General features: G+C 51.3%; 58 protein-coding genes and 2 tRNA genes. 7 read left to right on the forward strand and 53 right to left on the reverse strand.

Annotated features, from left to right (window positions below):
* The first annotated feature begins 211 nt into the window (after positions 1-211).
* Positions 212-880, forward strand: a complete 669-nt coding sequence (locus tag EIZ48_RS03515) for a hypothetical protein (RefSeq protein WP_160648726.1) — start codon at positions 212-214, stop codon at positions 878-880.
* Positions 881-911: 31 nt separating this feature from the next.
* Complete coding sequence (locus EIZ48_RS03520; protein WP_160648727.1) at positions 912-1208, forward strand: EscU/YscU/HrcU family type III secretion system export apparatus switch protein; 297 nt, start codon at positions 912-914, stop codon at positions 1206-1208.
* 38 nt (positions 1209-1246) lie between these two features.
* Here the strand turns inward: EIZ48_RS03520 and EIZ48_RS03525 are convergent, their stop codons facing one another.
* The 49 genes from EIZ48_RS03525 to EIZ48_RS03765 all read right to left on the reverse strand — a co-directional run bounded on the left by EIZ48_RS03525 (position 1247) and on the right by EIZ48_RS03765 (position 51132).
* Positions 1247-1681, reverse strand: coding sequence for a DUF2802 domain-containing protein (locus tag EIZ48_RS03525; RefSeq protein WP_160648728.1), 435 nt, complete (start codon positions 1679-1681; stop codon positions 1247-1249).
* Positions 1681-2175, reverse strand: coding sequence for a chemotaxis protein CheW (locus EIZ48_RS03530; RefSeq protein ID WP_075763989.1), 495 nt, complete (start codon positions 2173-2175; stop codon positions 1681-1683). Before EIZ48_RS03530 ends, EIZ48_RS03525 begins: the two co-directional genes overlap by 1 nt.
* Positions 2176-2197: 22 nt before the next feature.
* On the reverse strand, positions 2198-3376 hold the full coding sequence (locus EIZ48_RS03535) for a chemotaxis protein CheW (protein ID WP_160648729.1): 1179 nt from the start codon (positions 3374-3376) through the stop codon (positions 2198-2200).
* Entirely contained in the window at positions 3366-4145 is a 780-nt protein-coding gene (locus EIZ48_RS03540; protein ID WP_160648730.1) for a ParA family protein, read from the reverse strand. Before EIZ48_RS03540 ends, EIZ48_RS03535 begins: the two co-directional genes overlap by 11 nt.
* 10 nt (positions 4146-4155) lie before the next feature.
* Entirely contained in the window at positions 4156-5316 is a 1161-nt protein-coding gene (locus tag EIZ48_RS03545) for a protein-glutamate methylesterase/protein-glutamine glutaminase (protein WP_160648731.1), read from the reverse strand.
* A 172-nt stretch (positions 5317-5488) separates the two neighbouring features.
* Positions 5489-7816: a chemotaxis protein CheA gene (locus EIZ48_RS03550; RefSeq protein ID WP_160648732.1), complete on the reverse strand. Its 2328-nt coding sequence runs from the start codon at positions 7814-7816 to the stop codon at positions 5489-5491.
* A gap of 9 nt (positions 7817-7825) precedes the next feature.
* Positions 7826-8545 carry a protein phosphatase CheZ gene (locus EIZ48_RS03555; protein WP_160648733.1) on the reverse strand — a complete coding sequence of 240 codons (720 nt, stop codon included), beginning with the start codon at positions 8543-8545 and terminating at the stop codon, positions 7826-7828.
* A 36-nt stretch (positions 8546-8581) separates the two neighbouring features.
* On the reverse strand, positions 8582-8953 hold the full coding sequence (gene cheY, locus EIZ48_RS03560; protein WP_036800231.1) for a chemotaxis response regulator CheY: 372 nt from the start codon (positions 8951-8953) through the stop codon (positions 8582-8584).
* 54 nt (positions 8954-9007) lie between these two features.
* On the reverse strand, positions 9008-9730 hold the full coding sequence (locus EIZ48_RS03565) for an RNA polymerase sigma factor FliA (protein ID WP_075763977.1): 723 nt from the start codon (positions 9728-9730) through the stop codon (positions 9008-9010).
* On the reverse strand, positions 9723-10622 hold the full coding sequence (locus EIZ48_RS03570; RefSeq protein ID WP_160648734.1) for a MinD/ParA family protein: 900 nt from the start codon (positions 10620-10622) through the stop codon (positions 9723-9725). Before EIZ48_RS03570 ends, EIZ48_RS03565 begins: the two co-directional genes overlap by 8 nt.
* Entirely contained in the window at positions 10615-12288 is a 1674-nt protein-coding gene (gene flhF, locus EIZ48_RS03575; protein ID WP_160648735.1) for a flagellar biosynthesis GTPase FlhF, read from the reverse strand. Before flhF ends, EIZ48_RS03570 begins: the two co-directional genes overlap by 8 nt.
* Positions 12289-12370: 82 nt before the next feature.
* Entirely contained in the window at positions 12371-14470 is a 2100-nt protein-coding gene (gene flhA / locus EIZ48_RS03580) for a flagellar biosynthesis protein FlhA (protein WP_160648736.1), read from the reverse strand.
* 153 nt (positions 14471-14623) lie between these two features.
* Entirely contained in the window at positions 14624-15754 is a 1131-nt protein-coding gene (gene flhB, locus EIZ48_RS03585) for a flagellar biosynthesis protein FlhB (RefSeq protein WP_075763969.1), read from the reverse strand.
* Between the two features lies 1 nt (position 15755).
* The gene (gene fliR, locus EIZ48_RS03590; protein WP_075763967.1) at positions 15756-16538 is read right to left on the reverse strand and encodes a flagellar biosynthetic protein FliR; all 783 of its coding nucleotides are present in this window, start codon (positions 16536-16538) and stop codon (positions 15756-15758) included.
* A gap of 37 nt (positions 16539-16575) precedes the next feature.
* The gene (gene fliQ / locus EIZ48_RS03595) at positions 16576-16845 is read right to left on the reverse strand and encodes a flagellar biosynthesis protein FliQ (RefSeq protein ID WP_160648737.1); all 270 of its coding nucleotides are present in this window, start codon (positions 16843-16845) and stop codon (positions 16576-16578) included.
* Between the two features lie 17 nt (positions 16846-16862).
* The gene (gene fliP / locus EIZ48_RS03600; RefSeq protein WP_075763963.1) at positions 16863-17714 is read right to left on the reverse strand and encodes a flagellar type III secretion system pore protein FliP; all 852 of its coding nucleotides are present in this window, start codon (positions 17712-17714) and stop codon (positions 16863-16865) included.
* The gene (fliO, locus tag EIZ48_RS03605; RefSeq protein WP_160648738.1) at positions 17701-18111 is read right to left on the reverse strand and encodes a flagellar biosynthetic protein FliO; all 411 of its coding nucleotides are present in this window, start codon (positions 18109-18111) and stop codon (positions 17701-17703) included. Before fliO ends, fliP begins: the two co-directional genes overlap by 14 nt.
* 8 nt (positions 18112-18119) lie before the next feature.
* Complete coding sequence (gene fliN / locus EIZ48_RS03610; protein WP_075763959.1) at positions 18120-18512, reverse strand: flagellar motor switch protein FliN; 393 nt, start codon at positions 18510-18512, stop codon at positions 18120-18122.
* A 15-nt stretch (positions 18513-18527) separates the two neighbouring features.
* Positions 18528-19583 (reverse strand): flagellar motor switch protein FliM, encoded by a 1056-nt coding sequence (gene fliM, locus EIZ48_RS03615; RefSeq protein WP_160648739.1) that lies wholly within the window; start codon positions 19581-19583, stop codon positions 18528-18530.
* Positions 19584-19590: 7 nt separating this feature from the next.
* Positions 19591-20082, reverse strand: a complete 492-nt coding sequence (gene fliL / locus EIZ48_RS03620; protein ID WP_160648740.1) for a flagellar basal body-associated protein FliL — start codon at positions 20080-20082, stop codon at positions 19591-19593.
* 51 nt (positions 20083-20133) lie between these two features.
* Positions 20134-22299 (reverse strand): flagellar hook-length control protein FliK, encoded by a 2166-nt coding sequence (locus EIZ48_RS03625; protein ID WP_160648741.1) that lies wholly within the window; start codon positions 22297-22299, stop codon positions 20134-20136.
* A gap of 85 nt (positions 22300-22384) precedes the next feature.
* Positions 22385-22828 (reverse strand): flagellar export protein FliJ, encoded by a 444-nt coding sequence (fliJ, locus tag EIZ48_RS03630; protein ID WP_160648742.1) that lies wholly within the window; start codon positions 22826-22828, stop codon positions 22385-22387.
* Positions 22829-22879: 51 nt separating this feature from the next.
* Positions 22880-24202 (reverse strand): flagellar protein export ATPase FliI, encoded by a 1323-nt coding sequence (gene fliI / locus EIZ48_RS03635; protein ID WP_160648743.1) that lies wholly within the window; start codon positions 24200-24202, stop codon positions 22880-22882.
* Complete coding sequence (gene fliH / locus EIZ48_RS03640; RefSeq protein ID WP_160648744.1) at positions 24202-25005, reverse strand: flagellar assembly protein FliH; 804 nt, start codon at positions 25003-25005, stop codon at positions 24202-24204. Before fliH ends, fliI begins: the two co-directional genes overlap by 1 nt.
* A 44-nt stretch (positions 25006-25049) precedes the next feature.
* Entirely contained in the window at positions 25050-26090 is a 1041-nt protein-coding gene (gene fliG / locus EIZ48_RS03645; protein ID WP_160648745.1) for a flagellar motor switch protein FliG, read from the reverse strand.
* Positions 26083-27831: a flagellar basal-body MS-ring/collar protein FliF gene (gene fliF / locus EIZ48_RS03650; protein WP_160648746.1), complete on the reverse strand. Its 1749-nt coding sequence runs from the start codon at positions 27829-27831 to the stop codon at positions 26083-26085. The genes fliG and fliF overlap by 8 nt, the downstream gene beginning before the upstream one ends.
* A gap of 15 nt (positions 27832-27846) precedes the next feature.
* Positions 27847-28158, reverse strand: coding sequence for a flagellar hook-basal body complex protein FliE (fliE, locus tag EIZ48_RS03655; protein WP_075763941.1), 312 nt, complete (start codon positions 28156-28158; stop codon positions 27847-27849).
* 153 nt (positions 28159-28311) lie between these two features.
* Positions 28312-29694, reverse strand: a complete 1383-nt coding sequence (locus EIZ48_RS03660) for a sigma-54-dependent transcriptional regulator (protein WP_160648747.1) — start codon at positions 29692-29694, stop codon at positions 28312-28314.
* The gene (locus EIZ48_RS03665; RefSeq protein ID WP_160648748.1) at positions 29691-30761 is read right to left on the reverse strand and encodes a sensor histidine kinase; all 1071 of its coding nucleotides are present in this window, start codon (positions 30759-30761) and stop codon (positions 29691-29693) included. Before EIZ48_RS03665 ends, EIZ48_RS03660 begins: the two co-directional genes overlap by 4 nt.
* A gap of 139 nt (positions 30762-30900) precedes the next feature.
* Positions 30901-32358 (reverse strand): sigma-54 dependent transcriptional regulator, encoded by a 1458-nt coding sequence (locus EIZ48_RS03670; protein ID WP_160648749.1) that lies wholly within the window; start codon positions 32356-32358, stop codon positions 30901-30903.
* A 287-nt stretch (positions 32359-32645) separates the two neighbouring features.
* Entirely contained in the window at positions 32646-33050 is a 405-nt protein-coding gene (fliS, locus tag EIZ48_RS03675; RefSeq protein ID WP_075764215.1) for a flagellar export chaperone FliS, read from the reverse strand.
* Positions 33051-33066: 16 nt separating this feature from the next.
* Complete coding sequence (locus EIZ48_RS03680) at positions 33067-33351, reverse strand: flagellar rod protein FlaI (RefSeq protein ID WP_160648750.1); 285 nt, start codon at positions 33349-33351, stop codon at positions 33067-33069.
* Positions 33352-33375: 24 nt separating this feature from the next.
* Positions 33376-34767, reverse strand: a complete 1392-nt coding sequence (gene fliD / locus EIZ48_RS03685; RefSeq protein ID WP_160648751.1) for a flagellar filament capping protein FliD — start codon at positions 34765-34767, stop codon at positions 33376-33378.
* Between the two features lie 23 nt (positions 34768-34790).
* Positions 34791-35246: a flagellar protein FlaG gene (locus EIZ48_RS03690; protein ID WP_160648752.1), complete on the reverse strand. Its 456-nt coding sequence runs from the start codon at positions 35244-35246 to the stop codon at positions 34791-34793.
* Positions 35247-35310: 64 nt separating this feature from the next.
* A complete protein-coding gene (locus EIZ48_RS03695; protein WP_160648753.1) occupies positions 35311-36459 on the reverse strand; it encodes a flagellin in 1149 nt (382 codons plus the stop codon).
* Positions 36460-36802: 343 nt separating this feature from the next.
* The gene (locus EIZ48_RS03700) at positions 36803-37951 is read right to left on the reverse strand and encodes a flagellin (protein WP_160648754.1); all 1149 of its coding nucleotides are present in this window, start codon (positions 37949-37951) and stop codon (positions 36803-36805) included.
* A gap of 317 nt (positions 37952-38268) precedes the next feature.
* On the reverse strand, positions 38269-39459 hold the full coding sequence (gene flgL, locus EIZ48_RS03705; RefSeq protein ID WP_075763923.1) for a flagellar hook-associated protein FlgL: 1191 nt from the start codon (positions 39457-39459) through the stop codon (positions 38269-38271).
* A gap of 14 nt (positions 39460-39473) precedes the next feature.
* Positions 39474-41357: a flagellar hook-associated protein FlgK gene (gene flgK / locus EIZ48_RS03710; protein WP_160648755.1), complete on the reverse strand. Its 1884-nt coding sequence runs from the start codon at positions 41355-41357 to the stop codon at positions 39474-39476.
* Between the two features lie 161 nt (positions 41358-41518).
* Positions 41519-42502 carry a flagellar assembly peptidoglycan hydrolase FlgJ gene (gene flgJ, locus EIZ48_RS03715; protein WP_160648756.1) on the reverse strand — a complete coding sequence of 328 codons (984 nt, stop codon included), beginning with the start codon at positions 42500-42502 and terminating at the stop codon, positions 41519-41521.
* 20 nt (positions 42503-42522) lie between these two features.
* Positions 42523-43593, reverse strand: coding sequence for a flagellar basal body P-ring protein FlgI (locus EIZ48_RS03720; protein ID WP_160648785.1), 1071 nt, complete (start codon positions 43591-43593; stop codon positions 42523-42525).
* Between the two features lie 64 nt (positions 43594-43657).
* Positions 43658-44422 carry a flagellar basal body L-ring protein FlgH gene (gene flgH, locus EIZ48_RS03725; RefSeq protein WP_160648757.1) on the reverse strand — a complete coding sequence of 255 codons (765 nt, stop codon included), beginning with the start codon at positions 44420-44422 and terminating at the stop codon, positions 43658-43660.
* Between the two features lie 18 nt (positions 44423-44440).
* On the reverse strand, positions 44441-45229 hold the full coding sequence (gene flgG / locus EIZ48_RS03730) for a flagellar basal-body rod protein FlgG (protein WP_075763913.1): 789 nt from the start codon (positions 45227-45229) through the stop codon (positions 44441-44443).
* A gap of 20 nt (positions 45230-45249) precedes the next feature.
* Positions 45250-45999, reverse strand: coding sequence for a flagellar basal-body rod protein FlgF (flgF, locus tag EIZ48_RS03735; protein ID WP_160648758.1), 750 nt, complete (start codon positions 45997-45999; stop codon positions 45250-45252).
* A 209-nt stretch (positions 46000-46208) separates the two neighbouring features.
* Complete coding sequence (locus EIZ48_RS03740) at positions 46209-47651, reverse strand: flagellar hook protein FlgE (protein ID WP_160648759.1); 1443 nt, start codon at positions 47649-47651, stop codon at positions 46209-46211.
* Positions 47652-47673: 22 nt separating this feature from the next.
* Complete coding sequence (gene flgD / locus EIZ48_RS03745) at positions 47674-48390, reverse strand: flagellar hook assembly protein FlgD (RefSeq protein ID WP_160648760.1); 717 nt, start codon at positions 48388-48390, stop codon at positions 47674-47676.
* 18 nt (positions 48391-48408) lie between these two features.
* The gene (gene flgC / locus EIZ48_RS03750; RefSeq protein ID WP_075763905.1) at positions 48409-48825 is read right to left on the reverse strand and encodes a flagellar basal body rod protein FlgC; all 417 of its coding nucleotides are present in this window, start codon (positions 48823-48825) and stop codon (positions 48409-48411) included.
* Between the two features lie 3 nt (positions 48826-48828).
* Positions 48829-49224 (reverse strand): flagellar basal body rod protein FlgB, encoded by a 396-nt coding sequence (gene flgB / locus EIZ48_RS03755; protein ID WP_160648761.1) that lies wholly within the window; start codon positions 49222-49224, stop codon positions 48829-48831.
* Between the two features lie 140 nt (positions 49225-49364).
* On the reverse strand, positions 49365-50195 hold the full coding sequence (locus EIZ48_RS03760; RefSeq protein WP_075763901.1) for a CheR family methyltransferase: 831 nt from the start codon (positions 50193-50195) through the stop codon (positions 49365-49367).
* Positions 50196-50214: 19 nt separating this feature from the next.
* The gene (locus EIZ48_RS03765) at positions 50215-51132 is read right to left on the reverse strand and encodes a chemotaxis protein (protein ID WP_160648762.1); all 918 of its coding nucleotides are present in this window, start codon (positions 51130-51132) and stop codon (positions 50215-50217) included.
* A 125-nt stretch (positions 51133-51257) separates the two neighbouring features.
* Between EIZ48_RS03765 and flgA the strand changes: the two genes are divergently transcribed.
* From flgA to EIZ48_RS03780, 3 genes are all read left to right on the forward strand, one after another.
* Entirely contained in the window at positions 51258-51965 is a 708-nt protein-coding gene (gene flgA / locus EIZ48_RS03770) for a flagellar basal body P-ring formation chaperone FlgA (protein ID WP_160648763.1), read from the forward strand.
* A 73-nt stretch (positions 51966-52038) separates the two neighbouring features.
* Positions 52039-52356, forward strand: a complete 318-nt coding sequence (gene flgM, locus EIZ48_RS03775; protein WP_075763895.1) for a flagellar biosynthesis anti-sigma factor FlgM — start codon at positions 52039-52041, stop codon at positions 52354-52356.
* A gap of 36 nt (positions 52357-52392) precedes the next feature.
* On the forward strand, positions 52393-52821 hold the full coding sequence (locus EIZ48_RS03780) for a flagella synthesis protein FlgN (protein ID WP_160648764.1): 429 nt from the start codon (positions 52393-52395) through the stop codon (positions 52819-52821).
* 278 nt (positions 52822-53099) lie between these two features.
* Here the strand turns inward: EIZ48_RS03780 and EIZ48_RS03785 are convergent, their stop codons facing one another.
* Both EIZ48_RS03785 and EIZ48_RS03790 read right to left on the reverse strand, forming a co-directional pair.
* The gene (locus EIZ48_RS03785) at positions 53100-53525 is read right to left on the reverse strand and encodes an LPP20 family lipoprotein (RefSeq protein ID WP_075763891.1); all 426 of its coding nucleotides are present in this window, start codon (positions 53523-53525) and stop codon (positions 53100-53102) included.
* A gap of 8 nt (positions 53526-53533) precedes the next feature.
* Positions 53534-54169 (reverse strand): FlgO family outer membrane protein, encoded by a 636-nt coding sequence (locus EIZ48_RS03790; protein WP_160648765.1) that lies wholly within the window; start codon positions 54167-54169, stop codon positions 53534-53536.
* 198 nt (positions 54170-54367) lie between these two features.
* On the opposite strand from EIZ48_RS03790, the gene EIZ48_RS03795 reads away from it, so the two are divergent.
* Positions 54368-55504, forward strand: a complete 1137-nt coding sequence (locus EIZ48_RS03795; protein WP_160648766.1) for a flagella assembly protein FlgT — start codon at positions 54368-54370, stop codon at positions 55502-55504.
* Positions 55505-55564: 60 nt separating this feature from the next.
* Positions 55565-55641 (forward strand) — tRNA-Arg (locus EIZ48_RS03800).
* Positions 55642-55901: 260 nt separating this feature from the next.
* On the opposite strand, the gene EIZ48_RS03805 is transcribed toward EIZ48_RS03800, so the two are convergent.
* A tRNA-Ala gene (locus tag EIZ48_RS03805) sits at positions 55902-55977 on the reverse strand.
* A 220-nt stretch (positions 55978-56197) separates the two neighbouring features.
* On the reverse strand, positions 56198-57622 hold the full coding sequence (gene gltX / locus EIZ48_RS03810) for a glutamate--tRNA ligase (RefSeq protein WP_160648767.1): 1425 nt from the start codon (positions 57620-57622) through the stop codon (positions 56198-56200).
* Between the last annotated feature and the right edge of the window lie 49 nt (positions 57623-57671).

Genomic DNA, 57671 nt, shown 5'->3' on the forward strand with positions numbered 1-57671 from the left:
CAGTTGTATAGTTCCATCACTTAGGTTAGTAATTGTGACATCCATGCGTATCGACAGCTCCCAAACCTCTGCTTTAACTAAGAGTGGACAAATTGAACCTAAAAAAGTGCCAGAAAATGAGACAAATACCAAAATTCCTCAATCCGTAAATACCAACAAGTCAATTCAGGGACAAATTTCCCAACTGTCTCAAGTATTAATGCAAATGAATGTGCTGCAACGTTTTTTTACAACTTTTGTCGCACAGCATTCATCCCCTTCGATGCCCTCTTCGCCAGCTGTCACTAATTTGCTCTCTCAGCTTCTGATGCCCGAAAATAAAGCCACGCTTATCCAGTGGCTTAGGCAAGGTGCCGGCAAGCAGGTTATGGTCCAACTGTTGGAGCAATCCAGACAAGCGGATAGCCCTCTCAGGCAGTGGCTGCAGCAGCTGCCAACCGACAAGCAAGACGAGTTCAATGCGCTGCTCAAACTGGCCGTTGAACAGCGCTTGGCCGCCAACGGCAAAGATAACGACGCCACCCTGCTGCAGTTGCATTTGTTGCAACCCAACGGCCGAGAGCTGAAATTATCCGTTGAAAAGGATCCCGACGCCAGTCCGGCAAGAAGCACCGAGCAATCGTCTAAGTGGACTATCCGGTTAGCTCTTCCTGTCGGCCAATACGATATCATCCATGCCATCGCGGTATGGCAGCAACAAAACCTGGCTCTCGCCTTCGAATCAGACAATAGAGAGTGGCTGAAACGCACCGAGGTCCTTTCCCCGGTGCTGACCGAGCGGTTAGCAATGCTGGGGATCGACAGCGAGCCTGCCACCTTTACGTTTCGTCCGCCGCAAATTGTCGAACCCAAAACAGAAGGACTGTCGATTCTGGTATAGTGATCGCCACAGATATGGCCAAATTGAAGACATGCAGAAAAATAAAAGCGCGATAGCCCTCCACTATAACGGGCAGCAAACACCAACGGTAACGGCCAAGGGCCATAACCAGCTGGCAGAGCACATCATCGAGCAGGTCAAACAGCAGGGCGGGCTGATTCATCAGGATGAAGCGCTTACTGACTACCTCAACAACCTTGAGGTCGGTGACGAGATCCCGGAGAACCTCTATCGGGTTATCGCCGAGCTGATCGCTTTTTCCTGGTTCCTAAACGGAAAAACCCCTCCCGGGTGGGAAGGGCTTTCAGGTATCAACGAACAAGTGTAATACAACTGAACGACTGGTTGTGAAACCGTGTTAGCGTTCTAACGCCGTCTTGGCTGCGCCATCTTTTGCTGCAAGCGAAGCAACAGCTCCGCCTCCGCCTTAGGCAAATCACACTCTTCCATCAGCTCATCGACATCGGCGCCCAGCTCAACCATTTTACTGGCGCGGCTGTAGAGCTTTCCGTCGGGATCCAACATCGCCATTTCACCCTGTCGATCCGAGATCATCTCAAGGTGCTCGGCCATGTCAGCCAGCTTCTGGCTCATACCTATTGTTCCGGCACGCAGCTCGGTAAACTGCTTAAGCAAGCTTTCGTGCTGGTGCCGAGAGTTTTTCAACACCAACTCTGTGGCGGCAAATTTTGCTTCCAGTGCCTGGCGGGCCTTGCGTTCACGACGAACCATTAGCCATGAAATGATCACGGCCAGGATCGCAACAGCAACCGGCAACCATTGCAAAACGAGGCTTTGCATTACAAGTACGCCATCTCGTCCCATTCTTCGTCAGACAGCAGCTTGTTTAGGTCTACCAGGATCAGCAGCTCACCGTCTCGGTTGCTCACGCCCTGGATAAACTTCGCGCTCTCTTCTGTACCGACACTTGGTGTGCTGTCAATTTCAGAACTACGTAGATAAACAACTTCTGCAACGCTGTCTACCAAGATACCAATCACCTGCTTCTCAGCCTCGATGATCACAATACGGGTATTGTCAGAAATTTCACCTGGCATTAGGCCAAAGCGAGAACGGGTATCAATAACCGTTACTACGTTACCACGCAGGTTGATGATACCCAGAACGTAATCTGGCGCACCTGGTACCGGAGCAATTTCGGAGTAGCGCAATACTTCACGTACCTGCATCACATTGATGCCGTAGGTTTCATCTTCCAGCTGGAATGTTACCCACTGTAGTACCTGATCGCTACCGTCTTCTTTTTGTATTTCGGCTACACTAACCTGAGACATGCTGTTTCCTCTTTGGCCTTGCTCACATTACACTCTTAACATCTAAACCAGCATTGAGCATAGATATTAGTTCGCTAACATGAATTAGAGCACACATTTTTTCTTTAACCATTCCGGCAAGCCAAGGACGTTTACCCGCCTGTTCCCGCCAACGAACACTCTGCTCTGTCAAAGTTTCAGTCCCGTGGAGCGCATTACATGCCAATCCCCACTTGCTTTCCCCTAACATCACGATATATCGATATTCTTCCTGATGTTCATTCGAACTCAGTTTTTCCGGCATCACCCAGCGTGCAGTGTCGACCACATCCAGCTGATGCTCACGGTTTGTCATCAACCCGAGGTACCAGGGCGGCCGCCCCAGCAAGTGATTCACCTCTCCGAGCTGATGAATGCCCCCCAATTCAGTCAACGGCACGGCAAACGTGACACCATTGACCTCAAAGAAAAGCGCCTGAAACTCCGAACTCCTGTCCTGCTGTTGTTGCCATACATCCGGAGGACCGTCACTGCCAGGCTGTGTTTCAGGCTCAACAACCACTTCAGGCTCAGCGTGTTCTACGTCTGGCTCTGATTCTACGCTTGTTGCTGATTCTACGTTATTGCTTTGCGATTCAACAGAGAAAGGTTCCATAGCAGGCACAGTCACCGCCTCTTCCAGAACCACTTCTTCGACCGCCTGTTCAGCCCTTTCGGCCGCACACTGCATCTGCTCGGCAATCAGGGCATCGGTTTCATGCTGGATGTCAGACTGCATCTGGCTCATCTGACTCAGCAGTCGCTGCACATCTTCCAGCTCAGCCTGCGGCTTTTCGGCATAAGCAACCGACGGCTTGCTGTCCGGTAAAACGGGTTTAGGCTCAGCCGGCGGCTCCTGAGTCTGCGGTATCCAGCCTGATGCCTTCTCCGATGACGGAGAAAGGTTCAGCTCGACAGAAACGGCAGTATCACTCTGCTCATCGTGCGACTCAGACAGTTGTTCAAAGTCGAACGGTGCCGCGGTACTCTCAGATTGAAGATCGCTGTCGATCGTGGCGTCACCGCCTTGATCGTGCTGATCCGGTTGCTCTTGCGACTCAGCCTCTTCTTCAGCCTGAGAGGCTAACTCATCTGCCGGCTCAACCTCTTCAGGCTCAGCCAGCAAATCAAAGAAATAATCATCCAGTGCCTGTTCACTGGACAGACGATGCTTATCGTTCATCTTGATCCAGACGCTCCAGATAATTTAGTAGTGTCTTGTAAGCAAAGACACCACGGCAACTGCGGGCATACAAGGACGGTGGCATATGCTTGATACTGGCATCACGGAACTTGGTATCAATCGGCACCGCCGATGCCCAAATTTGCTCCGGGAACCGTACTTTCAGCTCCTGCAGTGTCTGCAGTGATGCCCGGGTCCGCTTGTCATACATTGTCGGGACAATGGTTACCCGAAAGCCCGAGGGACGAGATTTTTGCATGATCTGGAGGGTGCGCATCATGCGCTCCAGCCCTTTCATCGCCAAAAACTCGGTCTGTACCGGGATCAGGATCCTGTCGCTGGCCGCAAGGGCATTGACCATCATCACCCCAAGGATCGGCGGACAGTCAATCAGCACATAATCATAGTCATCTGCCAGGCTGTTCAAGGCCTTTTTTAACACCAGCCCCATCCCGCCACGGTTACCCATAACCCGGTCCAGCGTCGCCAGCGACATATGCGCCGGTATAATATCGATATTCTTGAACTGGGTATTCAAAATTATCGGGCGAACAGTCGCGCGCGTGACATCGGTAAGCTGAAACAAGTCAAACAGACTGGCAGCTACTGAATCCGCCTCAAAGTTGAGGTAGGTCGTCAGCGACGAGTGGGGATCGGTATCCACCAACAGTACGCGTTTGTTACGCTCACTCAGCAACCCGGCAAGCGTTACCGTTGTCGTTGTTTTCCCGACCCCGCCTTTTTGATTGGCGATACTCCAGACGATCAAATCGAACTCCCTATGACAGGCCGATTTCAACCAGAATGCGCTCGGCAATCCGATCTAGCGGCAGGTCTTCACTGGAGATCCCCGCTTTTGCCACGGCCTGCGGCATCCCGTAGACGACACAGCTTTCTTCGTCCTGCGCCCAAATCGTCGAGCCGCTAGATTTCAGCATGCGTGCGCCTTCTCGACCGTCAGCACCCATCCCGGTCAACACCATAGACAGAACCTTGTCATGATAGATCTTGGCCGCCGAACCGAAAGTAACATCGACGCATGGCTTATAGTTCATTCGCTCGCCGCCATCAATGATCCGCACACGGGCAGAGCCCGGACGTCCATCCAGCATCATTTGCTGACCGCCGGGAGCCAGGTAGGCCATTCCCGGCTTGAGGGTATCCCCGTCCTCGGCTTCCTTTACCCCAATTTTGCACAAATTGTTCAGGCGAGCTGCAAACGCGGCCGTAAAGGTCGCTGGCATGTGCTGAACCAGTACGATCGGATAAGGGAAATTGGCCGGTAACTTGGTCAATATTTTCTGCAGGGCAACCGGGCCACCTGTCGAGGTACCAATAGCCATCAGCTGATATTTCTTGCCCGAAGACTTAAACCGCGCCATCGGCTTCGCCGCCACAGGGCGCGCCCCCGGACGTGCCGCTGTCGCAGCCGTTGTCTGAGATGCCGTTGCAGCTGTTCGTCCAAGTGCAGGCTTTTTCAGCTCACGTCCAGTAGCCGGTGCAGTTGCAGCAGCCGGGCGAACCGAACGGCGCATGAAAACACGTTTTCGTGCCAGCTCGCCAACACGTTTTTGCAACAGGCCAACCGCCTCGTCACGGTTGCGGGCAATATCTTCAAATTTCTTCGGCAAGAAATCCAACGCACCGGCATCAAGTGCATCCAGTGTCGCCTTCGCACCTTCGTGGGTCAGCGAAGAGAACATCAGGATCGGGGTCGGTGCGCTTTTCATGATTTCGCGCACGGCAGTAATACCGTCCATCACCGGCATCTCAATGTCCATGGTGATGACATCAGGCTGAAGCTTGTTAGTCAGTTCTACCGCTTCTTTACCATTGACGGCACTGCCAATCACCTCGAGTCGAGGATCGGAGTTAATTATTTCACTGACACGGCGGCGGAAGAAGCTTGAATCATCCACCACCAATACTTTTACTGCCATGTTGTCTTTATCCCGTATATATGAGTTATCCAGCCTATCTAACAAACTGAACAATTATCTGGCACAGGCAAGCCCGACAGGTTAACAGAACCAGATAATAATTTAATTTGCTATTTAGGGGCTTACGCCCCTAATTTAGTTGTCGCTCTGGTGTTGAGTGAACGGCCTGGCCTTATCGGCCGGCATAGTGTTTTAGCAGGTTTGGCACGTCAAGGATCAGGGCAATATGACCATCGCTGGTAATGGTTGCACCAGCCATACCCGGTGTACCCTGAAGCAGCTCATCAAGCGGCTTGATCACGACCTCTTCCTGACCAATCAAGGTATCGACCACAAAACCAATACGCTGGTGACCAATTTGAACAATCACCACATGGCCATGGTCACGCTCACGCTGCGGCAGGCCGACAGCTGACAACCAGTCTTGCAGGTAGAACAGTGGGATAGCCTTCTCACGGACAATGATCGTCAGCTGACCGTCAACATTGTTTGTCTTGCGCAGATCAAGATGGAAAATCTCGTTCACGCTTGCCAACGGCAGGGCAAATGGCTGTTCAGCCACACCCACCATCAGGGTCGGCAGGATAGCCAGCGTCAACGGTACCTTGATATCAATACGGGTACCCTTGCCCAGCGCCGAATCAATACTGATTGAGCCATTAAGCTGACTGATCCCGGTCTTAACCACATCCATGCCCACACCACGACCGGAGATATCAGAGATCTCTTTTTTAGTCGAGAAGCCTGGCGCAAAAATCAGGTTATAACACTCGGAATCTGTAAGACGTGAAGCTGCATCAGCGTCCATTACACCACGGTCAACGGCGATGTTACGCAGTTTATCCGGATCCATACCGCCGCCATCATCCTCGATGGTCAGCAGAATGTGGTCGCCTTCCTGTGAGGCAGACAGCAGTACGGTACCAAGACGCGGCTTGCCGGCTTTTTCACGGGCATCCGGCATTTCGATACCATGGTCAACCGAGTTACGGACCAAGTGAACCAGCGGATCGGCCAGCGCTTCAACCAGGTTCTTATCCAGATCGGTTTCTTCACCGCGCATTTCCAGCACGATTTCTTTTTTCAGGCTACGCGCCAAGTCACGAACAACCCGAGGGAAGCGGCCAAACACTTTCTTGATTGGCTGCATACGGGTTTTCATCACCGCGCCCTGCAAATCGGCAGTCACGACATCCAGGTTGGATACGGCCTTGGACATTTCCTCATCATTGGTATTAAGGCCCAGGCTAACCAGACGGTTACGGACCAGTACTAATTCACCCACCATGTTCATGATGGTATCCAGGGTCGAGGTATCAACACGGACTGTCGCTTCGGCGGCCGGTTTGCCTTTATCCTTGGCTGCAGCAACAGCTTTCGGCTTTCTTTCCGCCACAGGTTTAGGTGCCGGAGCTGGTGCACTGGCTACAGGAGCCGGTGCTGCTGGTGCCGCAGGGGCTGCAGCAGGAGCCGCTGGCGCGACAGGCACTTCAGGGCTTGCCGGTTTAGAAACATCTGCCAGCATATCAGCCACCGGGCGAGTTGCCATCTCCAACTCTTCTGCCGATGGGCCTTTACCTGAGCCATGCAGCTCATCAAGCAAACGCTCGAACTCATCGTCAGTCATCAGGTCATCATCACCCGAGCTGGCACCGGTGTCACTAGGTACCGTCGAGGCCGCTACCGGTGCGGCTGGAACCGGTGTAGCAACAACCACGCTGTCAGTATTACCCGGGCCTTTGCCAGCACCGTGCAGTTCGTCCAGCAGACGCTCGAACTCATCATCGGTGATATCACCTGACTCAGACTGAATCTGATTCACAACAACTGCATTGCCTGCTTGTGGCGCAGGTGCCGATGCTGGGGTTGGCGCTGGTGTTGCAGAAGAGGCTGAAGGGCCACTGCCAGCACCATGAAGCTCATCAAGTAGACGATCAAATTCATCCTGCGTCATGTCATCAACCGTATCACCGGCAATTGCCGATGATGGGGTAGCAGGCTGCGCCGCTACTGGTTCAACTACCGGGCTTGGTGCCACAGGCTCAGGAACCACAACCGGCTCTGGCTCTGCAACCGGCGCAGCGGCGGCAGGAGCGAGTTCTTCTGCTGTCGGCGGCTGGCTGTAGCGGTGAAGCGCATCAAGCAGGCTCTGCTCAGCGGGAACAAGCGGCTCTCGCTCCTGCACCAAGCCAAACATTTCGTTGATGGTATCCAACGCCTCAAGAATCACATCCATTAATTCAGGTGTAACGCTTCGCTTGCCGGTTCTCAGCAAGTCAAAGATATTCTCTGCACCGTGGCATGCATCCACCAACTCAGTCAAAGAGAGGAAACCTGCGCCACCCTTAACGGTGTGAAAGCCACGGAAAATCGCATTGAGCAGCTCTGAATCTTCAGGGCTACGCTCAAGCTCAACCAGCTGCTCAGACAGCAACTCAAGAATTTCTCCTGCTTCAATCAAAAAGTCTTGCAGGATGTCTTCGTCTAAATCAAAGCTCATATATTTCCCCTAAAATCCAAGACTAGACAGCAAGTCGTCAACATCATCCTGTGAGGACATGACATTTTCACGTTCTTCTGTGTTGACAATTGGCCCCTCGGGAGTAAGCACACAGGCTTCTGTAAGGGCTTCAGGTCTGTCTTCTTGTTCCATGCCAAAGGCTTTAAGGATTTCGACTAATTGATCTTCCACTTCGTGCACCAATTCGATGACACGACGTATTATCTGTCCGGTGAGATCCTGAAAGTCTTGAGCCATTAAAATTTCTGTCAAATGGCTACGAAGCGCATTGTTGTCACTTTCAACCTGTACCAACAAGCTGTCAATTTCATGGCATAGTAACTTAAATTCATTAAGCGCAATCTGCCCGCCCATGAGACGCTTCCACTGAGGATGAACCTGACTCAGAGAGTCATTCAGCCTATCGGCAAGCGGTTCGATACTATCGATCGCATCCATGGTTTTATTGGCAGCAGATTCCGTTTTATCAATCACATATGACAAACGGTCACGGGCGTCAGGAATTTCGTTCTTCGCTAAATCATTAAGACGGGGATCAAGACGAAAATTTGCCAGTGAATCATGCAATTGGCGAGTCAACTTACCCACTTCTGCATAGACAGGATCACGGCTGTCGGAGACAAGCCCCTGTACAAGCGTGTTTGCTTCGTCCTGTTTCCCATCTTCAAGCAGGCTGACAAGCTGCTTAGCCTGATCGAGTGAAATCATTATGGTTATTACCCTTTTAGCGCCTGACGATTGTAATTACTGCATACGCTCGAAGATTTTATCTAACTTCTCTTTCAACGTAGCTGCCGTAAATGGCTTAACGATATAACCGTTAACACCTGCCTGCGCAGCTTCGATAATCTGCTCGCGTTTTGCTTCAGCGGTGATCATCAGTACCGGAAGGTGCTTCAGTTCATCATCAGCACGAATGTGCTTAAGCAAATCAATCCCTTGCATACCAGGCATGTTCCAGTCTGTTACAACGAAATCAAACCCGCCTTTTTTCAGCATAGGTAGCGCAGTCAATCCATCATCCGCCTCCTGGGTATTGTTAAAACCTAGGTCACGTAGCAAATTTTTAACGATACGGCGCATTGTTGAGAAGTCATCAACAATGAGGATTTTCATGTTTTTATTCAAAGTTGCCTCCACTGAGGTCACAGTGTTTTTATCTAATATGTATTAAGCAGTCCAAACCTTGAGCTTGGAACGCAAACGTTGCATCGCCTGACTATGAATCTGGCAAATACGAGATTCACTGACCCCGATAACAGCACCAATCTCCTTGAGATTGAGCTCCTCATCATAGTAAAGAGACAGGACCAGCGCCTCTCTTTCAGGCAGTGTTTTTATTGCTTCAGCCAGTGATTGACGGAAATTATCATTCACAACACCCTGAAATGGAAGATTTTCTTCAAGTGCTTCTTCACTTGCAACAGCATCTTCCGATACACCCAGGTCATCCATACCAATAAGACGCCCACAATTAACATCATTTAGCGCCTGATGGTACTGTTCGAGTGTCATTTCGAGATGTTCGGCAATTTCCTGATCATTGGGGTCACGCCCAAACTCTGCTTCCAGGAAAGAAATGGCTTCCGTGATGCGCCGGCTATTTTTATACACCGAGCGCGGAACCCAGTCTCCACGGCGGATATCATCAAGCATCGCGCCCCGGATCCGGATACCGGCAAAGGTCTCGAAACTTGCACCTTTGCTGGGATCATAATTCTGCTGTGCTTCCAGGAGGCCTATCATACCAGCCTGAATTAAATCTTCTAATAGAACGTTGGGGGGCAGTCGCCCCATCAGGTGATGAGCAATGCGCTTTACCAATGACGAATATCGCTCAATAAAGGCATGCGGACTCTCCTGATAGCGTCCGTATGTCAATGCTTTATTCACCAATAGGAGCCTCGTTCGGTGTTGGGGCTGGTGTTTGCTTTACCAATAACTTCTCAACAAAGAATTCGAGATGCCCACCTGCACTGCTCGGCACCGGCCAGGTCATGGCCTTCGACGCCAGTGACGTCAACGCTAATGCCGCCGGACTACGCGGGAAGGCATCAACCACAATTTTCTGACGTTTAACCGACTGGCGAACCCGGTCATCGAGCGGTACACAGGCAACCAGCTCGAGGTTGGCATTGAGGAACCGCTCCGTCACACGCGTCAGCTTGGCAAACAGTTCCCGCCCCTCGCGGTAACTGCGTACCATATTGGCTACAATCTTGAACCGCTGAACATCATATTCGCGGCTCAGGATCTTAATCAGCGCATAGGCATCGGTAATCGATGTCGGCTCATCGCACACAACAACCAGTACATCCTGCGCGGCTCGCGCAAAGCTCAGTACCATATCGGAAATACCGGCTGCGGTATCCACCAGCAGAACATCAATATCATCTTCCAGGCTGCTGAAAGCACGGATCAGCCCCATATGCTGAGCGGCCGTCAGTTCAGCCATGTTCTGGGTACCCGATGCAGCCGGGATGATTTTCACCCCGTACGGCCCCTCGACAATGATATCCTGAAGATCGCACTGTCCGGCCAGGACATGCGACAGGTTACGGCCTGCACGCAGCCCCAACATGACATCCACGTTGGCAAGGCCGAGGTCGGCATCAAGCACCATCACCCGCTTGCCCTCGCGGGCCATCGAAATAGCCATGCTCAGGGTCACGTTGGTCTTGCCCACACCGCCTTTACCGCCAGTAACAGTAATGACCTTAGTGGAAGATAATTTTGTCATACGGCGCAAACCGCTCGCTTGATCGTACATTGCGTTCTCAATCATAAAAGTCTGCCGCCTGATTATCTGAACTATCGCTACTCCAGAAATGAGATTGCTGGCTTAATTCTTGTTCTAGTAATTCGTTTGCACGTGATACCAGGTAATCACCTGTTGCTACTTTAATGTCTTCCGGTACCCGCTGGCCGTCAGCCAGGTAGGCGATAGGCAGCGCACTCTGAATCGATACACAAATCACCTCACCCAGGCTGAGAGACTCATCCAGCTTGGTCAGGACACAACCTGACAACGGGATCCGGCGGAAGTGTTCAATGGTTTCGTGCAGTACGCGCCGCTGTGCCGTCGAAGGCAGCACCAGAAAACTACGAATCTGTGAGCCACTGTTCTGCATCAGGGTATCAAGCTGCTCAGACAACCGAATATCACGTTGTCCCATCCCTGCAGTATCGAGCAGAACCAGGCGTCTATGCCGTAACTGGTGAAGTATATCGGCCAGCTCCTCGGCATCTTTAGCAACTCTTACCGGACAGCCCATAATTCGACCATATGTGGCCAGCTGTTCATGCGCTCCGATACGATAAGTATCTGTTGTAACAAGGGCGATTTGGTCCGGACCAAAATCCATCGCGGCACGTGCCGCCAACTTGGCGATAGTGGTCGTCTTGCCTACCCCTGTCGGTCCCAGCAACGCGACAACACCACCGGTCTCGAGTATACAGTCATCGGTAGTGATGATTTGATCTGACAGCAAATCCAGCAGCGCCGGCCAGGCCTCATTAGCCGGGACGTCTTCGGGGATGTAACAGGCCAGCTGGTCGGCAAGCTCCGGAGAGAGCCCCATTTTTTCCAACCGCTTGATCATCATTGCCCGCATCGGTTCACGGCGCTCGACTTCCTGCCACATCAGGCCGGAAAGCTGGTGTTCCAGCAATCGCCGGATCGACGCCATCTCATTGCGCATCGAGTCCATTTCATCATTCGAATGGCTACCGGCCTTCGGATCGTGACGACTCGGGTCAAGACGGTTGCCTCCCCGGCCATAATCCTGTTTCTGCGATTGCGGGCGACGGTAGTCGCCAATATCCAGCGCATGCTTTGGCTGACGCTGCGCTCCCATACCGCGCGAGGAGCCGTTAAGCCCGGTTTGCTGGCGACGTTCCGTACGCGGATCCTGACCGAACTCTTGCCGGCGACCGGAACCAAATCCGGATTCCTGCGGCGAATAATTGCCGTTTTGCGGGGCACGGTTTTGCGCCGGACGTCGATCGGCCGGCGCAGAGCGCGGACGCATTCCTGAACGATCCGGCTCATCATAGCCGCGTTCGGAGCCATTGCCATGGTGCTTGGACTGGCGTTTAAGCAGCGCCGACAGCGAATCCACCTCTGTTTCAGCAGGCTCGTCGTCTGGCTTGCTGTCACCGGTGTAGTTCTGCAATACATTGGCAAACCGACTTGCCGCCGACTGCTTCAGCTGTACCTTGTCATCTGCCAACTTGCGTTTGGCCTGACCCAGTCGCTCAGCCAGGGCATCACGTGTCGCCTGTGACGTCTTAGGCGGCTCGTTGGCAACGTCAGTATCCACGGCAGCAACAATCTCGACTCCGCCGGTCACTTTTTTATTGGACATGATCACCGCATCAGCCCCGAGCTCTTCTTTCACTTGGCTCAGCGCAGTTCGCATATCTTTGGCAAAAAATCGCTTAATTTTCAATCTTGTCTTCCCGTCTAATCACGCTATTGCTTACGGCATCTGTCACGCCAAGCCAGCCATTCGGTATTGCATCCATCCCGTCCTAGTTACCCACTGCATTGACAATGCGTATCTGTTTTTCGTCCGGGACCTCCTGATAGGACAGTACCCGCAACGACGGAATGGTATTTTTGACAAACTTAGCGAGCGTTGACCGTAATACACCGGAAGTCAGTAATACGGCAGGCTCCCCTTTCAGCTCTTGTTGCTGAGTGGCCTCGGTCAGTGAGCGCTGTAGACGCTCTGCCAGCCCTGGCTCGATGCCGGAAGATTCACCTCCGGCAGACTGCATAGTTTTATGCAATATTTGTTCCAACTCTGGGACTAAAGTGATCACTGGCAACTCTGGCTCTATACCATTGATTTCTTGGCAAATTAGTCGCTTCAGCCCAATCCGGACAGCGGCCGTCAGAATGTCAGGATCTTGACTCTTGGAGGAGTACTCGGAAAGGGTCTGCACGATTGTCCGCACATCCCTGATCGGGATCCCCTCATGAAGCAAGTTCTGCAGCACTTTAACTACCACGCCCAGCGACAGCTGATCGGGAACAAAGCCCTCGACAAGCTTGGGTGTAGTCTGGCTCAACATCTCAAGCAAATTCTGTACTTCTTCATGGCCGAGCAACTGCGAGGCACTGTTGGTCAGGATCTGGCTCAGGTGGGTCGCCAATACCGTTGCAGAATCTACCACGGTATAGCCAAGTGCCTGGGCATGTTCGCGCTGCGACTCCATTATCCATACGGCTTCAAGACCAAAGGCCGGATCGGTGGTCGCCTCGCCATCGATGGTTCCAAAAACCTGCCCCGGGTTAATAGCCAGTTCCATATTCGGGTGAATATTGGCTTCCCCGCAGGCCACGCCCATCAGGCTCAATCGGTATGTATTGGGCGGCAACTCCAGGTTGTCGCGAATATGAACCGGCGGGATCAAAAAGCCAAAGTCCTGAGACAGCTTTTTGCGTACCCCTTTCACTCGCTCGAGCAACTCACCGCCCTGCTCTTTGTCGACCATAGGTATTAGACGATAACCCACTTCGAGGCCAATAACGTCGACAGGCTGCACATCATCCCAAGATAGTTCTTTCTGCGTCGGCTGAGCAGCCAGTTCCGTCGAGGAAGACGTCTCCGCCTCCGCCACCGCAGCTGCTTTTTCTTTCTTGATCCGCCAATAGGCAAAACCCCCGATAGACGCTGCCAGCAACAAGAACGGCACATGCGGCATTCCCGGTACAATCCCCATCACAAACAAGATCACCCCGGTAATAATCAGGGCCTGGGGATTATTGAACATCTGAAAGATGAGCTGCTGCCCCATATCCTCGTCAGTATTTTGACGAGTCACCATCATGGCAGCACCAATTGACAGCAACAGCGACGGGATCTGCGCAACCAGACCATCACCGATGGTCAGCAAACTATAAATTTCTATTGCACTGCCAAACGTCAGGCCGTGCTGGCCCATGCCAATCACCAGGCCGCCGATGATGTTGATGAACAGGATCAGGATACCGGCAATGGCATCCCCTTTGACAAACTTCGACGCACCATCCATCGAACCGTAGAAGTCGGCCTCCTTGGTCACCTCAAAACGGCGAGTTCTGGCCTGCTCCTGATCAATCAGTCCGGCGTTCAAATCCGCATCGATAGCCATCTGCTTGCCGGGCAAGGCATCAAGGGTAAAGCGGGCACTTACCTCGGAGATACGACCGGCACCCTTGGTGACAACCATAAAGTTAATGATCATCAAAATCAGGAACACCACCAGACCGACGGCATAGTTACCGCCAATCACCACCGAGCCAAAGGCGTCAATGACCTGACCGGCCGCATCGGGCCCCTCATGCCCGTAAAGCAATACCACACGGGTTGACGCCACATTCAGCGCCAGACGCAACAAGGTGGCTATCAGCAACACGGTAGGGAAAGCCGCGAAATCGAGCGGACGGCGGGTATAAACAGTCACCAGCAGTACCACAAGAGCCAGGGCAATATTGAAGGAAAAGGCCATATCCAGCAGTAACGGAGGCATAGGCAGCACAACCATTGCCAAGGTTGCCAAAACCATGACTGGTGCGCCTATTGCTGGCATAGATTGCAGGCGTGATAAAGGTAATTTATCCGCAAAAGGTATCGAAAGCTTCATTCAATCTTTTTGTTGTTGGTGTGGTACTGACGAACAGTGAGAGCGGTCTATTTTATCGCTTTAACGTTCAAACAGGAACCTTCAAAGCAATAATCATACCTTCCAAACCGTCAATAAATTGACGAAACTTAGTATCAATATGATCTTTACGAATTAATATCGCATATCTGATGGAATATTTGTTGCTTCCTTTGAAAGCTGCGGTTTGGTTCCCTTGCCTTTGCGATATTGCTTGAGCTGGAAAATATATGCAAGAACCTGTGCCACAGCAGCAAATAGCCCGTCAGGAATTTGTTGTTCCAACTCGGTAGTATGGTAAAGCGCACGCGCAAGCGGCGGCGCCGGCACGATGTCGACATCATGCTTATTGGCTATTTCCCGTATTTTCAGGGCCAGGTGGTCGATACCCTTGGCAACCACAACCGGTGCCGAATCAATATCCGGATCATAGCGCAGAGCAACAGAAAAGTGTTCCGGGTTGGTAATAACGACATCGGCCTGGGGGACATCGGCCATCATCCGCCGCTGGGCCATCTCGCGCTGCAACATTCGGATCCGCCCTTTTACCTCAGGCTTACCTTCGCTGTCCTTAAACTCATCCTTCACTTCCTGCTTGGTCATTTTTAGCTGCTCGTTATGCTGCCAAATCTGGTAGGGGATATCGATGGCAACCACAATCAGCAACGAGCAACAGATCAACAGGATAAATCCCGACAAGATATCGAGTGCGTGGAACATGTTTTGCGGGTAGATTTCAACACTCAGCTGGAAGAAATCCTCCAGATTGGCCAGCATCAGATAGAATGCGACCCCTGCCACCAGCGCCACTTTCAGAATCGATTTGATCAGCTCGACAATACTCTGCTTGCCAAGCATTCGCTGCAAACCGCTGATGGGGTTCATCTTGGAAAGCTTCGGCCGCGCCGCCTCGGCGGAAAAACTCACTCCCCCCAGCCCGGCAGCCCCTACCAGTGCTGCGACAAACAGGAACACCAGCACCAGTACCAACGGCAACACTACATGCCATACCGAACCGGTGATCACGGAAAATAATTTGTTGAGATCGAAGATTTCCTCCCGGCTAAGGGAAAACATCTTCATCATCATCTCAGCCAACCCCTTGCCGAGGGTTTCGCCAAACCACATGAGGCCGACGGCACCTGCCACCAGCACAGCGACTGAAGCTAATTCTCTTGAGCGCGGTACTTGCCCCTTTTCCCGCGCCTGCTGAAGCCTTCGGGGCGTGGCTTCTTCGGTACGTTCCTGACCGTCAGATTCAGCCATATCAGCAATCTACCCTAATCAAACTGCATATCTGGCCGAAGCCGATATCCCAGTGATATTCGTACTGCGGCAGCATTGCTGCCACCAGAAACCAGCTAATCACCAAACCCAGCAGCAGGGCAAAGGAAAAGCCGAGCGAAAAGATATTCAGCTGCGGCGCAGCACGGGTCATCACACCAAATGACAGGTTAACGGTCAGCAGTGCAATAATCCCGGCCAGCGCCATATTAAGCCCGGCCTTGAACATATGACCGAACCACCCGGCAAGCTGATAGTAATCAACCGGCTGTAACATCGACTCGCCAATCGGCAAGGTCTTGAAACTGAGTACGACCATGTTCAGCATGGTCAAGTGGCCGTCGGTAGCAAGGAAAAGCATCACGGCCAGAAACATATAAAACTGACCCAGCACCGGCGTATTCTGCCCGTTGGCAGGATCAACCATAGAGGCAAAGCCCAGGCTCGACTGCATACCCAGGATCTGACCCAGCAAAACGAAAGTCTGGGTAACAAACTGGGTCACCAGGCCCATCGATATACCAATCACCACCTGCTGCGCAGTGGTCAGAAAACCACCAATAGACAGCAGTTCGATATCAGTGGGGACTTTCGGAAGGGCCGGCATGACCGCAAAGGTAATTGTAACGGCAAGATAAAGGCGAATTCTCGGTGACACAAAGCGAGCACCGAAAAAAGTCATGACCATCATCATGGCCGCAATCCTTGTCAGCGGCCAAAAATAATTGGCAATCCAGTCCAATAGCAGTGCTGATGGGTAGGACATAGCGTTACTCACTCACCATAATCAATACCAACCGTCGTCAGTACAGCAACTGAGGGATCTGCTCAACAATGCGGTAGAAATAATCTATCAGCATCTGAGTCATCATATGGCCGAAAAACATCAGTGCCAGCAGAGTCACAATCAGACGGGGCAAAAAGCTCAGTGTCTGTTCGTTGATCGAGGTTGCGGCCTGAAAAACCGCCACCACCAGACCAATAAGCAAGCCCGGCACCACAATTGCGCAAACCATGACCAAAACCATGTATAACGCATCCTGGAAAATCTCGACAAACGCTTCAGGTGTCATTCGCTATGCTCCCTTGCCTAAGTCCCAAAACTACCGGCGAGCGTCGACAGTATCAGATTCCAACCGTCAACCAGTACAAACAGCATGAGCTTGAACGGCAGAGAAACAATCATTGGCGATAGCATCATCATACCCATCGCCATCAGTACCGAGGCAACAACCAGGTCAATGATCAAAAAAGGCAGGAATAACATAAAGCCGATCTGAAAGGCGGTTTTAAGCTCCGAGGTAATAAAAGCCGGGATCAATACGGTGATTGGCACGTCCTGTGGGTCGGTTGCGTCCGACCCTGACATATTAACGAAGCTTTCAAGGTCTTTGACCCGAGTTTGCTTCAGCATGAACTGGCGGATCGGGATCTGAGCGGCAGACAATGCCTCGGGGGCGGTGATCTGCTCGTTGATATAAGGCTGCAGCGCCGTGGTGTTAATCTTGTCGAGCACCGGAGACATAATAAAGAAAGTCAGGAACATGGCTATACCGATGATAACCTGGTTCGACGGTGTCTGCTGCAGGCCCATTGCCTGCCTGAGAATCGACATCACCACCACGATACGGGTAAAGGATGTCATCAGGATAACAATGGCCGGCAGGAACCCCAGCGCCGTCATCAGGGCGAGGATCTGCAGGGTCACCGAATAGTCTTCGCTGCCGTCCGGATTTACCGTCACGGAAAAAGCCGGTATCCCGCCGCCATTTCCTGTCGTCATCAGCTTGGTTGTACCAGCTTCGCCCTGCATCTCACTGAGTGTCACGCTACTGCCGGCCGCGGACGATAAACCAGGATCAGCCGTTTCAGCCAAAACAGGAAATGCGAGGAGAAAGCTAAAAGCCGCCAGAACGGCGGCAATAAGATTATTTCTTAACATTCTTTTTCAGTAACTTCGTCAAATGGCCTGCGAACTCACTGCCACTTTGAACCTCGTTCATCGACAGGGGCTGCTCCAGCTTGCTCAGCAATGAGATATTTTGCTGGGTGATCCCAACCAGCATTTGCTCTTCGCCAACCTGCAGCAGAACAATCCGCTCCCGCTGTCCCACAGGTAGCTGGCGCAGGATCTTCATGTTGCCGTCACTTCCCTGAATTCCGGGCAGTTTCATTCGCTTGAGCAACCAGGCAAGAAACAAAATCAATATCACGACCAGCGTCAGGGCGGCCAGCGTCGTTGCAATGTTCATGTCAGCCGGTGGCGCTGCCAATACCGGCATACTGGCCGTTGCCAAGGCGACGCTGCCAGTATATCCAATCGTCCGTAACAAACTCATAGCCAACCTTAACGCAGCTTCTTGATTCGTTCAGTCTGGCTGATCACATCTGTCAGACGAATACCGAACTTATCGTTGACCACCACGACTTCGCCATGGGCAATCAGGGTACCATTAACCATTACGTCCAGGGATTCACCCGCAACACGATCCAGCTCGACAACCGAGCCCTGGTTAAGCTGCAGTAAGTTACGGATACTGATCTGGGTACGGCCGACTTCCATGGAGATCGTAACCGGGATATCCATGATGGTATCAAGTTTGCGCCGCTCATCGTCGCTGATCGGTGAGCTGTCATCAGTCAGCTCTTCGAGTGGCGCTGGCTGAGCTGATTCGTCAATCGCTTGTTCTGCAAGTGCAGCAGCCCAATCGTCGGCAATTTGTTGATCATTTTGAGACATAACTTACACCTGTTATTAATCGTCTGAATTGTCGTTGTTGATATCAAGCAACGCCGATCCAAGTTCATCACGGTCAAGGAAAGCCAGATCGGTCTTCACCATATCCGGACGCTTGAGTTTCTCGGTAACCTTAAGGGCGATGTTGTCGCCAGATTTACCCATTTTTGCGCGGTATGACGGCAAGTCTTCGACATAAACCGTAGCCGCCTCTGGCATATCAATCGGGATAACATCCCCCGGCCGGAGCTCCATCAAATCACGCAACGACAGATCGACATCCATCAGCTTGGCACGGATATTAACCGGCACGTCCATAATTTCATCACGCAGCGCCTTGCTCCAGCGCACGTCGGTATCCATCTTGTCACTCTGAACACCGGCATCGAGCAACTCGCGGATTGGCTCAACCATCGAATACGGCATTACCACATGGAAGTCACCACCGCCGCCATCCACTTCAATATGGAAAGAGCTGACAACGATAACTTCTGTCGGGCTGACGATATTAGCCATGGTCGGGTTAACTTCCGAGTCCAGATACTCGAACTCCACCCCCATGACCGGAGACCAGGCCTCACGGTAGTCCTCAAAGACCAGCTTCAGCAGCATCTGAACAATTCGACGCTCAGTCGGGGTGAATTCCCGCCCCTCGATCTTGGCGTGGAAACGCCCGTCACCACCGAAGAAGTTTTCAACCAGAATGAAAACTAACCTCGCCTCCATAGTGATCAGCGCCGTTCCTTTCAACGGACGAAAACGCACCATATTAAGGCTTGTCGGGACGTATAACGTATTTTGGTACTCTCCGAACTTAATCATCTGAACGCCGTTGATCGACACCTCGGCGGTCTTTCTCAGCATGTTAAACAGGCTGATCCGCATATGACGGGCAAAACGTTCGTTGATCAATTCCAGCGTGGGCATTCGCCCACGCACGATCCGGTCTTGTGACGAGAAATCAAACGAGATGACACCAGCACCGCTGTCACTCCCGCTATCCTCATCATCTTCTACGTCATCGACACCATGAAGCAGGGCATCGATTTCGTCCTGAGTTAGTAAGTCACTCACATTAAACCTATTGCATTACAAAGCCGGTAAAGAGTACTCGCTCGACAACCTGGTTGCCGGAGACCTTTACCATGGCATTCTGGACTGAAGACAGTGCCTGCTGACGCAGATCCGCACGCCCGTTCGGGGTCCGAAGCTGCTCTACTGTTGCTGCACCGAAAGTCTGAAGCAATGTACTTTCAATCAGCGGAATATGTTGGCTGGCCGTAGACTCGTTACTGTCACCACGGACCATCAGCTGCACCTTCACCTGCACGAGACGATCTCGCTTGTCACCCGTTACATTAAAGATAAACGGCTGCGGCAGAATCACATAATAAGCCGGTTCGAGCTTCGCCGGTTGTGCCTGCGGAGCGACTTCGGCCACTTCGGCTTCCGGGGCATCATCGCCCATAAAGAAAAACCATGCACCGGCACCGCCGCCAAGCAGCAGTACAACCAGAGCAATAATAATGATCAGTTTTTTCTTTCCGCCGGAGTTTTCTGCGCCTTCAGCCATAGTCCTTATAATCCTTTCTCTATCGCGACCGCCACTAGGGGATCATTGTTATTATGCATAATAATCGACGCGGTCAGACGACTGACTCACGTACATATCTACGGGCTCAGAGCCTCCCGACTCTGCCTGCTGGTGGCGCGTGCCACCATTGCCCTGCTGACCGCCACCACTATTTTGCTGGCCAGCATTGGTCTGGTTTTGTTGCTGGTTCTGCTGCCCCGCAAACTGCTGGCGCGAACTATCTTGCTGAACCGACGTTTGGGCCAGTTGCAAACCTTGCTGGTTCATCAACTCACGAAGCCGCGGCATCGCCTGTTCGACCAGGTCCCGGGTTTGCTGGTTGCCCACGGTAAACTGCACCGACGCCTGGTCCTGATTCAATGACAGCTTAATCTGTAGTTTACCCAGCTCAGGCGGGTCCAGGCGTATGTCGACATGCTTGAGGTTCTTCGACATCATAACCTGCACTCGCTCGGCAAGCTGATCACCAGCCTGCTCCTTGCTCAGTTGCAACGGACTTTGCGCCAGCGCAGCTTCTGCCCGCGCCTGTAGTGTCGCCTGCCCCTGCTGCGTCGCCGATCCGGTCAGCGTATGCGTCAGCTCAGGGGATTTCGTATCACTGCCCGCTTCAGCCGAAGCCAGCTCCATTGCCGCCATAGCGCCCGCGCCTACTGCTGCTGCAGTTCCTGCTGAACCAGCAAGATGGGCCTCTGCTACGCCGCTCGCCGATGCTGCCTGCGCCTGACTACCCAGGCTTAAATTCAACGCCTGAGCCTGACCCGACTCGGGGGAGAGCGCAGGCTGGCTAGCGGCTGCTGACAATGCCCCGGTAACAGCAGTTGCTGCTGCCGTATTGGCCCCCGGCACATTGCTTGGTTTATTCTTACCATCCAATAACTCAGAAGCGACTTGCTGCTCCTTCGTCAGCTCCGCGCTTCTTGGATGGGACGATTGTAACAGATCCGCCGAAGGTTGAGGGGCTGTCTGGGTACTTTTCACCTCAGCCCCGGCAGCAGTTGTCGCCGCCCCGAGAGAAAATGCTTTCAACATGCCATCATCAGCTATACCGCCATCGGCACTGACGTCATCGCCTTCCGTTACAGGCTCAGAGGTTTGGGCTGTGGTCTGTTGAGCAGGCAGACCTTCAACGGTCTGCTGGCCCGGTACAGCAAAGACCTTAGCCAGTTCCTCCTGGCTGATTCCGGCCGCGGGCTTTTTTTCCTTCGTCGCACTAACTGTATCTTTGCTAATACCTTCAGCCGCGACAACATTATCAGAACCCTTGATGCTAGCCGCACCGACACCAGCCAAGGCGGCCGGAGCCAGTTCGGCACTGCTCTGCCCCTGTGAAGCCTTGCTCGCAGCTTTCACAGTCTCTGCAACCTTGCCCTCAGTCTTGCCTTTGTTCTTACTCTTCACCTCGCCGCTAGCTTCGCCTTGCTGAGGTTTTCCGGCAGTCCCAAGCGACACCTGCTCACTCCCAACAGGCTTAACGGCCATTTGGTTAGGAGTCACTGACTTTTCATGCAACTGCTCTTTATTCACCGGCTCGCTCTGCGAGGCAGAGGCCGCCGATTTGGTCGCTAACGCCGACGCAGTTGCTGCCTGCGGCAAAGTTTTGCCATCCTGCCCGTCTTCAGCCGTCGATGCCAGCTGCTTATTTGACGCCGAGAGGCGGTTCAGTAACGCCTCACCGTCATCCATTATCTTTTGCTTTGACGATGAATCAAGCGCGGTACTGCTATCTGACTTCTGGCTGGCTGAGTTTTGCCCATTTTGGTGATCTGTTGTTTGACTTTTGCTGACTTCAGGCGGGATCTCGCCGTTGTTTTTCAGTCGCTTGCCTGTTTCAGACTCACCCTGCCCGGCCGTTGCCGCCTCTTTGGCCGCGGTCTGGGAAATCTCTTTTCCAGGCTGTTGCAACTCGGCTTCACCCTCTTGGGCTATATCAGACGATGCTTGAGATTTTGCTACCGATTCCGCTTGTGGATCACCCTTAACGCTTCTCTCGTCCTTGACGTTTTTCCCATCCTTGACTGCCTGCTCACCCTTGATTTTTCCATCACCGGCGGCAGCTTGAAGCTCTTTGGCAAAACGCCCACCTTCCGGCGAGGCAGCACTCTCCTCTCCCAGCAACGCTGAACTGGCTTTTGCTCCCTCAGCTTTGGCCGAGGAAGGCGAAGGGATATCTGCTGTCAAAAAGCGAGATGAAAACATGGCGGTTCTTCAGGTTAGACTAGTAATAATGCAATAGAATGCAAAAAATAAGCCAACAAGGCATACAAAGAGGGGTAAGTACAGACTAACGATGGATCCTGCGCGCAAACTGCAAGGTGGCAAACTCATCCATCAGTTTCTGTTCTTGTTTATCACGCAGCAATTGCCGCTCATTATGTTTTTTTTCCAGCAGCCATTCGATGGATCGGCGCTTTTTCCTGACCTCACTCCAGTGCTCGCTACACTGCTCGACCTGATCCTCGAATTGTCTTCCCGCTTCCCTCTGTGTCACCAGGGTCTCATCCAGCTGGCTAAGGAATTTTTGCAGGTGACCGTAGGAGCTGGCCGTTAAACCTTGCTGTCCACGGGCCGAAAGCTGCTTGCAATAGTCCAGTCGGTACTGCTCGATCTGCTTTAGCTGTTCCCGGTAGTTTTCCAGCTCGGTACGGGCATTGCTGAGGGCAAGCGACGCCTTATGCTCGTCATCTTTGGTTCTTTCCAGAATCAGCTCTAGTGCATTGTCTGCCATTATTGCTCCCGTTTACGCTGGGTTCCGTTATTCAGATGCGTGGCGGCCCAGTTAGCCGCCCAGTGTGGAACGTAGCATATTCACACACATATCATACGGAACAGACTCTTTCATCGCCTGCTGCAGATAAGCATCCAGTTTTGGCTTGAAGGTAAAGGCCTGGTCGATAGCCTGATCGGTGCCGGGTTTATAGGCTCCAATCGATACCAGATCCTGGTTTTTTCGACATATCGACAAGATCTGGCGCACGGCCTTGGACATCAGCATATGTTCTTCACTGACAATGGCCGGCATAACCCGGCTGACAGAGCGCTCAACATCAATTGCCGGATAATGGCCGGCATCGGCCATCTCCCGCGATAAGACAATATGGCCATCCAGAATAGCCCGCGAGGCATCGGCAATCGGATCCTGCAAATCATCACCCTCTGTCAGCACGGTAAAGAAGGCAGTGATCGAGCCCTGATGCTCCCCGCCGTTCCCGGCACGTTCTACCAGCGCTGGCAATTTGGCAAATACTGACGGCGGATAACCTTTCGTGGCCGGAGGTTCGCCGACTGACAAGGCGATTTCACGCTGTGCCTGAGCAAAACGGGTCAGCGAATCCATCAGCAGCAAGACATCCAGCCCCTGATCCCGAAAATATTCGGCTATCGTGAGTGCAGTCTGGCACCCCTTCAGGCGCATCAGGGGCGAGGCATCTGCCGGTGCAGCAACAACGACAGCACGCTGGCGGCCCTCAGCACCGAGGATTTCGTCAATAAACTCTTTCACTTCTCGGCCACGCTCACCGATAAGGCCGACCACCACGACCTGCGCCGTGGTTCCCCGGGTCATCATCCCCAGCGTGACCGACTTACCGACACCCGAGCCGGCAAACAGGCCGATACGCTGACCTTTTCCGACAGTCAGCAATCCGTTGATGGCTTTCAGGCCAACATCCAACGGCTCTTTGATCGGCTTACGTGCCAACGGGTTAATCGGCTCAGCACTGAAGGATGCACGGTTGGCGGTATAAATATCCCCCAGCCCGTCAAGCGGGTTGCCCACCCCGTCGATAACCCGGCCGAGCAGCTCAGGTCCAACCGGCAGTCCGCTGTTCTGCAGAACCGGAGTGACCTTGGCACCCGGCATAATACCGGTGAGCTGCTCACTCGGCATCAGGAACAGGGTCTCACCGGAAAACCCGACGACTTCAGCTTCTATATCTCCGTTGAGGGTTTCTACCCGGCACAAGCTTCCGAGCGGTGCCCGGCAGCCAATCGCTTCTAGCGTCAGCCCGACGACACGGACAAGCCGTCCGGATGCCACCGGACGACAGGCAGTATTATTGGTTTGATAGCGGGAAAGGCGTTCAGCCAAAGGAGCAGACATTACTGTCCTCCGTTATTCTGCTGGCTATTGGCCCCGTTGAATTGTTGTAACAGATGGCGAATACGATCTTCAATAAAGTAGTCAACGCTGGAATCACCGGACTGTACCTGCAAATCGCCCCGGTTCAAAGCAGGCTCGGCCTGAAGTGCCCAGTGGCGATCAGCCAAATTGTCTTCCCCGTAGGCTTCCCTGACCAACGCCAGATCCTCGGGATGCAGGCTAAGCCGGGTTTCTCGGCCAGCAATAGGAAGTGCACCGATAACGTCACGGATTGTATTCAGGATAACCTGCGGGTTAGTTTGAACCTCGACCCGGATTAACTCCCGCGTCAGGCTGGTAACCAAATTAACCACTTGAGTTTCGACTTCGCTGTCGACTTGTTGCAGTGGGGCAGCCAGCTTTTCAATCAGCTGGGTCAGGTGACTGACATGTTCGTTGATCTGCGCCTGGCCTTGTTCCAGCCCTTGCTGCAAACCTTGCTCCGTGCCTTCCTGCCGCCCGGCCTCCAGCCCTTCGGCCTTGCCGGCTTCCAGCCCTTCGGCATGCCCGGCTATCCGTCCTTCCTCAAGCCCTTCTTCATAGGCAGAGTGGCGAATATCCTCAAGATCAGCCGCTGTCAGCGGTGGAGGGCCCTGCTCTTCCTCTTCCTCAGGCAGCTCCGGTGGCCATTGCGGATCATAGCTGATCGCATTATCCAGCGGCGCTTCTTGTTCATCCGCATAATCCGGATAAGCCCAACGTTCGAGCTCCTGGGCCTGGTGGTCCGAAACCCGCAAAAAGCCACGGCGGCGGTCAGTACTCATAGCCAGCCCTTACGGCATTTTTCTCTTTGCTGGAAAGGCGAGGATTACAAGAACTCATCTGCGCCTCCGCCTGTTAGCATCAGCTCACCGGCATCAGACAGACGGCGGGCAATAGACAGAATTTCCTTCTGCGCTGCTTCCACATCGGCAACACGGATAGGTCCCATTGCCTCCAGATCATCCTGAAGCATTTCTGCCGCACGTTTCGACATGTTACGGAGGATCTTGTCACGCAGCATATCATCGGCACCTTTAAGCGCCTGCTGTAGCAGATCCTGAGGCACATCACGCAGCAAGGTCTGGATACCGCGATCGTCCACCTCGGCGAGGTTGTCGAATACAAACATCAAATCATCAATCTGGGTTGCCATGTCTTCATCCGCTTCGCGGATCTGATCCATCAGCAGCCCTTCGACGTTATTATCCAGGTAGTTCATGATTTCAGCAGCCGCCTTCAGGCCGCCAATTTTCGCAGCCTGTGCACCTGCCTGACCGGCAAACTGTTTCTCCATGATATCGTTTAGCTCATGCAGTGCTGCAGGCTGAACTTCTTCAAGGTTGGCAATTCGCATCATCAAGTCCAGACGCACACGTTCAGGGAATTGCGCAAGGATCTCGGCAGACTGCTCCGGCTCCAGGTAGGACAGAACGATAGTCTGGATCTGCGGGTGCTCGTTAAGAATAATGCTCGCCACCTGGCGCGGATCCATCCATTTCAGGGAATCCAGACCGCGCGAGCCGCTGCCCATCAGAATTTGATCGACCAGGTTGTTGGCCTTGTCTTCCCCGAGTGCCGCCACCAGGGTATTACGAACGAAGTCTTCGCTACCCATACCGATACTGGTGTATTTCTGAATATCTTCCAGGAAGTGACGGTGAACGGCAGAAACCTTGTCCTGACTCAGATCGGCCATCGAGGCCATTACCCCACCGACACGCTGAACCTGTTTGGGCTCCAGGTGACGAATGATACTGGCGGCATCCTGCTCACTGAGGCTGAGTAATAAGATCGCAGCTTTGTCTGCCCCGGTTAATGTCGAGACATCAAATTTTTTCTCTTCTGTCGTTGCGACTTCGTTAGCCATCTTCTGTTACCCAACTTTTCACTACTTGCGCAGCCAGATCCGGTTCATTGGCAACCAGCGCCCTGACGGCTTTCAGCAAATCTTCATCTTTATGCAGATTTGGCAAATCCAAACTACTGCTGCTCAGCTCGAGCGACTCGGCACCGTCAAGCTCGGCACCAATCAAATCAATACCCTCTTCACCGGCAGCCAGCATCGGCATACCATTTTCGTCCAGTGGCGTACCATCCGCCGCCTGGTTCGGGTACAGCAGCTTGCGCATCGCTGGGCGAACAAGCACCACAACCACCACAATAATCACCAGTGCCGCTGCCAGCCAGCGTATCCAGGTATTGAAGTTAGGATGCTCCCAAATTGGCAATTCAGGAACCAGCTGTTCTTCAGGCAAGGCAAACGGCACAGAGATCACTTCCAGCATATCGCCGCGAAGCTCAGAAAAACCCACTCCGCCTTTTAGCAGACGGCTAATCTTGGCAAGCTCGGCTTCACTCACCGGAACACGTGTGATCTCGCCGGTTTCCGCATTGACAACCTGCTTGTAGTCAATGGCGACCGATACCGTCTGACGACTGACAATACCGGTCTGGGCACGTTTGTGTCTGATGGTCGTATCAAGTTCGAAGTTACGGGTGGATTCACGGTGAACAGAGCCATTACTTGAGCCTTTACCCGACTGCATCTCGGCAATATCCTGAGGTATCGAGGCATCTGCCGGCGGCTGGTTGCTCAGTGCCCCCGGAATACCGGCAACCACGTTGCCGTTATTGTAATCTTCGAGCGTATATTCACTTCGTGTCGCCGGTGTGGCCGGATCATATTTCTTTCGCGTCTCTTCGATGGCACTAAAATCCATCGAGACATCAACCTGAGAGGTATAATTGCCCAGTCCGAGAACCGGGATCAGAATTGCATCAATTTTCTCGCGCAGAGCCTGCTCTTGCTTGCGTTCGAGTTCATATTCTTTGCGCTGTGCCGTCGCGCTTGGGTCTTCGGTACCGGAGCTCAGCAGGCGACCATGTTGATCCGTGACCGTCACGCGGGTCGGTCTCAACCCCGGCACCGCCGTTGCAACCATGTCAACAATCGAGTCGACTTCCTGTTGGCCAAGTGAGCCGTTGGTGCCCAAGGTCAGAAATACGGTAGCCGAGGCTTCCTGGTTATGGCGAACGAACACACTCTGCTTTGGCATCGCTAGCAGCACCTGTGCTTTTCGTACCTGACGGATCTGCTCTATCGCACGGGCCAGTTGACGCTCACGGCTTAATTTTAGCCTTTCGCGCTCAAGGCGCTGGGAAACGCCGAACCCCATATCCTGCATCAGGATTTCATCACCTTCAGAAACGGTGTTGTTCAAACCCGCCCGGGTCATTTCCAGTTTTATCGACGAAAAAGAGTCGGCCGGTACACGGATCGTATTACCGTCAAGGGTGTATTCGATCTTCTTCTGATCGAAATGATCCAGAATAGGGATCAGCTCTTCCGTTTCAAAAGTGCCAAGCGGGCGCATTTCCGGTTCTTTGATCCAGGCAACGACAAGTACGATCAATGCCACACAAATCGCCACAGACAGCACCAGAATAACCTGACGAAGTAAGTCAAGGTTACCCAGCATGCTGTCAACACGATTAGCGCTTTTTTCTTCTGTATCAGGATTTTGCAGCTCCAGGTCAGTATCTGTAACGACCGGGGCCGGGGCATTACCTGCAACGGCTAATTCGTTGTTTGAAGATGTTTCCGACACTCATTAATTCCTGAATTAAACTGGCATGTTCATTAATTGTTTATACGCATCCACCAGCTTGTTACGAACCTGGACGGTCGCCTCAAACGCAACACTGGATTTATTTCGGGCGATCATGACATCGGAAAGCGACACACTGCGATCTCCCTGATCAAAACGCGTAGCCAGCTCGCTGGATTCTGACTGAAGGTTGTTCACCGTTTTAACGGCGTCATTAAGTACTGCGCCGAAATCCGAGCTGACCTGCTGGCCTGTCGCCGGGCGAGTCGTGTTCTGGGCTTCCAGCTTCATAGCCTGCATTTCTGCTTGTAGTCCGTTGACTTTCATAATCTTCCCCGACAGTCAAAAATTTGTCACCACAAAAAGCGGTGTGTTTTTATTGATTCGATTTCTTACTGCTCAGCTTACGACTTTCTTTGCTGTAATTAGCAAGCTTACCGCCAGCATGACTCAAAAGACCAGCAAAATTAAAATTTTACTCTAAACTGGGATCTCAATTCCGGCATCTCGCATTTTAGCGAGCTTGTAGCGTAATGTCCGCGGGCTGATCCCCAGCTTTTCTGCGACGTCTTTCCGCCGCCCGTCACAGGCACGAATTGTTTCCAAAATAATAGAAAATTCCTGCTCCCGAAGCTCATTACCGAGTCCGTCGGCAGAGGGCGGCACCTGAAGCGGTTCAATCGCCGGCGACGGTGTCGCCAATTCTACCGCGGTTTGCAGGCTTTGTGCATCCAGCCAGTCAAGTCCTTCCAACAGAATGTGCTCACATTCGATGTTGTTGCCATCGCCAAGGATCAATGCCCGCTGAATCACATTATCCAATTCGCGCACATTACCCGGCCAGGCATATTGTTGCAACTTCACCAAGGCAGACTGACTGATTTTTGGCACCGGCAGCCCCTGTTTAATACAGTGACGTTCTGTCAGGTATGTTGCCAACGGGGCAATATCCCCTTTTCGATCCGTCAGGGCCGGCCATACTAATGGAAAAACATTCAATCGGTAATATAAATCTTCACGAAAATTGCCTTCAGCTACATATTGCTTCAGATCGCGGTTACTGGTCGCCAGTACCCGGACATTAAGCTTGATACTCTTGCGGCTGCCCAGTCGCTCCACTTCGCGCTCCTGCAATACCCGCAGTAGCTTGGCCTGCAAGTTCAGATCCATTTCGCTAATTTCGTCGAGCAAAATAGTTCCGCCCTGTGCCTGCTCGAATTTACCCGGGCAAGCCTGGATAGCGCCGGTAAATGCACCCTTCTCGTAACCGAACAATGTCGCTTCCAGCATATTGTCCGGAATGGCCGCACAGTTAATGGCGATAAACGCCCCTTCATGGCGATCAGAGTGGTCATGAATATAGCGAGACATGACTTCTTTCCCCGAGCCACTAGGCCCCAGGATCATCACGCTGGCATCCGTTTTTGCGACCTTTTCAGCCAGGGCTAATAGCTTCAAGGATTTTTCATCCGCTACAATGGCCTTGCTTGACTCATTCTTGACCGGTGCGTAACGGCTCACCATATTTAGCAGCACTTCTGGTGCAAAAGGCTTGGCCATATAGTCAATGGCGCCTTCTTTCATTGCCGATACCGCATCTTCAATATTGGCATAGGCAGTCATCAGCAATACCGGCAATTTCGGCCAATGCTGCTTAATGCTTCGCAACAGACCCAGCCCGTCCATGCCGGCCATCTGCACATCAGAAACAACAATATCAACCGACTCGGACTTTAGCAGCAGCAAAGCCTGCTCGGCGCTCTCTGCCTCAAGCCACTGGTAACCGGCCAGTGCCAACGTATCAACCAGAGCTTCACGTAGCCCTTCATCATCTTCTACGACCAGTACTCTGCTTTGATTCATTGCAACTCTCCAATTGCTGGGTTATTTTCGTTTTGGGTCGTTTCTTGTTGAGCTACCAGACCATCAGCAACAGGTATCGACAGGGTAAAACATGCCCCTTTGCCAAGCTCGGACTCTAGCAATAACCGTCCTTTGTGCGCCGTTGCCACCATTTGCACGACGGCCAGGCCAAGTCCGGTACCCTGCTGCCGGGTGGTAAAGAAGGGCTCAAGAATTTTGGCCTGCATGTCAGGCGCAATACCCGGCCCATTATCAATGACCGACAAATAAATGGCATCGCCTTGCTGTATACAGTTCAATGCAACCTTACACTGCTTGCCTGACATCTGAATCGCGTTGGTGATCAGGTTACCTAAAGCACTGGCCAGGGCATTAGCATTACCGAGGATCATGATACTTTCATCAGCACATTCAATACTAAAATCGACCTGATTGGTGACCACCTGGGCCTCAACCATATTATCCAGCTCATTAAGCAGGCTCTCGAGAGTAAATCGCTCGATGACCTTGTTGTCCCCGCCTTTGGCAAATAGCAGCATATCATTAACCTGCTTTTCCAAGTCGTGCAGGCGATCAACTAATTTGGTCTGAAACCGCTGCCGGGTTTGGCTATTGAGATTTGGCGCCGATAAATTCGAGGCATATAGCATGGCACTCGATAACGGCGTCCTTACCTGGTGTGCCAACGAGGCAACCATCTTACCCAGCGAGGACAGACGCTGCATTTCGCTGATCCGCGATTGCAGGAGACGGGTTTCCGTCATGTCGGTGATAAAAATTAGTTGGCCGCTATCCGACGCTGATATGGCCAGCTTCACCTTGCGGCCGCTGCGCAATGATACCTCATGGCCGTCATCTTCCTGCGGCGCAAACGACCGCTGAATGACAGAAAACCAGCGTTCTCCCTCAAGAGGCTCGCCCAACAGACGATGGGCTTCCGGGTTCGCTTCACAGACGATCCCCATCGAATCAAGAAATATCACGCCAGAGGGCATCACATCCAGTACCTGCTGATACCGGCCGACCTGCTGCGCTAATGTGCCAAGAGGAGAAGCATTGTCACCCATGAATTACCTGATCAATACGCATAAAAACACTAAATAAGCATTTTTTATGCCAAAATAAAGAACATATTATCAATGGGTTAATTGTAAGGAAAGAAAATTGACGGCGTCAAGAATGTGACACCGCCGTTTTTTGAGGTGGTTAACGCAAATCTTCTTTGTTGAGGCCATACTTACGCATTTTCTCAACCAGCGTAGTACGTCGCATCCCCAGCATGTCAGCCGCTCGGGCAACCACACCAGCCTGGGCTTCCAGTGCCTGACGGATCATTTCGACCTCCAGCTCTGCCAGCATCTCTTTCAGGTTAACCCCTTCAGGCGGCAGATCACTGTTGCCCGCAGCCTCCTCCGACTCATCGTAGCTGGTCGCGAACATATCGGCCAGCGCCGCACGTTCCTGATCTTCGGTCGACAGGAAGTGCTCTTCCGGCTGAAAATCCGGCAGATCATTGTAGCGGTACTTCATCGGCAGATGGTTTACATCAACCATTTCACCCGGATACAGAATGATCAATCGTTCGACCAGGTTCGCCAGTTCACGAACGTTACCCGGCCAGTCATGCTCCATCAGTGAGGTAATTGCCCTCGGTGTGAAGTGGATAAGTTTTGCACCCTCCGCTTCCATTCTGGCCAGCAGTTCCTGAAGCAATAGCGGGATATCACCGATACGCTCACGCAATGCCGGCATTTCGATTGGAAAAACGTTCAGGCGGTAATAAAGATCTTCGCGGAAAGTCCCGTTCTGGATCATTTCTTCCAAGTTACGGTGAGTCGCGGCAATAATGCGGACATTTACCTTGATGGTACCGTTTCCACCCACACGTTCAAAACAGCGTTCCTGCAATACACGCAGCAGCTTAACCTGCATCGACATTGGCATGTCGCCAATCTCGTCGAGGAACAAGGTACCACCTTCCGCCAGTTCAAAGCGCCCTTTTCGGGCAGCAATAGCTCCGGTAAAGGCACCTTTCTCATGGCCGAACAGCTCGCTTTCCAGCAAGTCAGGCGGGATCGCTCCGCAGTTAACCGGTACAAACGGTCCTTTTCCACGGGAAGAGTGGTAGTGAACGTTACGCGCAACGACTTCTTTACCTGTCCCGGACTCACCGAGGATCAACACGCTGGCATCGGTAGACGATACCTGCTCGATCAAGTAACGGACCTGGCTGATCGCTTCACTTCGACCCACCATGCTCCGAAACAACGTATTCTTTCGCCCTAGCTGCGGAACCTGAAATGCGCGCTTACCCAGGAACTCCTGACAATGGCGTAGCGCATCTGACAGCTGTCCGTAGTGCAACGGCAACTCGAGCTCCCCAACATAGTTAGGCAGCCCCGCCAATTCATTGGCATGGTTAGACAATGCAATCACAGGAATGTGGTTGTGGATGCGCAAGAAATCCAGGATCTTGCTCAGTGATTTACCGGTACTGATTTTACCCAGTAAACAGGCACCCCAATCCTTTTCCCAAAGCGAATTTTCCACCTCGCTTGTTGACACAGCTTCATGCTGCTCGCCAACAAAATTCAGGATGACACTAAGGTCATGACGGTGCTGCTGATCGTCATCAATAACGAGGGTCTTAGCTAAACCTTGCATAGGAGAGATATTGCCTGCCTTTATAGGATTTTCTATTCTGTGGCTTTTATACCAAACTGAACAACTATCAAATCCAGTCAAAAATTGTTCAGTTTGCTATTACTGAGGAACAGCAACCAAAATTATTCCGACTATTGTAATAAAAGCACAGGAGAAGGCAACTAGGGACACCCAAAAGCTGTGACCCCAGTACAAAGGAAAGTGCAAATCAAGTCATTGGTGTTTATTTTTTGACTTTACAAACAACAAAGCCATTAACCAATGCCTCGATTGCCCCAGAAAGACGACTATACGTCTAGCTGGGTCATATTATGATATTCAGCCGGAATTTGATCCCAGGCGGATTTAATTTCACGCAGCATGCCGATAACATCATCAATTGGCTCTGCAAGGTTGTCCTGATTTGCCTTGTAGATCTGCTGGATCATGTAATCGTAAAGCGCGTCGAGGTTTGACGCGATCTCCGCACCATCTTCCATCGACAAACAGCTCCGAAGACTGATCACGATATCGAGTGCCTTGCCAAGGCGTTCACCCTTCACTGCAATAGAGCCCTGCTCCATGGCAGCTTTGCCCTGGATCAAGCGTTCAATCGCACCGGCCATCAGCATCGATATCACACGGTGCGGCGATGCCGATGTTAACTGACTGTCCACTGAGACTCGTTTATAAGCCTGTAGAGATCCTCTCATTGCCATTTTTCTAACCTTACCGAAATTTATTGTAAACCTGCATCGAGCGTTGCCCGTGCTGCAGTCGTTGTAACTGGCTTGCCGACATATCCCGATGATGACGGATCCTGGCAAGTAAGTACGACGTTCTATCGACCGCTGCCTGCCATTCTGCTTTATCCAGACTCTCAGGCCGGGCCATTAATTGTTGTAAAAGCTGTTCGCGCTGCGCCAAAAGCTGCTGCAACTGCTCAGAATCAACCTCTCCCTCAACAGCCAGCATGGCCTCAAGTTGATCATCCAGTTGATTTAAACGTTGCATACGCGACTTCTCTTACCCTAAAAACTATTGTGGCATCATACTCATCATTGAGTTGAGCTGACTTTTCATTTGCCCCATAGCACTGTCCATCGCCGTAAACTGGTCATGGGTACGTTTCTGAACACTTTCCATCCGGCGATCCAGCTTGGTCTGCTCGCTATTCAAGCGCGTTATCTGATCATTCAAGCTGTCCTGCCGTCCCTTAATGCTACCGGTGATCCCGGTATGGGCATGGATCAGATCTTCAACCTTGCGGGCAAAACCATCGCGGCTGCTAAAAAATTCACCGACATCGGCAAAATTCTTTTCCAGCTGTTTGTCGAGCATGTCATAGTCAATCTCCAACCGCCCTTCCATCGTGGTGGTGATCCCGAGCTCACTCAAGGTCGTCACTGACTCAGGCGCGCCTTCTATCGGCGTCGAAAATACTGCACGCAACTGGTTATCAACCGTACGAATAATACTGTCGCCAACTAGCGGGCCTTTTTCCTGAGTTTCAGGATCAAACTTGCCCAGCTCTCTCGAGGTTGTGTAAAACTGATTGTATGCATTGACGAACTGCTCAATGGCACCACCAACGGCATTGCGATCATAACCAACATCGACCAGCACATCTTTATTATTTGTCGCTTCCCCCTCGCCCTTGGCAGAGTCGGTTAAAGCAACAAGGTTGAGATCAACGCCCTTGATCGCATCTTCAATAGTGTTGGTGTCACTGGTGACCACAGCCAGGCCATCAATCACTACCTTGGCATCTTCAGCCTTCTGCATCTCACTCATCGAGTTGATGTTGTTATTCGGATTAAAACCAAATTTTTGCAGAGTACTGGCAACCGGCGCATCGACCCGTACTTTGATATTGTTCGCTTCACCACTTTTATCGGCCGACAACACCAGACGCGCACCGACATCATCTTTGATCACCGAGGCTAGCACACCGGTATTTGACGGATGACGGTTGATCAAGCGGACAACATCAAGGATCTCGCTTTCATCTTCCGGTATTTCTACATCAAACTGAGTCGCGCCCAATGATATTGCCAGTTTACCGGCGCCCATTTTCTCTTCTTCGTCAAACGTACCGGAAACAATTTTATGGGGCTGGGCAAGCTGCTCAACCTTAACACTGTATTTTCCAGGAATCGCTTCATGAGAGGCTGAAGCCGTAAGAATGTCGCTGTTATCCGACGTAACAGAACGAGCTGATAGGGTATGGTTGCGACGAAAGTCAGCCATCATGAATTTCATATCATTCAGCGAGCTCTTGAGCTTGCCATAGGCACTGATACTGACATCGACATTATCGCGGCGCTCATTGATGCGCGCTTCTTTCGGAGCCCGCTCAGCATCGACAATCTTGTTAACCATACTGTTAATATCAAGACCGGAGGCTGTGCCTGCTGCGCCTATATTCATTGATTACCTCAAATGATGTCAGTTTACACTTTCGTCGTTACCAGCCCTCCCGAATTGGCTGCCAACTGCCGGGATAGTGCTAACATATCTTCGTCAGGGATTTGACGGACTACATCACCGGTACGCTTATCGTAAATGGTGACGATATTTTTTCCAGATTCTTCATCGATACGAAAAGCCAGCCCTTTGTTTAGCGTACTGCCGACAAACTCTTCGATGCGCTCTACCACCTTTTCCAGCTCCTCGCGCTGCATTTGCTGCTGCTGTTCTACCTTGTTGCTCTGCTCAACCCGGCGCACATCCGAGTTTCCGCCATCGCTACTGGGTATTACATGCTGGGTGGAGGTATTACCGGCCGATGAAGCCCCCTGAGAATTACCACTAGATTTATTAGCAATATTTGTGCCAGCAGAAGCATGGGTGCCATTCTCAGCGGAACGGAGAGGAAGTGAAGAAGTAGAAACAGGTTTGACATCCATATTCTTTCACCTTCTGATAGCAGAAAACGGCAAGGGGCTGCCCCCTTGCCGCTATTACGAGGTATTAACCTAGCAGGCTTAGTGCCGCTTGCGGCGCCTGTTTTGCCTGAGCAAGGATAGACGTAGAAGCCTGAGAAAGGATCTGGTTCTTCGTCATGTTGGTTGTTTCTTTCGCGAAGTCAGTATCACGAATACGGCTGTTAGATGCAGACACGTTCTCGTTAACGTTGTTCAGGTTATTGATAGTGTGGTTCAGACGGTTCTGAGATGCACCTAGCTGCGCACGCTCTGAGTCGACATACTTCATCGCACCATCAAGTACCGCTACCGCTTTCTGAGCACCACCGACAGACGTTACGTCGATTTCAGAAACAGTTGTATTGCCCGCAGTACCTGCAATTGTGGCATCGACTGCTGTACCAGCACTGTCAGTCATCGCAATACCACCGGTTGTTACGCCAACAGCACCTTCAGAAGAGAACAGCTGTAGTTCGCCTTCTTCAGAAACAGATGCATTGATCTTGTCATTCTGACCGTTGATACGAGTAGCGATTTCTTCGATATCATCGCCTTTTACCAGGCTAACGTTTACTGCGGTCGCAGTACCGTTTGCGTCAGTTACGCTCAACTCGATAGCTGTGTCGGCGTCCAGTGTCGCATCGGCTGCTACCTTGTTAGTTGACGTCAGCATGCTGCCGCCCATTTTCGTTTCGTCAGAACGGATGTTGTTGAAGTTCATCTGAACCGCTTCACCCGAGTCAGCACCCACCTGGAAAGAACGAGAACCGAACTGACCGTTCAATAGCTTGGTACCACCGAAAGAGGTAGTTTCCGCGATACGGTTTAGTTCGTCATTCAGTGCTGTCACTTCTTCCTGGATAGAAGCACGGTCTTCCTGTGAGTTAGAACCGTTAGCTGACTGCAAAGACAGGTCACGCATACGCTGAAGGATGCTTGTTGTTTCCTGCATAGAACCTTCAGCGGTCTGTGCCATTGAGATACCGTCGTTGGCATTACGTACTGCCACATCCAGACCACGGCTCTGGGTCATCAAACGGTTAGAGATCTGCAGACCAGCCGCATCGTCTTTCGCACTGTTGATTTTACTACCGGTAGCAAGACGCTCCATTGATTTACCAGTAGCTTCGGTCGCCTGACCCAGGTAGCGCTGAGCGGTCATTGCAGAAACGTTAGTATTTACTGTAACTGCCATAATGTCTCTCCTTAAGTGTTCAAAATGGCTTGACCAGCCCAGCCGGAAAAACCTTGTTATTCTTCGTACATGACCTTTAACGGCACCGCAAAAAAAACCTTTAAGTTTTTTTTTAGTATTTTTGGGAAATCGATTAAAACGTGATCAAGTTAATAAAAATTAAGGTGAATATTTCATAACAAGAACGGCCGTTCACTCAATGATTAGTAGTTTTTTGCGATCGTTCTGATTACAAATAAGGCCTGAATGGTAGGGAGATAGGTTGAGGGGAAATCAATTGCGCACAATAAAAACGGCAAGGGGTTGCCCCTTGCCGTTCTAGTACGGTCCGAATAGCGGAAAGTTATTGCAGCAAGCTCATTGCAGCCTGTGGAACCTGTTTTGCCTGAGCGAGGATAGACGTACTCGCCTGCTGCAGGATCTGGTTCTTGGCCATTTCCGTCGTTTCCTTGGCAAAATCGGTATCACGGATACGGCTGTTAGACGCCGATACATTTTCGGATACGTTCGCCAGGTTATTGATGGTATGGCCCAGACGGTTCTGCTTCGCACCCAAATCGGCACGCTGACTGTCAATGTACTTCAGAGCCGCATCAATGATTGGCACAGCCTGCTGTGCACCACCTACGGATTCAACATCAATGTCACCCACCGATACCGACTTGGCTGCACCTGCGATGTCACCGGCTACAACCGTACCATCGGTGTTTTTCATGCTCATCGCACCGGCAGTCACTGCCACATCACCGTCACCGGCAAAAATTTGCAGTTCACCCTCTTCCGTTACCGAGGCGTTAACTGCAGAGTTCTGACCGTTAATGCGCGTTGCGATTTCTTCGACGTCATCACCCTGGAGCAAATCAACGCTCACGTTGGTGACATTACCCAGCTTGTCAGTTACCGAGAAACCAACCGTTGCATTGGCATTCAACTCAGCGCCTGGTTCAATCTTGTTCGTAGAAACCAGCAGACTACCGCCCATCTCTTCATAATCGGCACGGACACTGTCCATACCCATGATGATCGCTTCACCCGAATCGGCACCGATCTGGAATGCCGCTTCACCGAAGGTACCATTTAGAAGCTTACGGCCACCAAATGCCGTTGTTTCCGCGATACGGTTAAGTTCATCCTGAAGCGCCGAGACTTCTTCCTGGATTGCAACACGGTCATCATCCGAGTTTGCACCGTTGGAAGACTGCAATGACAAGTCACGCATACGCTGCAAGATGCTGGTTGATTCCTGCATTGCACCTTCAGCGGTCTGTGCAATAGAGATACCGTCATTGGCGTTACGCATTGCAACGTTCAGACCTCGTGTCTGTGCCACCAAACGGTTAGAGATCTGCAGACCCGCTGCATCGTCTTTAGCACTGTTGATCTTGCTACCTGTCGATAGGCGTTCCATCGAAGTACTAAGATCACTCGTTGCTTTGCCCAGGTAACGCTGCGCAGTCATGGCAGACACGTTGGTGTTTACTGTTACACCCATTTTGCTCTCCTTTGACTTTCGCTCTTTCAGCGAAACAGCCTACCCGCAACAGTCAATACGTAAGACGGTGAAGCGGGGCCAGCTATATGTATAAATAATATTGGCAACATTGTTGCCACCAACCTAGTATTAGCAATCATCATGCCAAAATTAAAATATGCTTTATTTCAATATTTTATGTCTAAAATTGATATAAAGTTCAGTACGGCGGCAACCCTGTGCCCATCGGCAAGACTTTCTTTGCCGTTGCGGTAATTCTTATTGCCGCCGCTAACAGTTCAACTAACACAGCATATTCGCGCTAGAACGAGTACCAGTTAGATATAGTTGAACAGATTCAAATCTTTGGTTTTTGCAAACGCCTGCTGAGAGGCCTGCAATGCCATCATGTTTTCGTTTAATTCAATAACGGCAGTAGCGTAATCAAGATCCTCCAGCGTGCCGCGCGCCTGTGTCATCACGATCTTGAAGTCCTCATGCATATTCTCCTGGCGATCTAAGGTCTGCAGCCGGGTGCCAATTTCAGATCGTGCGCGGTTAATATGCTTGAAGCCTTCGGACAGCTCGGCCACTGCCTGTTGCAGTTCCGCCGACGCCGACGCATCTGAAACATCACTGTCCGACAGATCAATGCTGCGCTGGAAAGCATCGAAAACATTAATCTTGTCCTGCCGTGATAGCTCGATCACATCGCCGTCTTCAATCTCGCCTTCCAGATCAACCTGCAAAGTTCCCCATTGGATCCCCTTACCCGGATCAAACTGGCCGCTACTGACCTCGCTGCCATTCTGGAACAGCTTATAGGCTGGTCCAGTCGCCGTCGTCGCAAACTCGATGCGATACGCCGACGGATCAGCATCGTTGGTATTCGTCGCCTGTGACAGCAACAGCAGCGAACCGCTTTGCAGTTCATAGTCCGGCTGGTAGTCACCGTATGGATTGGAAACTTCCATAAACAACTTATCGCCGGCATCATTCATCGGCACATCAACCGACGGAGCCACCTTGGCCATCCGCTGGTAGCTGTCACCGACATAGGTAACATGACCATTGTTGTCCCGGAAAAAGGGCTGTTTGCTGTACTGGGTACCGGCGAAAATAAAATTGCCGGACTCATCCTTGGTATTCACCAGGTTCATGAAGGAGTCATACAGCCCCTGCATATCTTGCTTGTGGGCCATGCGGTCATCACCGGACAGCGAGCCGTTGACCATCATCATCGACTTGCGTTTGGCTTCATCGAGCAGGTTTTCGACCTCGGTGATCGCCGTCTCTTCATTATCCAGACGGTTACGCGCCAGTGTGATCGACTTGAGCGACTGTTCTATCTGGGTATTCTGCTGATCAAAATTCTGAATATAGATTGACGATACCGGATCATCACCGGCTGTCAGCAGACGTTTCCCCGTTGCCAGCTGCTCCTGGTTTTCCTGCACCCGCACCTGCTGGCGATTCATATCGTTTGCCACAGAGCGGTAGTTATGGAAGGTGGCCATTCGGCTAATCATAAATAACGGTCTCCCTAGCGTGATACATTAAGTAAGGTATCAAAGGTTTCATTGGCAACGGTCATGATGCGCGACGAGGCCATATAGGCCTGCTGGAATCTCATCATGTTGGCCGCCTCCTCATCGAGGTTCACGCCGGATATTTCCGCCACCCGACTTTCGGCAGCATCTTTCTCGACCAGACCGACTTCCCTGAGACGGGCTGCAGAAGCTTTCTGAACCCCCATCTCGGTATTTAGTCCCTGATAGACATCAATAACGGTGGAGCGGCCCTCATCCATCAGCTTTTCTGCCTGAAGGGTCTGCATCTTGATCAGGTTGCCGTTATCACCATCGGCTGCATTGAGGTTAACGGCAAAGACATCACCACCAATGGCCCCTTGGCTCAGGGTAAAACCAGTACCGCCCACAACCACTTCACCGGCTGGCGGGTAAGGCTGCGGGGCCTGCAAAATATTGCCTTTCATATCCAGAACGGCAAACTGACTGGCATCCGGCGAGACGGCGACCTGAAACTCCGATAGGGTACCGGGCTGGGTAATGTTAAAATCAGCCTGGCCCTGCGTATTGCTGGCAGAACTGAGGTAACTTTGAGCGGCAATTTTTGCCGGATCGCTCATCGTGACACTGATCTCCCCTGCCGCAGAGCGTGTCGGACGCAGTACAACCTGCTCGCCGGCTTTCATCGGCGCCGTCATTTCAACCTGGAAGCCGTCCATGGTGAATGACGGCGGGTTACCACTCGGGATCACGTTCTGACTCGTACCGTCAGGAAAGGTCAAGGTATGCTGACTGCCGTCAAAGGTCAGGCCGTATTCACCAATTTTCACTTTGCTCAAATCGTCAATAAAGACCTTCATCTCTGCGGTCGAATCGGCCGGTAACATCACCCGTGCCGCCGCTGATGCCGGATCATTGACATCACGAAACATGTTCTGTCCGACCTGACCTTTAAGATCCAGGCCCTGTTGCTGAAGCTCGTTCACCGACTCGGAAAAACCAATCGCGATACGGCCAATTTCATCCATGGCGTGAGTCAGCGTTTCGTCACGGAACTGGAATAATGCGGCCATCTTGCCGCCGATATCATCATTGCGGATAGTTTTGAGCGAATTGCCTTCGACAATAGCCAGTTGGGTCTGCTGCGGATCCGGCTTGCCGCTCACCATCCTCAGCTCACTGGATTCGGTGCCAGACACCAGGGTGTGGCCACTACCGATCATGACATTGAAGCTTTCGGCGTTTTTTCGGGTCACGGTGACTTTGGTATACTCGGACAGCTCATTGATCAGGCTCTGGTGCCTGTCCAGCAGGTCATTGTCATGGCCTGAGGCCGGTGTTTTAACCAAGGCCTTGTGCACATCCACCAGCTCCCGGGCAATATCGTTGACCCGGTTCAATGTGCGGGACAGCACCTCGTTGGTCTCCGACTTTTGACGGGACAAGATGCCGTGATTGTCATTCAGACCAGAGGCAACCATCTTTGCTTTTTCAAGCACTACTTTCCGCGAGCCCATATCACTAGGGCTATCAGCCAGTGCCTTGACCGCGTCATACCACTGGTTCATGTCTTCAGGGATCTTCTTGGCACTATTGGCCAGCATATTATCCAGACGGCCAAGCTGGCCCTCTCGTTCGGTGGCATAGCTGAGGTTGGTGGTGGTCAGGTTAAGCTCATTGGTGGCAAACTGATCAAAGCCGCGGCGAACTTCTGCCGCATGGACACCGGTACCATACTGGTTGCCCCCCCACCAAATAGGATCATTGGCTTGCTGAACAACAGATTGGCGGCTATAGCCTTCAGTATTAACATTGTTAATGTTATGGCTGGTCGTATTTAACTGCCGTTGTGCAGTCATCAGACCTTGAGAGCCCATATTTAGCAAGTCAAACCCCATGAAGCCTCCGGAACTGTGAGGGGGTTACAATTAATCAATAACTTAAAATGCAAAAAGCGTTCCACTTTTTAAATATAATTAAGTTATTGATTTTATTGTGACTTGCTTATACCTATATGGGGAGTGACGTGGCGTTTTTTTGAGCGGAGGCAAGGGCTTGCCTATTTCATCAGACGGTTCACCGTATCCATGACACTGATGACCTTATTGGAATATTCCGGATCCGTCGCATAACCCGCCTTATGCAGGTTTCGAATAAAATGTACCGGATCAGCCGGTTGCTCCAGCGCTTCAGAATAACGCGGGTTCTGATTAAGAAAACGGACATAGTCATTGAAGCTGTCCTGGTAGCTATCATAAGAGCGGAATGCCGCCCGTTGCTGGACAGGGATCCCGTTATGGAACTCCAGGGTGTTGGTCGCAACCTTGTTGCCGGACCAACGCTGATCAGCTTTGATATTGAAAAGGTTGTTGCTGTTGCCTGCCGCATTCTTGATCACTTTCTTGCCCCACCCAGTTTCCAACGCAGCCTGGGCAATCAGTACGGATGGCTCAGTGCCTATCGCATGGGCCGCCTTTTCAGCATAAGGCCGCATCCGATTGACAAAGTCCTGAGGTGACTCAAAACCACGCTCATTATCCTGAGGCTTCAACGGTGGCAGAGGGGCTGTAAACGACGCTGGCTGAGTTTGCTGCATAATCGTTAGCGCATCTTCCGCAGCCTTTTCTACCATCGCCTTATCCGGCTGCTTGCCTTTGGTATCAAACGGCAGATTCAGCGGCGCTTCTTTTACCGCCTGGCGGAAGTCCTGCTCTGACGGCACCGCAGGGTTCTGCGCTTCTTCTTCACCACCAAGCTGGGAAACAATCAAGTCCGCCAAGCCCAGCGAGCCGGTGGAGCTCAACTCGCTCGCCATCTGCTCGTCATGCATCTGCTCGAAGAACTTACTGTTGCTGCTGCTCATCAGATCAGATTCAAAAACCTCATTGGCCTGACGCATCGACTTAAACAACATCTGAGTAAAAATCGCCTCGAACTGCTGCGCAGCCGCACGCAAAGACTGACTTTCATCATCATTGATCCCCGCCCTTAGTCGCTCAAGGTTGGAGATATCGTGAATAAAACCCGGGTTGGTTGTTTTCATGCTCAGAACCAAAGATTTCTTTAAATTATGATCAGCTGACCTTCAATGGCCCCAGCCTGCTTAAGTGCCTGCAAGATAGCCATCAGATCAGAGGGGGCGGCACCGACCTGGTTCACCGCACGTACCAGCTCATCCAGGGTGATCCCCGGCTCAAACTTGAACATTCGTGAATCTTCCTCGGTGACTTCAATATCAGAGTTCGGAACGACAACCGTATTACCGCCAGACAGACCGTTAGGCTGGCTGACAGAATAGTTTTCCTTAATCGATACGGTCATACCGCCATGGGTGATAGCTGCAGGCTTGAGCTTCACGTTCTGGCCGACCACAATCGTACCGGTGCGCGAGTTAACGATGATTTTCGCCGCGCCTTCCGCCGGATCAAATTCAATGTTTTCGATGGTCGATAGGAATGCCACTCGCTGGCTCACATCTCGCGGCGCACGGACACGGACAGACGTGGCATCTACTGCTGCCGCCATCTGCGGGCCGAGAAACTGGTTAACAGCATCTGCCATACGCTGTGCCGTGGTAAAGTCGGACTCAAACAGGTTAAAGGTCAGAAAATCACCACGACCAAACGGGTTAGGCACTTCCTGTTCAACCATCGCACCGTTGGAAATACGTCCCACTGTCGGCGTGTTTCCCACCACTTTAGACCCATCGGCCCCCGTGGCACTGAATCCGCCAACAACCAGGCTCCCCTGCGCAATGGCGTAGATTTTGCCGTCCAAACCCTTGAGGAAAGTTTGCAGCAATGTACCGCCGCGCAGGCTTTTCGCCGAACCGATTGATGAAACAGTAATATCAATCGTCTGGCCTTGTTTGGTAAACGGCGGCAAGGTTGCGTTCACGGCAACGGCAGCCACGTTCTTTGTCTTCGGCTTGGTGCCCGCCGGCAACTGAATTCCAAAGTTTTGCAGCATGGCATTGAAGCTCTGGTCGGTAAACGGCGTCGTCTCCCCCGTTCCCGGCAAGCCGACAACCAGACCATAGCCAACCAATTGGTTGCTCCGGACCCCGGCGACTTCCGATACATCTTTAATTCGTGCCGCCTGAGACGGTAATGCCAACAGCAGCATCAGGCCCATGCAAATACTCTGGAATTTCACTTCAGTGCTCCGTAATGTCACTTATTGTTCAAACAAACTCGCGCTAAATACTGACGTTAAAGAAGCGGGCCAACCAGCCCTGTTCCTGAACGTCCTGACGCTCTCCGGTGCCAGAATACTGAATACGGGCATTGGCAATTCGGGTTGAGGCAATCGTATTTTCCTGGCTGATATCGTCCGGGCGAACTGTACCACTGACCCGGATGTATTCATCACCGGTATTGAGCGTCAGCCATTTCTCGCCACGAACCAGCAGGTTACCGTTGGCAAGCACATCAATCACTTCAACCGAGATGGAACCCTTGATGCTGTTGCTCTGATCGGCAGAGGTACTGCCGGCAAACTTGTTGGCGTTGCTCACCTCGTAAGACAAGTTACGCTCGCCAAGCTTGATTTCCTGACCGCCAAGTGCCAGTGGATCCATCGACAAGTCCGTCGATTTATCTAAATCCGAGCTGGCACTCTTCTTCGCCTGTGTCTTCTCTTCCAGCAGCACGGTGACTATATCGCCAATACCACGCGGCTTGGTATCATCATAGAGATCCTGAGCCCCAGTTACATTGAACAGCGAGCCTGTCGCCGTCGCATAATGTTCGGGTTTCTCCTGAGGTCGAATGCTTGCCCAGGCAGGATCACCGGCCTGCGGATCTTCGCGGCGGCGCAGCATGTCAATCAGGCCACCACCCTGCTCTGTTGATCCCTCAACCGCATCCACCGACGTCGTCGCTTGTGCAATATCGGACTCTTCCATCTGCAGCTGCGAGCACCCCGACAGAATGACAGCCAATGCGATAATGAGCTTTTTCATCACGGTATTAACTCCCTGTTATAACTGCTGGTTAACGTAGCTCAGCATCTGGTCGACGGTTGAAATGACTTTCGAGTTCATTTCATACACGCGCTGCGCTTCAATCATATTGACCAGCTCTTCCGTCACGTTTACGTTCGAGGTTTCCAGCATCGACTGGCGAACCGAACCCAACCCGTCCAGACCCGGTACCCCTTCCTGGGCATCGCCGCTGGCACCAGTTGGTAAGAACAAGTTCTGACCAATAGGTTCAAGGCCACCCGGGTTGATAAAATCAACCGTCGTGATCTGGCCCAGCACCTGATTCTCCTGCTGGCCTCGAATACGGGCAGACACCTCACCATCCGTACCAACAGTTATCCCAACCGCATCTTCCGGTACAACAATCTCAGGCTGCAAGACATAGCCCGAGCCGGTGGTCACCAGCTGGCCTTCACCGTTGATAGTAAACTGGCCATTACGGGTATAACCCATGTTGCCGTCAGGCAGGAGGATCTGGAAGAAACCGTCTCCCTCGATCATCATGTCCATTGCATTGTTGGTTGTCTGGGTATTTCCCTGGGTAAAGACCTTCTGCGTCGCGACCACTTTCGAACCAGCGCCCAGCATCAGACCCGACGGCAATTCAGTATCCTGAGTTGACTGGCCGCCCGGCTGGTTGATGTTCTGGTAGAACAAATCTTCAAAGACGGCCCGGCTTTTCTTGAAGCCGACCGTCGAGGCGTTCGCAAGGTTATTCGAAATGGTCGAGATATTTGTCTGCTGAGCGTCAAGACCGGTTTTACTTACCCATAAAGCTGGATGCATGTTCTATTCCTTATTATCGGTTAGCCTAAACGCAGCAGTGAAGATGATGCCGCATCCATTTCTTCTGCTGTTTTCATTAATTTGACCTGCATTTCGAAGTGACGCTGCAAGTCAATCATGCTGGTCATTTCGCCGACTGCGTTAACGTTGCTGCCTTCAAGTGCTCCGTTAAGCAGGGTCACGCCGGCATCGGCATCGAAGACTTCACCGGGGTTCTTTGATTTGAACAAACCATTGACATCTTTATACATATCACGGTTATCCGGGCGAACCAGCTTAAGGCGGTCGACGGTTTCCATCGCTTCCGGCGGCGCCCCCTGAGGAAGCACGGAAATGGTGCCATCTTTGCCGATCTCAATTTTACTGATTGGAAGAGGAATAAAGATCGGGCCGCCATTTTCGCCCAACATCAGGTTGCCATTGCTGTTTTGCAGCATACCTGTCTGGTCGATTTTCAAATGGCCTGCACGGGTGTAGGCCTCCTGGCCGGAAGGATCCATCACAGCCAACCAGCCATCTCCCTCGACAGTGACATCCAGATCACGCCCGGTTGTCATGACTGAGCCCTGGGAAAAGTCCTGTCCCGGACGCTCAGTCATCGCAAAAACGCGAGACGGCAACCCTTCACCGTATGCCTGCATGCTACGAGCCTGCTCGAGATCGGCACGAAAACCGGTTGTTCTCACGTTGGCTAGGTTGTTGGCATGTAGTTGCATGCCATACATATCCTGTTTGGCACCACTCATGGCTAAATACAGTGAACGATCCATTATTGACTCTCCAATCACAATCTAGTGAATGTTAAGCAATAACTATGCCACCATCAAGATAGTGTAATAAATCAACGAATTGAGGATTTTCGCCCGGAACAGGGACAAAGAAGGGACAATTTTATGACGGACAAGGACAAGATTTGCCGCTTTATCGACACAAGGTCAATAAAGCGGCAATGATATTATGCGTCGCCAGCCTCTCTTGCTTATCGGATCTGCAAGATTGTCTGCTGAAGCTGGTTATCCACTTCCAGCGCACGGGAGTTCGCCTGGAAGTTACGCTGGGCAGTAATCAAATCCACCAGCTCCTGAGTCATGTCGATATTTGACTGCTCAAGGGTACCGCTCTTGATACCACCGAATGCCCCCTGGCTGGCCTCACCCCAGATAGCCGCGCCAGAATCCTGGCTCGTTACCCACTGGGTACCGCCTTTTGATACCAGGCCCTGTTCGTTTGGCACACGTACCATGCCGACGCGCCCTAACGTCACGTTCTCACCGTTACTGTATGTCGCGACAATCGACCCCTTGGCATCGATGTCAACTTTTGCCAGAAAGCCGGTGGTTGCGCCATCTTCGCTAAAACGACGGATCTCAAACGGAGCGGCATACTGAGTCGGGTCTTCAAACTGAATGTTCAGCTTCTGCGTCTCGCTTGCACCGTTCATATCAAGCCCGGCACCAGCAGCACCCAGCTCCTCGGTCTGAATCGGGTTACCGTTGTTGACCGACTTAACTGAGCCATCAGTATTGAACTCAACGTAGTGACCCTGGTGACCACCGGCCAGCGGACCGTTTGCATCACCAGAGGCAACCTCACCATCTCCTTCCGGTGTCAGGTTGACATCCACTGCTTTTTCACCGGAGCCATCCGTCACGGTGTAGTACACCGCCCAGCGGTTCTCGGCACCGTCTGCTGCCCCAGCACCTGCTGCACCATCAGCAGCCGGATCGGCTGGAATCGGGTTACCATCGGCATCAACGGCAGGTGCAGCCCCACCCGTACCACCATTGTCTTTGACATAATAGGTGGTCATCTTATAAGGCTGACCCAATGAGTCGTACATGGTCAGCGAGGTTGACTTGTTATAGGTGCTCGGATCACTGAAATCGAACTCGCTCGGGTTTTTCGCCTCAGCCGAGGCCGGCAGGTTCACGCCGATTTCGATATTCTCTGATTCTTTCGGCTGGCCAAATTGATCCGGCACTTTCATTGCCTGAGATTCATAGGAGGTCACCTGATCGGTTTCCTGATCAACCTTATAACCCAGCAGGTACTGGCCTTCCGAGTTGACAATGTTATTGTCTTTGTTCAGGTGGAAAGCACCGTTACGGGTCAGGCTGTTGTTCTGAGGCTGTAGCTTGTCATCGGCAACCGCAAAAAAACCACTGCCCGAAATCCGCAGATCCATCGGGTTGTTGGTATAAATACTGGAACCTTCGTGAAATTGCTGGGCAACCACCGACGTCTGTACACCGCCACCGGTTGTGGTCTTGGCATTCGAAAACACCGAGCTTGAATACACATCACCAAACTCGGCTCGCGACTCTTTAAAGCCGAAGGTATTCGAGTTGGCAATGTTGTTACTGGTGGTATTCAGGTCTTTCTGTGATGCCCCAATACCACTTAGTGAAATATTAAATCCCATGTTATGAATCTCCTAAGACCTGTTATACCTTACCGACTTCAAGTACTTCGGCAAGTTTGAATGGCGAGTCAAAGCCCGCAAGGTTAAGCATGACATTGCCATCACCATTACCAAGCAACACACTGTTTACATTTGCATAGGTAGACACATCAAATTCCCGGCTTTCACCATCAACCAGCCCGGCAACTTTTAGCTGATAGCGACCTTCCGGCAAGGCATTGCCACTTTCATCGGTGCCGTCCCACTCAAGGCGGTGCTCGCCCGGCGGTTTAGCGCCCAAATCGAAGGTTTTAATTAACTGGCCCTGCTCGTTTTCGACCCTGACCATCATATTATCCAGCGCCTGAGGCAACCTAACCATGCCGGCCATGCCACCTTCAGCCTGCTTCACCCCAGTCGAGCTAGGGATGAGTACATCACGGCCAACCAGTGAGGATGCCTGCAGCGCCTGGTTTGAGGTCATGGCAGAGTTCAGGCTGCCAAACTGCTCATTCATCTGGTTGATCCCGTCAACCGTGGCAAACGATGCCATCTGGGCAATCATCTGATCATTGCCAACCGGTTTGAACGGGTCTTGCTGGGCAAGCTGCTTGGTCAGCAACGAGAGAAAATCTTCCTGCTTCAGTTCATTCTGACCAGTAGTAATTTTCTGATCTTCCTGAAGCTTTTTCTCTTGCATCCCCTTGAGCTGATCAAGGTAGGACAAGTTGCTTTGACCTGCGCCGTTAATACTGGTCATAACAGTTACTCCTTACCCTTATTTACCCATCTGCAATGTGCTCATTAGCATCTGCTTGCTGGCATCTGCTACCTGGACATTGCTCTGATAGGAACGAGAAGCTGAAATCATGTTGGCCATTTCTTCCATAACGTTGACATTCGGCTTGTAGATATACCCTTCAGCATTCGCCATCGGGTGCTGCGGATTATATTCGGCACGTAGCGGCTTCTGGCTTTCAACAATGCCTTTTACCTGCACCGGCACGCTTTCATCACGCTGATAGCTGGCATTCTGCAGCGCTGCTGCAAAAATCGGGTGCCGAGCCTTATAGGTTTCTTCTGCAGAACTACTGACACTGTTGGCATTGGCCAGGTTACTGGACGTCGTGTTCAGACGAACAGACTCTGCACTCATCGCCGACCCTGTGACATTAAAAACGTTAAACAAACTCATTTATTATTCTCCTTTTAATGCCTTGCTCAGGTTCTTAAACTTGGAGCCCAGAAAGTCGAGCGATGCCTGGTATTCCAGTGAGTTCTGCATAAACATGTTTTGCTCAAGCTGTGCATCTACCGTATTGCCGTCGCCGGTATCCGGTTGATTGGGTACACGGTACTTTTGCTCGCCCATTATTTTGGTGGAGGCAGATATATGCCGACCATCAGTACGGCTCAGGCCAATCTTTGCCTCTGATGTTGCCGCATTCAATGCACGCTGAAAGTCAATATCTTTTGCTTTGTAGCCTGGGGTATTGGCATTGGCAATGTTGCTGGCCAGTGTTTCCGCGCGTTTGGCACGCACGCCAACCGTGTGCTGGTGAATACCTAATGCTTTATCAAAAGAGATGGACATAGCTGCCTCCAAAAATCGTTATTGATATAGAAGCAAATGGTGTGCCAAGTTTGAATAATGGTGAGTTTGGAAGGTAAGTATCGAGGAACTAGGATGTTCCTCGATAAAGTTGGGGTTCTGGAGCCTGCTTATTCTTGAATCTATTTTAGCTTGTAAATTATTCCCGGGTTACAGCGGATCATCTCAAACTTGTCGGTCAAGCCGGTCAGTGACTCAGATGCCCCCAACAGCAGGTAACCGCCCGGATTTAAGCTGGCAGCCATTTGGTTCAGTACTTTCGCCTTCATCTCCGGCGAAAAGTAAATCAATACGTTGCGACAGAAAATCACATCGAATTTACCCAGTAGCGCATAACTGTCTTTCAGGTTCTGCGGCCGGAAGTTCACCATCCGCTTCACCTTATCGTTGACCTTCATTCGGCCGTCACCGTTATTTTCGAAGAAAACACGGCGGCGATCCGGGGAAAGTCCACGGCTCAATGCCAGATTGTCATATACCCCGGCACGACAGGTATCCAGCATCGTCTGCGAAATATCTGTCGCCGTGATTTGAACACCGCCAGCAATCATGCCTGGGCGTCGATTTTGGGTTTCCAGCACCGTCATCGCGATCGAATACGGTTCCTGCCCGGAAGAACTTGCCGATGACCAGATTTTGATCGGGCGCTTGTTGGCAGCAAGCTCCGGCAAAATTTTATCCCCCAGCACCGCATACGGATAGGTATCGCGGAACCACAACGTCTCGTTGGTCGTCATGGCATCTACGGCTGCAACACGCAACTCCCGGTTACGGCCACTGATCACAACTTGCAATAACTCGGAAAGAGATGATAGCGAAAATCGGCTGACCAATGGACTCAGGCGGCTACGAACCAAGTATTGCTTACTGTCGCCAAGTACAATGCCGCATTGCGCTTCTAAAAAACGGCAAAAATCGCGGTATTCCTGGTCTTTAATTGTTATAGCTGTCATCTACTACTCTTTAATTAGATTATTCCGGCATAGCGGCCTTCACCGCAGCCCCCAGCTCATCCGGGTTAAACTTAGGAATGAAAGCATTCGCACCTACACGCTCAACCATGGCCTGGTTAAATACCCCACTCAATGAGGTGTGCAGGATAACATGTAAATCCTTTAGGTTGGCATCATTACGAATTTCTGCCGTTAGGGTATAGCCATCCATTTCCGGCATTTCAATATCTGAAATCACCAGCGCAAGCTGATCATAGATACTCTCGTCTTTGGCCATAGTCCGGAGCTTCTCAATAGCTTCCTTACCATCCTGAACCAGCACACACTCGCAGCCGATCGCTTCAATCGCTCGCTGGATCTGTTTACGTGCAACGCTGGAGTCATCAGCAACAAGTACACGACGAACAACCGGTGTATTATCAACCAGCTCCTCAAGAACCGTACCGCTAATATCGGTATCAACCGGTGAGATCTCATCGAGGATTTTCTCAACATCCAAGATTTCAACCAGCTCATTGTCAATTTCAGTCACTGCTGTCAGGTAGTTTTCCTTGCCCGCCCCTTTTGGCGGCGGCAAAATTGACTCCCAGTTCATGTTAATGATGCGCTCAACGGATGATACCAGGAAGCCCTGGATCGAACGGTTAAATTCCGAAATGATCACAAAACAGTTGTCCAGATCATCAATCGGACGGCCACCGGTTGCCAGGCTCATATCAATAACAGAAATAGTTTGTCCGCGAATATGGGCAATACCCTTTACCAACGGGTGCAGGTTAGGCATTGTTGTCAGTTTCGGGCACTGAAGCACCTCTTTGACCTTAAATACATTTATCCCATAGCGCTGACGCCGGTTTAACCGAAAGGTTAGCAGTTCCAAACGGTTTTGGCCGACTAGCTGGGTGCGCTGATTCACTGAATCAAGTATCCCCGACATAAGGTGACTCCATGTTATGCGTTTTTATTTCTATACGTGTTAAATGAGAATTCTCATTGCAAATCACATATGATGAGCTGAGGCTAATTGTAGCCCCTTAGACCTTGCATTAAAGAGTAAAAACCGTGACCCAAAGAACACATTTAACACTCTTAACCATTTTTTTCGGCCTACTGGCATTTTTCTTTAGCACTTTTGTGTCATCAGCACCACAAAATAGCTTAGATATGGTACAGCATACCGCGGAAGAATATGTCAAAACAATTGTCAAATCCCCCCCTAAAGGCCAACTCACTGTTAAGGCTGCACATTTAGATTCCCGACTAAAACTGAGCGCCTGTTCCGAGCCGCTTAAGACATCTGTGCCAGGCAAGCAATCCCTGACGGGCAATATCACGGTACTGGTCAGTTGCAGCACCGAAGGCTGGCAGGTCTATGTCCCTGTTCGGGTCAAGCAGCTCCTTCCCCGGGTTGTCGCCGCCAAGCCACTGGCCCGTGGCGCCGTATTGTCAGCCTCCGACCTGATGGTACAAATGATCGAGACCCGGTTTCAGCGCGGGGTGGTTTTCGAGCACCCACAACAAATCATTGGCTCTAAAGTAAAGCGAAATGTTAACATGGGAGACGCCATACAGGGCAATGATATCTGCCTTGTTTGTCGAAATGATGCCGTCCTTATCAAGGCAGGTCGCAGCGGGCTTGATATTGTTACCAAAGGGACTGCACTGTCCGACGGCTCGCTCGGAGAGCAAATACGGGTACAAAATGCCAAGTCAAAGCGTGTTGTCGATGGTATTATCACCGGCGTCGGTGAAGTCACCGTAAACTTTTAATTAAATGCTAAAGTTATTACAGACCCTGCCGAAGTAATGGCTGTCTCTAGTAAATTGTGCAAAGGCTTTTTTTATGGCAAGTATTGATCAGCTACGCTCCGGTCATCCAATGACCACAGCACGCAGCAATCATGGCAACGTATCAGGATCGACATCAGGGGCTGCAAAAAGTCAGCAATCTGTGCCAAGTGGACCAAAAGATGCCGTTTCGCTCAGCTCTCAGGGCAAGGCGGTCGGACAGATCCACCAGCAACTCGCGGCTGAACCAAGTTTTGACAGTGCCAAGGTTGCGGCAATCAAAGATGCGATTTCCAATGGTTCCTATGTCGTCGATGCCGACAAGCTAGCATCGAACATGATGAAATTTGAAGATGAGCTTCGTGGCCTCTAGCGCCTGCTCGACATTATGATACTCAGAGAGAACTAGATGGCCCAAACTATTGAACAGTTACTAGAGTTGCAACTAGCGACATTGGAGTCACTCTCTCGCCTGCTTGAACAAGAAAAAGCAGCCATTGTCGAGCGAAAAGCGGCCGATATCGCCAAACTTGCCAATGATAAACTTGCTCTGCTGAACAAAGTACAGCAACAGGATCACCAGATCTCTACCCACACCCATCGCCAGCTAATCGTTGATAATCAGGAATTTGCAGAAAAAGTCGAGTCGATAAAAGCGACAGTCAGCCGCTGCAAGGAAATCAACGAGGTCAATGGCGAAGCCCTTCAACGTGCCCAGCTTAGCTTTCATAAGTTAAATAACCTATTCCAACAAAGCCGCGGCAAACAGCAGATGACCTATACCAGTGAAGGCGTGGCACAAAACATCCGTTCATTGGGAACCAATATCAAGGCATAAGAGAGCCAATATCAAGGGCCCCAACACCAAGCTAGATTCATCCTATCTCTGTTACTGTCAGTGTCTTACAGCGGATACCCTCCAGCCACTCTCCCCTTCAAAATACCAATCTACATAAGCATCTAATCATTCTTGCTAATGACAATCGCTTTTACAGCGTTAAGTTTTTTGTAATTAGAGCAACTAGTTATCCAGGCTGGTATGACAACAAAGTGCACTCGCTACGAGTACACCTGTTGTTCAAAGTTATTAAAATAGGAATACTGCTCTAAGTGCTGTTAGAACATGGTCTCTTGATTGGTAGGAACATGGAAGACTTCGCCATGTTTTTTCATCTTGTCCATTTTGCGCAGGTCCAGCTGCATCTCAGTCACAAAGCTGTCTCCGACAGGATAGCTCCGGATCACCTCGGCACCTCGGATAATGCCATCTACTGCACCATCGGTGTTTTCCACACCAAGTTGCTGATCTTCAAGCTCCGCACGGGCACTTATACGCATACCGTAAACTTGCTCAGTCAGTTCGCGGTAGGCATCAATCTTCGATGCACGCATTGCCCGAACACGCTTTTCTTCAATCGTGCGGCCACGCTGCTCGCTGATAGAGGCATAGCCGACGGAAGTGATCAGATCATCATTACGGATCTCTGTTAAAGGCTGACAGCCCGCCAACGCCATGAAAACTAGCAGAAACCAGTAACGCATAACAACTCCTAAGGTTTTAAGACTACAGTATTGCGGTCGAATGTATTCACTTCGTTGCGAATAATAACGCCATTCTGGATCCGCATTTTATTCAAAGTATCTAGGTCACGTCCAATTCTATCGGCCGGAAGGAAACCTTGCGCCGACGCAATCACAACCCGCGAACGCATACCAATGATCCTGGCATTAACCAGTACCCCCGCCCCTTGCCGTAACATCGTTCCTGTCAGTACGTAGTCAACCGGCTGTTCACCGGCCAGTTCCCGCCAGTTGCGACTGATAGCAAAATCACCATCAGCAGTAACCTTGATCGCTCCTGTCGCTTTGTAATCAACAACGGTATAACCGCGCTGTTGCATTTGGAACATGAAACCTTCCGTTACGGAGTTGCCCAACCAGTTGGTTTCATTCATTTCCTGCAAGTCAACAAATGATGTCACAGCCAGTGGCGTCTTTGCCGTCAGGTACTGGTTCGATGATACCAACTGCTCAGTCAGCCCCTCGATAAAGAAATCCATCGTATGACGTGGCGTTTCCTTTAACAGAAAAGAGCTTCCCATATAGGGCTCTTTACCGTTATATATCGGAGAATAAGAGCAAGATACAGTCATCGCTGCCAGTATCAGGACTATCCATTTTTTCATTCTTGCCAGCTCCGGATGAAAATAGACTTGTAGCCTGTTATCGTTCGTATAAAGAAAAACTTTACTCGTTATTATCTCGCCATTTCAAAAAGTGCTATCAGGAACACTCTTTGCATGGATGTTCCAAACCTAATTAAAGAAACGGCAATTTTCTTTAGCTAATCACTGAGAAAGCAATTTTCATACCGAAGTTGAAATATGAATAAAAAAATTATTAACACCTTGAGTAGCCTATGTCTTATCGCCGCATTTCAGCTTAATGCCGCCTGGCTTGAGGTCACAGGCTCTGCCGTTATGCTTGAAAGTGAAAAGACAGCCAGAACCAATGCGCTGGAAGATGCCGTTTATCAGGCGATAGGGTATGCTGGTGCCGACCTTGCCAGCTTCCCGAAACTTAAGCCTTTCCTGGCCTCTGTCCGTGACGAGTACCAGTTTAGCGGTAATGAAGTACGCCATGTCATGGTGACGGAAACTCGTAAGAAAAGCGGCAAATATTACCTGACGGCACGTATCGACGTTTACCCATCGGCAAATACTTGCCACAAAATCCAATATAAAAAAGGTGTACTGCTAGGTAGCTTTGATATTGTCTCGCCTCAGCACGCCGCGATGGGGGGGGTCTATCAGCTCGGCAACGATTTTTCGTTAATGCTAAAGCGCCAAATTGAGCGGAAATCACAGAGTTTTGTGGTTTCCGGGCTCACTCGCGTACCGGTAAATGCCGGGCAACCTGCTGCGATGATGATGCTGGCCGAAGACAATGACGCCCAATATATTATCAACGGTCAAATAACTGACCTGACATCGACCCTGGATCAAAAACTGCTCCAGAGCGATAAGATAAACCGTCAATTTGCTGCCACTCTCAAGATAATGGATGGTAAAACCGGTGAAGTGCTGATGCAAAATAACTATCGTGAAATTGCCGAGTGGCCATTCTCCCGTGTCAGCCAGGTCGATACCCAGAGTGCCCGTTTTTGGCAATCGAGCTATGGTCAGGCAGTACAACGGGTAAGTCGCAACATGATGCTGGATCTCGAAAGTGCCCTTTCATGCCGAACAAGCCTGCCTGAAGTCGTGAACGTCTACGGAAACAAGATTCAAATCAATATTGGCCGTATTCATGGGGTAAAACGCGGCGATCAGCTGAAGCTTTGGCACAGCGCAGGCTTTATTGATCAACAGGGTATCCCGCGCAATCGAATGGTTCAGACGGACATTACCCTGACGGTAGATCGCGTATACGAAAAATCGACCGAGCTTTCCGTCGAGCAAGCAGATCTGGCGAGCAGCATTCAACCTGGTGATTTACTGACCAAGCAGCTGCCTCGTTAACACTAATTGCTTAAAATCAGTAATATTTTAGGTATAATGGCAATTCAAGTATGACTTGATGCTCCCTTAGCTCAGCTGGATAGAGCGTCCCCCTCCTAAGGGGAAGGCCGCAGGTTCGACTCCTGCAGGGAGCGCCATTTCCCTTCTTATTATTCGCTTACTCCCTTCTGAAAATCACACTATCTGATTAGCACATCGAATGCTTGCCTAGACCCAGTACTACTTCCTCGTTAAAGCCGATTTCTGACTGGATTTAGTTACTGGTAAGTAATAATTAAGGGATAAAGTTCAGTTGGATGGAAAATGGTTGCGATTGATTGCTCTAAATAGCAAAAAACCCCGCTGCAAGGCGAGGTTTTTAATTGCCGCGCTACCCTAAGGTGCCCGACAGAAAATTTGGTGGAGCTATGCGGGATCGAACCGCAGACCTCTTCGCTGCCAGCGAAGCGCTCTCCCAGCTGAGCTATAACCCCAAATCGTGGAGCTGATAATAAAAACTTAATGAATTCATGTCAATAGAATAAAAGCGAATGTGTAATCAACGAGACAAAAATGTTATGCGGATCACACTTTCAATTTACTGGTCGACCAGATTAATATACACCGGTGCCAGAAAACTGATCTATTGGCGTATAAAAAAGCGGAAGCACAGAGGCTTCCGCTTTTAGCCGTCATGACAACAAACAGAGATGCTTATGCGTTCGCTTCACGCTCAGCGATGAATGCCAGTGCCATATTAATACGTGCAGCGACACGATCTTTGCCGACAAGCTGCATCACCGCGTCAACAGACGGCGACTGGCCCTGACCAGTTACGGCAACACGCAGCGGCATACCGACCTTACCCATACCAACTTCAAGCTCCTCACAGGTTTCTTTGATCACGCTGTGTAGGTTTTCAGTTGTCCACTCAGCCAGCGCTTCTACTTTCGACAGCGCAAGAGCCAGTGCATCCTTGGCTACCGGGCGTAAGTGCTTCTTCGCCGCGCCCGCTTCAAACTCGTTGAAATCCTGATAGAAGTAACGAGACTGTTCGGCAAGTTCAATCAGCGTATTGCAACGCTCACCCACCAATGCAATGACATCGGTAATCGCCGGGCCATTGGCAGTATCGATTTCTTTCTGATCAAGATGCCATTGCAGGTACTTAGCCACATACTCCGGCTTAGCCGTCTTAATGTAGTGGTTGTTTAGCCACAATAGCTTGTCAGTGTTGAATGCAGAGGCTGACTTGCTGATTGAATCCAGGCTGAACAGCTTGATCATCTCTTCCAGAGAGAAAATCTCCTGATCGCCATGAGACCACCCCAGACGCACCAAGTAGTTAAGCAGTGCCTGAGGCAAATAACCCTCATCACGGTATTGCATCACGCTAACGGCACCATGACGCTTGGACAGTTTCGCGCCGTCATCACCAAGGATCATTGCACAGTGTGCGAACTCAGGTACCGGCGCACCAAGTGCTTTGTAGATGTTGATCTGACGTGGCGTGTTATTGATATGATCTTCACCACGAACAACCTGAGTGATCCCCATATCCCAGTCATCAACCACTACGCAGAAGTTGTAAGTCGGGCTGCCGTCGGTACGGCGAATGATCAGATCATCAAGCTCGCTGTTTGCGATTTCAATACGGCCACGAACATGATCATCAAAAACAACCGTGCCTTCTTTCGGGTTGCGGAAACGGATCACATACGGAGATTCTTCGGTCGCTGCACCGTTTGCTGCAACCACCTTAGGGTGGCCGGCATCATAGCGAGGCTTCAGGCCCGCAGCCATCTGTTCTTCACGCAGTTCATCAAGCAACTCTTTCGGGCAGTAGCACTTGTAGGCCTTGTCTTCGGCAAGCAGCTGATCGATAAGCTGGTTGTAACGATCAAAACGTTTTGTCTGGTAATGAGGACCTTCATCCCAGTTCAAACCTAGCCACTCCATACCTTCAAGAATGGCATCAATCGCTTCCTGTGTAGAGCGCTCAAGGTCAGTATCTTCAATACGAAGAACAAATTCGCCACCCATGTGTTTTGCGAATAACCAAGAATATAGAGCTGTACGAGCACCACCTACGTGCAAAAAGCCTGTCGGGCTAGGTGCAAAGCGAGTTTTAACCGTCATCTGTAAATACCTAAATGAGATAGAAGAGCCAGGCAGCCGCTTAGGGCTG

Source organism: Photobacterium alginatilyticum (assembly GCF_009910675.1).
GTDB classification, from domain to species: domain Bacteria; phylum Pseudomonadota; class Gammaproteobacteria; order Enterobacterales; family Vibrionaceae; genus Photobacterium; species Photobacterium alginatilyticum.

Excerpts from the sequence above, each read along its gene's own strand:
- EIZ48_RS03520 (WP_160648727.1), top strand. The coding sequence starts at position 912 with ATGCAGAAAAATAAAAGCGCGATAGCCCTCCACTATAACGGGCAGCAA.
- EIZ48_RS03525 (WP_160648728.1), bottom strand. The coding sequence starts at position 1,681 with ATGCAAAGCCTCGTTTTGCAATGGTTGCCGGTTGCTGTTGCGATCCTG.
- EIZ48_RS03530 (WP_075763989.1), bottom strand. The coding sequence starts at position 2,175 with ATGTCTCAGGTTAGTGTAGCCGAAATACAAAAAGAAGACGGTAGCGAT.
- EIZ48_RS03535 (WP_160648729.1), bottom strand. The coding sequence starts at position 3,376 with ATGAACGATAAGCATCGTCTGTCCAGTGAACAGGCACTGGATGATTAT.
- EIZ48_RS03545 (WP_160648731.1), bottom strand. The coding sequence starts at position 5,316 with ATGGCAGTAAAAGTATTGGTGGTGGATGATTCAAGCTTCTTCCGCCGC.
- EIZ48_RS03550 (WP_160648732.1), bottom strand. The coding sequence starts at position 7,816 with ATGAGCTTTGATTTAGACGAAGACATCCTGCAAGACTTTTTGATTGAA.
- EIZ48_RS03555 (WP_160648733.1), bottom strand. The coding sequence starts at position 8,545 with ATGATTTCACTCGATCAGGCTAAGCAGCTTGTCAGCCTGCTTGAAGAT.
- cheY (WP_036800231.1), bottom strand. The coding sequence starts at position 8,953 with ATGAAAATCCTCATTGTTGATGACTTCTCAACAATGCGCCGTATCGTT.
- EIZ48_RS03570 (WP_160648734.1), bottom strand. The coding sequence starts at position 10,622 with ATGATTGAGAACGCAATGTACGATCAAGCGAGCGGTTTGCGCCGTATG.
- flhA (WP_160648736.1), bottom strand. The coding sequence starts at position 14,470 with ATGAAGCTTTCGATACCTTTTGCGGATAAATTACCTTTATCACGCCTG.
- flhB (WP_075763969.1), bottom strand. The coding sequence starts at position 15,754 with ATGGCTGAATCTGACGGTCAGGAACGTACCGAAGAAGCCACGCCCCGA.
- fliR (WP_075763967.1), bottom strand. The coding sequence starts at position 16,538 with ATGTCCTACCCATCAGCACTGCTATTGGACTGGATTGCCAATTATTTT.
- fliQ (WP_160648737.1), bottom strand. The coding sequence starts at position 16,845 with ATGACACCTGAAGCGTTTGTCGAGATTTTCCAGGATGCGTTATACATG.
- fliP (WP_075763963.1), bottom strand. The coding sequence starts at position 17,714 with ATGTTAAGAAATAATCTTATTGCCGCCGTTCTGGCGGCTTTTAGCTTT.
- fliO (WP_160648738.1), bottom strand. The coding sequence starts at position 18,111 with ATGAGTTTGTTACGGACGATTGGATATACTGGCAGCGTCGCCTTGGCA.
- fliN (WP_075763959.1), bottom strand. The coding sequence starts at position 18,512 with ATGTCTCAAAATGATCAACAAATTGCCGACGATTGGGCTGCTGCACTT.
- fliL (WP_160648740.1), bottom strand. The coding sequence starts at position 20,082 with ATGGCTGAAGGCGCAGAAAACTCCGGCGGAAAGAAAAAACTGATCATT.
- EIZ48_RS03625 (WP_160648741.1), bottom strand. The coding sequence starts at position 22,299 with ATGTTTTCATCTCGCTTTTTGACAGCAGATATCCCTTCGCCTTCCTCG.
- fliJ (WP_160648742.1), bottom strand. The coding sequence starts at position 22,828 with ATGGCAGACAATGCACTAGAGCTGATTCTGGAAAGAACCAAAGATGAC.
- fliI (WP_160648743.1), bottom strand. The coding sequence starts at position 24,202 with ATGTCTGCTCCTTTGGCTGAACGCCTTTCCCGCTATCAAACCAATAAT.
- fliH (WP_160648744.1), bottom strand. The coding sequence starts at position 25,005 with ATGAGTACTGACCGCCGCCGTGGCTTTTTGCGGGTTTCGGACCACCAG.
- fliG (WP_160648745.1), bottom strand. The coding sequence starts at position 26,090 with ATGGCTAACGAAGTCGCAACGACAGAAGAGAAAAAATTTGATGTCTCG.
- fliE (WP_075763941.1), bottom strand. The coding sequence starts at position 28,158 with ATGAAAGTCAACGGACTACAAGCAGAAATGCAGGCTATGAAGCTGGAA.
- EIZ48_RS03660 (WP_160648747.1), bottom strand. The coding sequence starts at position 29,694 with ATGAATCAAAGCAGAGTACTGGTCGTAGAAGATGATGAAGGGCTACGT.
- EIZ48_RS03665 (WP_160648748.1), bottom strand. The coding sequence starts at position 30,761 with ATGGGTGACAATGCTTCTCCTCTTGGCACATTAGCGCAGCAGGTCGGC.
- EIZ48_RS03670 (WP_160648749.1), bottom strand. The coding sequence starts at position 32,358 with ATGCAAGGTTTAGCTAAGACCCTCGTTATTGATGACGATCAGCAGCAC.
- fliS (WP_075764215.1), bottom strand. The coding sequence starts at position 33,050 with ATGAGAGGATCTCTACAGGCTTATAAACGAGTCTCAGTGGACAGTCAG.
- EIZ48_RS03680 (WP_160648750.1), bottom strand. The coding sequence starts at position 33,351 with ATGCAACGTTTAAATCAACTGGATGATCAACTTGAGGCCATGCTGGCT.
- fliD (WP_160648751.1), bottom strand. The coding sequence starts at position 34,767 with ATGAATATAGGCGCAGCAGGCACAGCCTCCGGTCTTGATATTAACAGT.
- EIZ48_RS03690 (WP_160648752.1), bottom strand. The coding sequence starts at position 35,246 with ATGGATGTCAAACCTGTTTCTACTTCTTCACTTCCTCTCCGTTCCGCT.
- EIZ48_RS03695 (WP_160648753.1), bottom strand. The coding sequence starts at position 36,459 with ATGGCAGTTACAGTAAATACTAACGTTTCTGCAATGACCGCTCAGCGC.
- EIZ48_RS03700 (WP_160648754.1), bottom strand. The coding sequence starts at position 37,951 with ATGGGTGTAACAGTAAACACCAACGTGTCTGCCATGACTGCGCAGCGT.
- flgL (WP_075763923.1), bottom strand. The coding sequence starts at position 39,459 with ATGATTAGCCGAATGGCCACCTTCCATAACTACCGCTCTGTGGCAAAC.
- flgK (WP_160648755.1), bottom strand. The coding sequence starts at position 41,357 with ATGGGGTTTGACTTGCTAAATATGGGCTCTCAAGGTCTGATGACTGCA.
- flgJ (WP_160648756.1), bottom strand. The coding sequence starts at position 42,502 with ATGAAAACAACCAACCCGGGTTTTATTCACGATATCTCCAACCTTGAG.
- EIZ48_RS03720 (WP_160648785.1), bottom strand. The coding sequence starts at position 43,593 with ATGGGCCTGATGCTGCTGTTGGCATTACCGTCTCAGGCGGCACGAATT.
- flgH (WP_160648757.1), bottom strand. The coding sequence starts at position 44,422 with ATGAAAAAGCTCATTATCGCATTGGCTGTCATTCTGTCGGGGTGCTCG.
- flgG (WP_075763913.1), bottom strand. The coding sequence starts at position 45,229 with ATGCATCCAGCTTTATGGGTAAGTAAAACCGGTCTTGACGCTCAGCAG.
- flgF (WP_160648758.1), bottom strand. The coding sequence starts at position 45,999 with ATGGATCGTTCACTGTATTTAGCCATGAGTGGTGCCAAACAGGATATG.
- EIZ48_RS03740 (WP_160648759.1), bottom strand. The coding sequence starts at position 47,651 with ATGGGATTTAATATTTCACTAAGTGGTATTGGGGCATCACAGAAAGAC.
- flgD (WP_160648760.1), bottom strand. The coding sequence starts at position 48,390 with ATGACCAGTATTAACGGCGCAGGTCAAAGCAACTTGTCCTACCTTGAT.
- flgC (WP_075763905.1), bottom strand. The coding sequence starts at position 48,825 with ATGAGTTTGTTTAACGTTTTTAATGTCACAGGGTCGGCGATGAGTGCA.
- flgB (WP_160648761.1), bottom strand. The coding sequence starts at position 49,224 with ATGTCCATCTCTTTTGATAAAGCATTAGGTATTCACCAGCACACGGTT.
- EIZ48_RS03760 (WP_075763901.1), bottom strand. The coding sequence starts at position 50,195 with ATGACAGCTATAACAATTAAAGACCAGGAATACCGCGATTTTTGCCGT.
- EIZ48_RS03765 (WP_160648762.1), bottom strand. The coding sequence starts at position 51,132 with ATGTCGGGGATACTTGATTCAGTGAATCAGCGCACCCAGCTAGTCGGC.
- flgM (WP_075763895.1), top strand. The coding sequence starts at position 52,039 with ATGGCAAGTATTGATCAGCTACGCTCCGGTCATCCAATGACCACAGCA.
- EIZ48_RS03780 (WP_160648764.1), top strand. The coding sequence starts at position 52,393 with ATGGCCCAAACTATTGAACAGTTACTAGAGTTGCAACTAGCGACATTG.
- EIZ48_RS03785 (WP_075763891.1), bottom strand. The coding sequence starts at position 53,525 with ATGCGTTACTGGTTTCTGCTAGTTTTCATGGCGTTGGCGGGCTGTCAG.
- EIZ48_RS03790 (WP_160648765.1), bottom strand. The coding sequence starts at position 54,169 with ATGAAAAAATGGATAGTCCTGATACTGGCAGCGATGACTGTATCTTGC.
- EIZ48_RS03795 (WP_160648766.1), top strand. The coding sequence starts at position 54,368 with ATGAATAAAAAAATTATTAACACCTTGAGTAGCCTATGTCTTATCGCC.
- gltX (WP_160648767.1), bottom strand. The coding sequence starts at position 57,622 with ATGACGGTTAAAACTCGCTTTGCACCTAGCCCGACAGGCTTTTTGCAC.